Here is a 42,851-nt window from a genome sequence, read left to right as displayed (position 1 = left end):
TGATGACCTGCGCCATCTTGATCAGATAATCCTTGAACAGGCCCGATTTCGCCATGGTGGCGCAGAGCCATGTCGGCGAATTTTCATAGCGCACGCCACGGAAGCTGGGCGTGTCGAGATGGCCGGGATCGAAATTGCAGCAGGGGCCGTTGATGTTGAACAACATCATCTGCGGCTTGGCATAGTCCGCGTTCCAGTAGGACTTGGCGAGATCCAGGAACTTCTCATTATAGAAGCAGTCGTGAATGTCGGGATAGAGCGTCGCCGAATAGTTGGCGAGATAGCCCCGGAAGGTCGGTGATACGAAGGAGGAAAAGTCGGTTCCTTCGGGCGCGGAACCCGACATGGTCGCGATCAACTCTTCGAAGGAGGCGAATTCCTGCGCGATGATGGTCTTCCACGGACCATATTCGCGCACGACGTTCAGCAGCCGCTCGCGTTGATCATCGGTATAGACATCGTGCAGTTCGCGCGGCGGCGCGACCGGGCGGAGGATGTCCGAAAGTTCTTGCCGCCTTTGTTCGCTCATCATGATTTTTCACCTCTCCAGCATTGCTGGTCATCACCGCCCGCGCGCAGGATTCGAGCGCGGGCCTCTCACCATACTTTATACCCCGCGCCATCGGCAGGGGACAAGGGCGCAATGACAGCATGCGTAGTAAAAATGGCGCGGCCGACGCGAAGAAGGCAGCGATGCGCAGGGAAAGTGGCGTGGTTCGCAGGGAATGGGGACGCCATGCGCATATTTCGGAACGATATTGTTATGCCTTTCCCGCTCATCGCCTGCCTACTTTCCACATCAACATGATTGGCAGGAGGGGATTTCGCAGCGATGGAGAGTGCAGACCATCGTTTGACGGACGGCGTTGGCCGGCGGGACATGCTGGCTCTGGCGGCTGGGGGAGGCGCTGCCTGGATTAGCGGTCTGTCCGGCTTCGCGGCGCTGACGGCGGCGGCCATGCCGGGCGCATCCGCAGCGGCGGCGCTCGCGCCCCGGACCTATGATCCCAAGGCATGGCACCAGCGGTTGAAGCGGGTCATGCAGGTCAACTTTAACGAGAAGGATCCCGAAAACTTCGATGCGGAAAAATATGCCGATCATCTGGCGGCGTGCAGGGCGCAGGCGACCTGGCTCAGCATCACCAACGTCACGGCCTTCTATCCGTCCAACATTTCCGGCCTTCCGCGATCCGCTTTCCTGGGCGAGCGCGATATCTTCGGCGAATGCGTCCGCGCCCTGCGCAAGCGCAACATCCGCATATTGGGCAGGCTGAGCCCCGATCTCGCCAAGGCTTCGGTTTCGCAGGAGCATCCCGAATGGTTCCGGCGCGACAAGGAAGGGCGGCTCGTCACCGGCGCGCCGCCCGAAGCGGGGCCGCAGGAATTTGCGCTGACCTGCCAGTTCACATCCTATTATTCGGATCTCATTCCGGCGGTGATGACCGAAGTCATGACCCGCTACGGCATCGATGGCATCTACACCAATGGCTGGCCCAATGGCGGGCGCGGGCTGACGGTGCCGCCTTGCTATTGCCAGACCTGCCGGGCCATAGGCGAGCCGGGGACGGAAGCATATCGCGCCGCCTATGAAAAGCGCGCGATCGAGCTGTGGCAGCTCTATGACGGGGTGGTGCGGCGGGCCAATCCCGACGCCATCTATACCGGCAATCTGGGCGGCGGGTTCGAGGCGGGGGAGCTGGATTTCGAAGGGCTGATGAAGCAGGCGCCCTTCTACTTCGCCGATACGCAAGGGCGCTATGCGCTGGGCGACCCCGCATGGACCGCCAGTCAGCAGATCCGCCTCGGCAAGGCTCTGGTCGACAATCGCCCGGTGCCGCTCGCCACCGCAAGCTATTCGCTGGGCATTGGCGGCATGTGGCGCAACGCGTCGGGTAGCCCGGAGGAGATACGCAGCCGCCTGTTTCAAACGGCCGCGACTGGCGGGACGGTCTATGCGCACTGGCTCGGCTATCAGCAGGGCTTCGTCGAGGACCGGCGCTGGCAGGCGGTCACGCGGGAGGTGCTTTCCTGGCAGGCGGACAATGACCGGCATTTCCATAATGTGGGGTCGCTGGCCGATGTGGCGATGGTCATCTCCCTTCGGTCCAACCGCGTGTATCAGGCTCCCGCTGGCACCAATAAGCTGGATTCGATCCAGGGCATGTACCGTGCCCTGATCGATGCGCGCATGCCGTTCGACCTGCTGCTGGATGCCGACCTGTCGCTCGCCCGGATCGGCCGGTACAAGGCGCTGATCCTGCCCAACTTCGCGGCGCTGAGCGATGGGCAGGCGCGGCAGATCGCGGCCTATGTCGCCCAGGGCGGATCGCTGCTGTCCACATTCGAGACCGGCCTTTATGATGAGGCGGGGAAGAAGCGGGCGGACTTCGCGCTTGGCCGCCTTTATGGGATGCGCAAGACGGGTGATAGAACCTCTTACACGGATGGGCTTTTCACCTATCCGCCGGGAGCAAGCACGCTCCAGCGGATCGAGCGGAACCATCCGCTGACCGCGTCCTTCCGCGACACCAACTGGATTCATGGGACGGCCCTGCGCGTCCCGATCCGGGCGGAGGGTGATCCGCTGATGACCTTCGTGCCGCCTTATCCGAGCTATCCCACGGAGGCGGTCTATCCGCGCACGTTGCGCACCGATGAGCCGACGCTGGTGGCGCGGGAAGCGGGGGCGTCGCGGCTCGTCTATCTATCGGGTGAAGTAGAGGGCACATATTGGCGGACTGGATCGGCCGATCTGGGCGATCTGCTGGTGAACGCGATCCGTTGGACCGGTGGAGATGACCGGACGCTGACGGTGGATGGCGAGGGGCTGATCGAAATCTATGGCTGGCAGACGGAGCCCGGTTATGCGGTCCATCTGCTCAATTATACCAACCCCGAATTCCGTAGCGGAACGCTGCGGCGCTCCTATCCGGTGGGGACGCAGAAGGTGCGGATGAAGCTGAACAGCGCAAAGCCCCTCCGGCAGGCCAGCCTGCTCCGGTCGGCCAAGCCGTTGCCGTTACGGCAACAAGGGAATCTGGTGGAGTTCAGCATCCCCGATCTGGTTGATTATGAGGTGGCTGCGCTCGAATATTGAGCTACGGCCCGGCCAATCATGTCTGAGTTTTAACGATGATGTTGGTGCGCCGCGCACCTGGAGAAAGAAGGAAGACGATGAAGGCGATAGGATTTTACGAGGCGGGCCCGATCGACCGCGAAGAGGCGCTGTTGGACCTGGAACTGCCCGATCCCGTCCCGCAAGGGCGCGACCTGCTGGTCCGGGTGCGGGCGGTGTCGGTCAATCCCGTCGACACGCAGATGCGATCCTTCGCTCCGTCGCATGAAGGCCATCCCAATGTGCTGGGCTATGACGCGGCGGGCGTGGTGGAGGCCGTTGGCCCCGATGTGGAGATGTTCAAGGTTGGCGACGAGGTCTATTATGCCGGATCAATCATGCGTCCGGGCGCCAATGCGGAGCTTCATACAGTCGATGAGCGCATTGTTGGACACAAGCCGCGCTCGCTGAACTGGGGCGAGGCCGCCGCGCTGCCGCTGACCGCGATTACCTCATGGGAATTGCTGTTCGACAAGCTGCGCCTCGCCAGGGATCAGCAGGGTTCGATCCTTGTCATCAATGGCGCTGGCGGGGCCGGGTCCATCCTGATCCAGCTGGCGCGCAAGCTGACCGGGCTGACGGTGATCGCGACCGCCAGCCGTCCCGAAAGCGCCGCCTGGGTGCGGGAGATGGGCGCGCATTACGTCATCGACCATAGCAAGCCGCTGGACGAGGAACTGGCCGCCATCGGCTTCCATGAAGTCAATTACGTCGCCAGCCTTGGCGGCAGCGATGCGAACCTGTCCTACTTCCCCAAGATCATCGCTCCGCGCGGCGCGCTGGCGAAGATCGATCATTCGCCCAGCTTCGACATTGGCGAGTTCCATACCAAGTCGATCACCGTGGCGTTGCAGAATATGTTCACCCGGCCGATGTTCCAGATGGCCGAGATGATCGAGCAGCACAATATATTGGAAGAAGTCTCACGCCTGGTCGATGAAGGCGTCTTGCGGTCGACAATGACGCAGGACCTTGGGCCGATCAATGCGGCCAATCTGAAAGCCGCGCACAAGGTTGCGGAAAGCCGGACCGCGATCGGCAAGACTGTGTTGACGGGGTTTTGATCTTGCCCGTCGGTTCGCCGCGATCGACGCCTGAGGCGTATCGCGGCGAACTTGCGTCCTGCTACATGCCGCGCCTTTCCGTTCGCCCTGAGCGGTCCGGTAAAATCATGTCGCGTCAGGCGCGCACGGTTAGCTTGCTGCTTTTCAGCACGGCCGAGCTTGGGCCTGCCGAAATGGTGAAGGCGCCCGATTCGACCGTCCATTCCATGTCGATGTTCCAGAAAGCGAGCGCGTCGGGCGTGAGGTCGAACCGCACGGTCCGCTTCTCGCCCGGCTTGAGCGTGATGCGGCGGAACGCCTTGAGTTCCAGCACGGGGCGGGGGGCCGAGCTTACCTCGTCACGGATATAGATCTGCACCACCTCGTCGCCTTCGCGCTTGCCAGTGTTGGTAACGTCCACCTCAACCCAGAAGGCATCGGTCCGGCCGATCTCCGGCGCGGAAAGGCGGGGGGCGGAGATGTCGAAGCTGGTGTAGCTGAGGCCATGGCCGAACGGATAGAGCGGTCCGCGCTTCCCTTCCACATAGCTGCCCGCCGATGAGGGATGGCGATTGTAGAAGGCGGGAAGCTCCCCGACCGAGCGGGGGATCGACACGGGCAGCTTGCCGCCCGGATTGGCCTTGCCAAAGACGATATTGGCGACCGCATTGCCGCCTTCCTCGCCAAGATACCAGCCTTCCAGCAACGCATTGGCTTTTTCGGCCAGACGGTTGACCGATATGGGCCGCCCATTGAGCAACAGGGTGACGACCGGCTTGCCCGTGGCGAGGATGGCATCGACCAGGTCATTTTGCAGGCCGAACAGGTCCAGCGAGTTGCGGTCGCCCGGTCCCGCCACGGCTTCGCGCGTGATCTGCGGATTGTCACCGATCACCAGCAGCACGGCGTCGGACCTTTTGGCGACCTCCACCGCCTGCGCGATGCGTGTGCGATTTTCCTCGTCGGGAACAGGCTTCATGATCGCCATCATGCCATGTTCGCCCTTCGCATCGGGCTGGCTGATCCATACGCCGTCCGACTGCTCGATGGTCAGGTTGGGGCCAGCGGCAGCGCGCAGGCCCGCCAGCACGCCGACCTTGCGGTCATTCTCACCTGAATAGCCGCCGATCATCGCTTCCACCGAATTGGGGCCGATGACGGCAAGCTTCATCTTCGCGTTGGGATCGAGCGGCAGGATGCCGTCATTCTTGAGCAGGATAAGCGCCTTTTCCGCCGACTTGCGGGCGAGCGCGATCGCGGCGGGCGTGTTGGTTTCGCGCTTGACGCGGCGCGGGTCGACATAGGGATTTTCGAACAGGCCCGCTTCGAACTTCATCGCCAGGATGCGGGCCACGGCGGCGTCGATCTTAGCTTCGGACACGCGGCCGCTGCGCACGAGCGCGGGCAGCCGGGCATAGACCGTGCCATCAGGCAGGTCCGCATCGACCCCGGCATTGAGCGCCAGGATCGCCGCTTCATCCATGTCGGCGGCGACATGATGCGCCTTCGCCAGCTCCTCTATGCCGCCATAGTCGCTGAAATAGGCGCCCTTGAAGCCCAGCCGTTCGCGGCCCGTCTTTTCCAGCAACTGCCTGGACGCATGGGCTGGCACGCCCTCCACCTCATTATAGGCGGGCATGATGACGGCGGGATCGCTCGTCTTGATGATATGGGCGAAGGGCACGAGATAGTTTTCGCGCAGCGTTCGCTCGTTGAAATCGGCGGGGGCCTTGTTGAGGCCGCCTTCGGGCGATCCATGCACGAAATGCTTGAGCGTGACGAAAACCTTGTCCTTGCCCAGCGGCCGGGGTCCCTGCTGACCGCGCACGGCGGCAGCGCCCATCTGCGCCACGAGATAGGGGTCTTCGCCGAAAAATTCCTCCATGCGGCCCCAGCGCGGCTCGCGCATCAGGTCTACCACGGGGCTGAGCGCGACATTGACGCCGCGCACGCGGGCTTCCTTCGCAATGGTCGAGAAGACCTGCTCGACCAGTTCGGGGTCCCATGTGCTACCCAGCGCGGGAGGGATGGGGAAGATGGTCGCGCCGCGCGCCTGATAGCCATGCGCCGTTTCTTCATGGACCAGCGCCGGAATCCCCAGCCGCGTCTTCTCTACAAAATAGCGCTGCATCGCGTTGACGAGGGGCGCGGTCTCCTCGACATCGCGGAACCAGTCGCCCTTGAAGAAGCGCTTGTTGCCGAACGTGTCGGCCGGACGCCCGATCTGCCCCAGGCCGTGGGGCAGCGCCGTGGCGGCCTTTTCGGGCGAGAAGCTGCCATCCTCGTTCAGTATCTTGCCCTTGCTGGTCCACATGCTGCACATCTGCGCGACCTTTTCCTCCAGCGTCATGCGGGAGAGCAGGTCCTTGACGCGGTCGGCGACAGGCGCGCGGGCGTCGCGATAGACCGGACCTCCGGTTGCAGCGCGGACGGGCGAAAATGCGAGCAAAGCGCTGGAGGCGAGAAGCGTCCGGCGTGAAATCATCATCATGGTGGACATGCGGTATTCCTCCCCCTTTTCTTAACGATCGCGGATTTCGATAAGCGTGACAGGTCCCATCAGGCCGGACGGCAGGAGGGGCGCCCCTGCAAAATAAGCGGGCGCGCGGCAGGGGATCACGCGGCTGTCAACATAGATGCGGGGCAGCGCCTGCTGCGGGGAATTGGGAAAGCCTTCCTCCAGACGGTCTTGCGACATGGCGGGCATGCTCACGAGCGCCGCGCCAGCCAACAGCAAAAGTCTGAGTGGATGTTTCGCAACCCTTGTCCTCCCCGGCGTCACAGGTCCGGCCGCCATCGGGTCCGGCTAGACCGAGGCTCCGCCTGAGCAAATAGTAAAATGACTACTATTCTATATTTTAATAAGCAAGATCAGGTCGGGGCAACCGGTCGCCGGGCCATCCGGGCAACGCACAGGCACAAGCCGCCGCGCCTGAAAGGAGCAACGGCCGGCACCCAGTCCAGCAGGGCGCCGGTCAGCGTATATTCCTATTCCGGCGCCCTGATATTTACTTCTTGGCAGGCAGCCTGGCGAGGTCGGCGTCGATCGCGGCAAGCGCGGCGTCGGTGACCTGATCACCGGCATAGGGCTGGATCGCCCGCAGGGTCATGCCGCGCGCCATTTCGATCTGCGGATTGCTGCTGAAACCGGGGATATGCTTGTCGACGATCGCCTTGGTCTGCGGGTTGTCGATCAGCGTGCCGACATCGGTATTCTCGGTCGAGAACTGCGCGGCGGCGGCAGCGGCCGGAGCGGCTGCGGGAGCCTGGGCATAAGCGGCGGTGGCGGCGGTCAGGCCCAGCAGAGCCGGGATAAGGAACTTGGTCATGTCAATCATCTCCTAAAGCTGCGCTCCGCTCCGGCGCGGGACGCTTGAAGGCGCCGCAGCATGAAACGAAGCGAGGCATTTAACAAGAGCCAATTTATCATTTTACCGCACCTCGCAAGGGCGGTCCTGCCGCGCCTTACCGCCGGACAGACCCGCGCGACAGCAGCGTCGCGATGCGCTTTGCCGCGCGCCTGTGCGTCTCCTGCCCGCTGCCGCCGTTGAACATGCGCAGATTCATATGGCCCGACGCGCATTCCAGCATGGTTTTCGCCAGGTCGTACATTTCCTCTTCCGTCAATGTGCAGTCGCTGCTCTGGCGGATGGATTCGACCAGCCCATCCTGGCCGACACGCGTCGCATTTTCATGATATATCTGGGCCAGTTCGGGAAAGCGTTCGGTTTCCTGAGCCAGAAGGCGGCCGATCGCGCTGATGTCCTCGCGCTCCATCGCGTCGAAGACGGCGGTGAGGGCGACTTCGATCACCTCCATCATGGGCGACCCTGGCCTCGCATAGCGGGGCGGATTGGTGACCTTCCACAAGGCGGCCTTCCATTCGACGATCGCGCGGAAAAGCGTCGCCTTGTCAGGGAAGCGGGCATAAAGCGTGTTGGGGGCGACGCCCGCTTCCTCGCCAATGCGCTTCATCGACGTAGCGCCATAGCCGTCGTTCAGAAAAAGGCGAAGCGCGGCATCGAGGATGGCAAGGGTAATCTCCCGCTCCTCCTCCCGCGAAGGCCGTCCCCTCCGGCCCGCCGTCCGCACCTGCTTCACCGCCTGTGGCAATTCCCGATCCCTTCAAACACGGTCCTATGGTGACGCATTTGCCCGCCCGCGCGCCAGCCGTAAAGTGAGCCGCAAAATTCAGTGAAACGAAAATGTCATGGCCAGATGGTTCATGCAACCTTGCCATGGATAATATGGGAAGCTAACTCTATTTTATTCGATGAAGGGTCGTTCCATCGCATTCTTCGCATCGGATGCTGTTGAAGAGGCGTGTGGTTCCCGCTTGCAGGCGCGAACCGCCGTTATTTTTTGCGAGCGTAAATCCTGGGAGGGGATTGTTGATGTACGGCGGACGGCCTTTTGGCGCGATTTGCAGCCTTGCCATGGCTGCGGCACTGCTTGGCGGATGCTCGTCATCCGGCGCACCGGAATTGACGGGCGAGTGGGCCGATTATCTGGGCGGGGCCGATTCGGCGCAATTTTCGCCGCTGAGCGATATCAACAGCGGCAATGTCGGCCATCTTCAGGTCGCCTGGAGCGTTCCGCTGCCCAATAACGGCCAGTCCAACGGCAACCCGCTGGTGATCGACGGGCGCATGTTCGTGCCCTATAGCGGCGGCATATTGGCGCTGGACCCGGCGACCGGGCGAGAGCTGTGGCGGCTCGATGCGGAAGGCGTGCGCATGCGGGGCCTCAGCAGTTGGGACGGCGGACGCGGCGAGCCGCGCAGGCTGTTCTACAACCACCAGGATCGCCTCTACGCAATCGAAGCCGCGACCGGAAAGCCGGTGACGAGCTTCGGCGACAATGGCTCGATCGACCTCAAGCAGGGGCTGGGCCGCGACCCCGCCACGATCAGGCGGATCGAATCCCAGTCGCCGGGCCGCATCTTCGACGACCTGATCATCGTCGGCACGACGGGCGGCGACGAATGGAACGGCCCGCCGGGATATATCCGCGCCTTCGATGTGCGTACCGGAAAGCTGCGCTGGACCTTCCACAGCATTCCGCACCCCGGCGAGGCGGGTTATGAGACATGGCCCAAGGATGCGTGGAAGCAGGTCGGCGGCGTCAACAACTGGAGCGAGATGACGCTGGACACCGCCAACGGCATCCTGTTCGTGCCGCTCGCGTCGGCCGACTATAATTTCTACGGCGTCAATCGTAAGGGCAGCAATCTCTACGCCAATTCTCTGGTGGCGCTGGATGCCCGGACGGGCAAGAGGCTGTGGCATTTCCAGACCGTCCATCACGACCTGTGGGACTATGACCTGCCGCAAGCGCCCAAGCTGCTGACGCTCAACCGCAACGGCAAGCGGGTCGAGGCGGTTGCCGTCGCGGGCAAGACGGGCTTCATCTACACGTTCGAACGGCGCACCGGAAAACCCGTTTTCCCGATCGAGGAGCGGCCGGTTCCCAAGAGCGACATTCCGGGCGAGGAGGCATCGCCCACCCAGCCGTTCCCGACTGCGCCCGAACCCTTCGTGCGTCAGCGCATGACGGCGGAGGACCTGAGCCCCTATCTCGATCCGGCGGAGCGGAAACAGATCGCCGCCATGATCGCGGGCCTTCGCAATGAAGGCATTTTCACGCCGCCCAGCAGGCAGGGGACATTGCAGATTCCCGGCAGTTCGGGCGGCACCAATTGGGGCAATGGCGCAGTCGATCCGCGCACGGGCCGCTTCTTCGTGGTGGGGATGGACATCCCGGCGATCCTGCGGATGGAGCCGCCGTCCGACAAGCCGCGCACGATGTTCCTGGGACAAAGCGCAGGCAATCCCGGCGAGGCGGTCTATGCGCAGAATTGTGCGTCCTGCCATGGCGAAAAGCGCGCTGGCCAGCCGCCAGCCATTCCCGCGCTGACCGGCATCGCGTCGCGCCGGACGGCGGGCCAGGTGAGCGAAATCGTGACGCGCGGCCGGGCGGTGATGCCCGCATTCAACCTGAAACCGCAGGAGATGAAGGACCTGCTGCTGTTCCTGGGCTTCAGCCAGGAACAGGCGGGCAAGGTCAGCAGCCCTGCCGTTGCCGCCGGGCCGGACGGTCAGGGCGGGGAGGGAGCAGCCGCAAAGAGCGGGCCGATCAAGCTCAAGACCGGTTACAATTTCCTGTTCAGCAAGACGATGCTGCCCGCCAGCGCGACGCCATGGTCGACCATGACCGCCTATGACATGAACAGCGGCAAGAAGCTGTGGCAGGTTCCCTTCGGCGAGCTTCCGGGCCTTAAGGATTCCGGCACGCTGTTCCCGCGCGGCACCATCGTCGCGACGGCGGGCGACCTGATCTTTGCCGGGACGCAGGACCGCAAGCTGCGGGCGTGGAGCATGGCCGACGGGAAACTGGTCTGGCAAGCGCCGCTGCCGTCCGTCCCCGGCGGCGTTCCAGCCGTTTACAAGTCGGGCGGCCGCCAGTTCATCGCCCTGATGGCCGGGTCCTACGATCCGGCGATCGCCAAGATGAGTTCCGTCATGTCCGAAGGCCGCAACAGCATCGTCGCCTTCGCCCTGCCCAAGAAATAACCGGAGAAAAGAGATGAAGCCCAACACATTGTGGTTGATGCCCCTGCTTGCGGCAACGATGCTGGTTCAGCCGGGATGCGCCGTCTCTCCGCCCGGTCAGGTGAAGGCGCAGCCCGCCGCCGTGGCCGCTGTCACCTTCGAAGGGCCGATCACCGGGGGCACGCGCGGCTTTCCCTATTCCGCCTCCATCGTCGACCTGGCGCCCTACGGCTATACGGAAAGCGAATATTTCGTTTCCGGCAAGGCCCATGCCTATCATGTCGCGCCGGGCACTACGTTGGGCGCGGATGGCCGATGGCAGGTCGTGGCAGGGGAGGACGTGCCGTACAAAACCCGTATCCTCGTCCGCAAGCCGCCCGCGGACAAGTTCAACGGCACCATCGTCATCGAATATATGCAGGAATATTTCGGCACGGAGCGGGACACCAATTACCGATGGAACGCCGAGACGCTGCTGCGCAACGGCTTCGGCTGGGTAGGGGTGTCGATGCATCATGAAGGCATTGACGATACAAAGCCGCCGCAGACGATCACCTATGCCGGAAAGCAGATCCCCATCGGCACCACGCTCGCCCGCTGGGACCCCCAGCGCTATGGCAGCCTGTCCGTGCCGTCGAGCGATATGTCCTATGACATGCTGACCCAGATCGCCGCTGCCCTGAAAAGCAAGAAGGCGGCGGGCGGTCCCGATCCGTTCGAGGGCCTGAACCCCAAGGCGGTGATCGGCGTAGGAAACACCATCGCGGGAGAGCGGCTGGCGATCTACATCAATGCCGTCCAGCCGCAGGCCAGGGTGTTCGACGGCTTTTTCCTGCAAGACCTGCATACCGGCGCGAAGCTGAAGCTGTCGGGCGCGGACACGCCCTTGCCGACCGTGCGAACCGATGTCGGCGTGCCGGTGATCGTGCTCAACACCACCACCGCATCGGCCGAGCGCGGCCCGCGTGAGGAAGGCAGGATGCTGCGCTTCTGGGCGCCTGCTGGCAGCTCGCACACGACCGGCCCCTATATGGCCCGCGTCGGCAAGGCGAACCAGCGCGACCTGGGCATGGACGGCGGCAATTGCCCGGCCGACTATGCCAATACTTTCCCGGTGCAATATGTTTCCGGCGCGGCCATCGTCGCCATCGACCGGTGGATCAAGAGCGGCAAGGCCGCGCCCAGCTTCCCCCAGCTTCCCTCCTTCGAAGGGCCCAGGCAGCCGGTGCTTGAACCCGCCAGCTATTTCGACGCGAACGGCAATGTGAAGGGCGGCCTGCGCACGCCATGGGTGGATGTTCCCGTCGCCCGCTATGACTGGCGCGGCGAATGCATCGGCGGGTCGGGGCGCACCTTTCCCTTCACCACGGAGCAGTTGAAGGCGCTTTATGGAACGCCGGACGTCTATCATAAGCGTTTCGCCGGAGCGGCCAAGGCAGCCGAGAAGCGCGGCGTGCTGTTGCCGCCGGACACGCAGGCGGCGATAGAGGCCGCGAACAAGGTGAGCTGGTAACCGTGCCGGGATTTTAGGGAGGAACGAGATTGTGACCGAAGCAGAAAAGATCGCCGCGACCCTGGAAATCCACGCCCTAAAGGCGCGCTATTTCCGCACCATGGACATGAAGGACTGGGCCGGATTGGAAGCGACCTTCGCGCCCGACCTGATCGCCGATTTCCGGGAATCGACGGGCGAGCCGGACGAAAGCCAGCTGACTCACGGGGCCGCCCCCTATGTGGCCAAGCTCGCGCCCATTTTGGAGCATATCCAGACCGTCCATCACGGCCACATGCCGGAAATCACCATCGAAAGCCCGGACCGCGCGACCGGCATCTGGGCGATGGAGGACAAGCTGTGGGTTCAGGAAGGATCACCGCTGCCCTTCAAATGGATGCATGGTTACGGCCATTATCATGAACGCTATGTGCGCATCGGCGGCGAATGGCGCATTCAGGAAATCCGCCTGTCGCGCATCCGCGTGGACGTGGGCTGATTCAAACCGGCATTAGCCGATTGCGGAACATGGCGGGCGCCGCCGGAAGGAACGACCGCGCCCGCAGCAGTATAATAGCCAAGAGAGACAAGATGACGGCCAGACTTCTGAAATTACTCGCTGGAACGGCCTGTTCCGCTCTCATCCTCACGCCCGCCCTCGCGCAAGAAGCAGCGCCGCCGGTCAAGGCGCCCCAATATGTGCGGCAGGCTCCGGCGGGCGCGCCCAACATCGTACTGGTGCTGCTCGACGATGTCGGCTTTGGCACCACCTCCACCTTTGGCGGGCCGGTCGACACGCCTGCCCTGAACGCGCTTGCCCGGCAGGGCCTGATCTATAACCGCTTTCATACGACCGCGATGTGCTCGCCGACGCGCGCGTCGCTGTTGACCGGGCGGAATGCGCATCGGGCGGGCGTGGGCGCCGTGCTGGCGGACAGCCGCCCCGGCTATAGCGGCTTCCATACGAAGGACAGCGCGATGATCGCGGAAGTGCTGCGGGAAAATGGGTACAGCACAGCGGCCTTCGGCAAGTGGCACACCACGGCGGCATGGGAAACCTCGCCCGCCGGCCCGTTCGACCGCTGGCCGACCGGCGAGGGATTCGAGAAATTCTACGGCTTCGAAGGGGGCGAGACCGACCAGTTCGAACCGTCGCTGTTCGACGGCACGACCCCGGTGCGGCGTCCGGCGGGCAAGGACTATCACCTGACCGATGACCTTGTGACGCAGAGCATCAACTGGTTCCGCGGCCAGCGCGCGATCAATCCGAAAAAGCCCTTCTTCCTCTACATGGCGCCCGGCGCGATCCACGCACCGCTCCAGGTGCGGCAGCAGTGGATCGATCAATATCGCGGCAAGTTCGATCAGGGATGGGACAAGCTGCGGGAAGAGACCTTCGCCCGTCAGAAGCGGCTGGGGATCATACCGCCCAACACGCAGTTGACTCCGCGCCCGGAAGGGATGCCCGCATGGGACAGCCTGTCCCCCGATGAAAAGCGGTTCGCATCGCGCCTGATGGAAACCTATGCGGGCTTCATGGCGCATACGGACGCGGAAATGGGCAGGCTTGTCCAGTCGCTCAAGGATGCGGGCGAGTTCGACAACACGCTGTTCATCTATGTCGTGGGCGACAATGGCGCGAGCGCGGAAGGCGGGCTGGGCGGCAGCCTCAATTACCTCGGCGCGCTGCAAGGCATGCCTGAAACGCTGGAATCCAAGCTGGCCCATATGGACACGATCGGCGGGCCGAAGGCGAGCGCGCATATCAATGCCGCCTGGGCGTGGGCGGCGGGCACGCCATTTCAGTGGACCAAGGCGGTGGCGTCCCATCTGGGCGGCACCCGCAACGGGCTGGTGATCAGCTGGCCCAGGAAGATCAGTCAGCCGGGCGGACTGCGCAGCCAGTTCGGCCATGTGAATGACGTCGTGCCAACCATATTGGAGGCGACCGGCATCCCCGCGCCCGCAGAGGTCGACGGTGTGAAGCAGGTGCCGATGGATGGCAAGAGCCTGCTCTATACGTTCGATAACGCGAACGCACCGGAGCGCCACAGGACCCAATATTTCGAGATATTCGGCCATCGCGCCATTTATCATGACGGCTGGATGGCATCCGCCTTCCACACCCGCCTGCCATGGGGCGCGGCGCTGGGCGCTGGCGCGAAGCCGTTCGAACAGGACCGCTGGGAACTGTACGACCTCAACAGCGACTTTTCGCAAGCCCATGATCTGGCGGCCAGCCAACCGGCGAAGCTCAAGGAATTGCAGGCCCTGTTCACCCGCGAAGCCGCCGCAAACCAGGTGCTGCCGCTAAAGGGTCAGCAGTTCGGCGATGCCGGGCTGCCAAGCTTGCAGACGGGCGCGAAAAGCCGGACCTATTATGAAGGCGCGGTCGGCGTGCCGGAAGCGGCCTTGCCCAGGCTGGTCGGCCGGTCATGGGGCGTGGAAGCGAAGCTTGGCGCCGGCAAGCAGGCGCACGGCGTGGTCGCGACGCTGGGAAGCACGGATGCGGGCTGGGCGCTCTATCTGGACGCAAAACGCTATCCGGTCTTCACGTACCGCCTGTACAATATCGCCACACTGACGCTCAAGGGCAGGAAGCCTCTGCCGGTGGGACAGAATGCCGTCCGCATGAATTTCGACTATGACGGCAAGGGCATGGCGAAGGGCGCGCGGCTGGGCCTGATCGTCAATGGCGCGGAAGTGGCGTCCGGCAGGGTTCCGGCGAGCCCGCCCATCTTCTATTCGATCACCGGCAGTTTCGACGTGGGCGTGGACACGGGGTCGCCCGCAGGCGATTACCCGAAAGATGCTCCGGTCGGCAATCCTGCGAGCGGCATGACGATCGACAGCGTTACCGTCGAACAGCGATAGGATAGCTGTCGTCGCCAATCCGTTCGGGTCGTTCGTGCAGGTCTGAATGCCGCAGTCTGTTCTGTACGCCTGCCAAAGACAGGCGGGTGCCCGGAAGTCTGTGAAGGGTTCGATCAGGACGAGTTCCTGCGCCAGATAGGGCTGAAGGCAACCACCGGATTGACCGAAAGGAAAAGGGGCATGATCCAGGCCGGATCATGCCCCTTTTTCCTGTCGCCTCCTGCCGGGCGGAATAGCCGCCCGGCAAAGCCCTTTCCCTTAACCGCCGCCGAAGGAGAAGCGGGCGGTGACGCCGACTTCGCGGGGCGGGGTGAAGTTCACATTGTTGTAACCCGAACGATAGCCGCCAAGGACATATTCAGCGTCGCGGAAGGTGACCTTCTGAACATTGAAGATGTTCTTCGCGAAGATGTTGACGTCCAGACCCGGCACGATCTCGCGAGCGCCCAGGAACAGGTTCACGATGCCGTAGCTGCCGTAATTATTGCCGGTGGCGATATCGGTCGTCTTGCTCTGCCAGGTGAACAGGCCGCGCAGATAGGCCGTGGCCTGACCGAGAGGCGCGTTATATTCCGACAGCAAGGTCGTGTTCCACTTGGGCACGTCCGACAGCGCGCCGTTGGAGCGGCAGAAGGCCACCGGCGTACCGGCCGGGAAAGCAGACGGCGAGGTCGGCGTAGCGCCGCTGTCGGGAACACCGTCGAAATTGGTGTCGCGGCAGGGGATCGACGCGTTCTTGAACTTGCCGTTTGCGTAGCCGACCGAACCCTGGACATAGAAGCGGTCGCTGGGCGAGAAATAGAGTTCGGCTTCCGCGCCGCGGACACGGGCATCGCCATTGAAGGTGATGTCGTTCGCCGTCACCGCCAGGCCGCCTTCGTTCACGTTCGGAATGGACCGGGCGCGCGCGATATAGCCATCGAAATTCTGCTGGAAGATGGCGGCGTTGAAACGCAGCCGCTTGTCCAGGAACTCGCCCTTGAAGCCGATTTCGAAATTATCGGACTTTTCGTCGGACACGGTGCGGACACTGTTGGGCACCGGCGTCGCCTGGTTGGAGCCCGGCCCACGCCAGCCATGGCCGTAGGCCGCATAGACCAGCAGGTCTTCGTTCAGATGCTGGACGATCTTGGCGTCATACACCCACGCCTTGAACTTGCGGCGCGGCTGCGGCTCGGTGATCACCGGAATGAACGGCGAGTTGAAGTCGAGGTTAAAGCCCTTGGTGATATCGGACCAGATGTGGCGGGCGCCCAGGAATATTTCGGTATTCGTCGGCAGATGGAAGGTGCCGCTGGCAAAGAGCGACTTGTTCACATCCTTGATCGGCAGCGTGATGTCGCCGACCAGCACCCCGCCGGCCGCCGGAGCGCCCGGCACAGGAACGGCGCCGCCGCCAAAAGCGCCCGGCAGATAGGTGAAGATGTTCAGGCGGGTAACGTCGGACGTGCCCTTGGAGTAGAAGCCGCCGACCGTATAGTCGAGGAAACCGCCTGGAGTCTTGCCGTCCAGCCGCAGTTCGTGGGACCAGCTTTCGACGGGATTGTCGAAATTCTGCGGTTCCGAATAGCCGGGGATGGCATTGCCCGGATCATTGTCGCCAATCCCGATCGGAGTGACGCTGCGGAACTTGTTGTAGCCGCCGATATAGTTGATCGACGCATCGCCAAGGTCATATTTCGCCGAAAGCGATGCATAATGCGCGGTCAGGCGGCGGTAGGACAGATCCTCCTGAACCGCCACCCGCTGCTTGGGATCGCGGATGACCGGGCCATTATAGCCCAGGCCCGAACCTTCCACAGTCGCCAGCGACCGGCCGGCGTTACGAAGATATTGGTAGGTGGCCAGAATGGACAGCTGGGGCATCGGCTCCCACAGCAGCGAGGCACGGATGCTCTTGGTCTTCGCGCCTGATTCCACGCCGGTCGTCAGGCTGTGGACGTCACCATTTTCATTGCGGTCGTAAAGACCCGCCACACGCAAGGCGAGCTGGTCCTGAACGATCGGGAAGTTGACCGCGAACTGCCCGTTGAGGCCAAGCTGGTCGGTCGCGATACCCTGAACATATCCGCCCACCTCATGAAGGTCGGGACGTCTAGTCGCAAGGGTGATCGAACCAGCAGGGGCGGGGGCGCCGCGCAGCGTGCCCTGCGGCCCGCGCACGACTTCGATCTGGCCGATATCATAGAGGCTCTGGAAGGCAATGGCGTCGTTGATCGGCACTTCATTGAAGTAGATGACGACGGCCGGGGGCGCGCCCGTCGTGTTGCTGGTGCTGACGCCGCGAAGCGCCGTCACCGTGCCCGCCGAGCCGCGCGGCGTGAAGGACAGACCGGGCGAGAGCGCCTGAATGTCCGTGAAGGTGGTGAAGTTCAGTTCCTTGATCTGCTCGCCCGAAACGGCGGTGACGACCACGGGAACATCCTGAAGGCTCTGGTTGCGGCGAGTCGCCGTGACGATGATGTCGCCCGATGCCGGGTCGGCCGCGCTGACGTCGCTCTGCGCTTCGGTGGCTTGCTGGGCATAGGCGGCAGGCGCAAGTCCCGCGAGGGCCGAACCGGCCATCAACGCGGCGCGCGTAAAGTGCCAAAATCGCATAACATTCCTCCCCATGTACATGGCTGATGCTGCTGCATCTAAAAGTGATTTGAAAATCGGGCGGACCGTTATGACAGGCGGATTTAATTGACAACCCCTATTCTTTTTAATCACTATCGCTTACAGCGCCGGGCCATCCAGAGACCGCGGCGTGGTCCAAAAAGGATGAAGAGGATATTTCATGGATTTCGATGACGCGCTCGACCGGCGGTCGATTCTAATGAGCATGGCAGCGGGCTCGGCGCTGCTCGCAACTCCGGCTGCCGCCGCTGCTCCGGCGCGCGGGGCGGCGAAGGGAAGCTTCCCCAAGGGTTTCCTGTGGGGCGCTTCCAGCGCGGGTCATCAGACCGAGGGCAATAATGTCAGTTCCGACCTGTGGGTCGTGGAAAATATGAAGCCTTCTCCCTTTAGGGAGCGATCAGGCGATGCCTGCGACAGCTATCACCGCTGGGACGAAGACGTCGCCCTGGTGAAGGCGCTGGGCCTCAACGCCTATCGTTTTTCGATAGAATGGTCCCGTATCGAGCCGGAAGAAGGGCATTTTTCGCTCGCCGAACTGGACCATTACCGTCGCTGTATCGCCGCGTGCCGCGATGCGGGCATCTTCCCCAACGTGACGCTCAACCATTTCTCGTCACCGCGCTGGTTCGCTGCCCGTGGCGCATGGAACAAGCCGGACGCGCCGGAACTGTTCGCGCGCTATGCCGATCGCGTGTCCAAGCATATGGGCGACCTTATCGGCATGGCGGTGCCCTTCAATGAGCCCAATGCACCGCTGGTCGTTAAATGGTCGCCGGACATGCAGAGCGCGACCGGCCAGCCGATGGACATCGCGTCCATGTCGGCGCCACTGATGAAGCTGGCCGCGAAGAAGGTGGGCAGCGACGAATTCTCCTCCTTCCTGTTCAGCGATCCTAAGGTGGCGGTGCCTGCGATGATCCGCGCGCACGAACTCGCCATGGCCGCGCTGAAGGCTGGTCCGGGCAAGTTCCCGGTCGGTGCGATCGTTTCCATCGGCGATGATCAGGCGGTGGACGGCGGCGAGGCAAAGGTCGCGCAGAAGCGCCAGGAAGTCTATGCGCAGTGGCTTGAAGCCGCTGGCCGCAGCGACTTTCTGGGCGTGCAGGGCTATACCCGTTATCTGATCGGCCCCGAAGGACCGCGCAAGGCGGGCAAGGATGCCCAGTTCACCAAGAGCAAGTGGGAATATTATCCCGCCGCCATCGGCAATATCGTGCGCTACGCCGCGTCGCAGGTGAAGGTGCCGATCTATGTCACCGAGAACGGCATTTCGACCGATGATGACGCGCAGCGTATCGCCTATATCAACGGCGCGCTGGCCGGTTTGAAGAATGCCATGGATGAGGGCGCGGACGTGCGCGGCTATTTCCATTGGACGCTGCTCGACAATTGGGAGTGGAATGAAGGCTTCCACCAGCGCTTCGGCCTGGTCGATGTCGATCGCACCAACTTCAAGCGCACGATCAAGCCCAGCGGCCGTCATCTTGGCACGATCGCAAAGCGCAACGCGATCTAGGAGCAAAAGGGAAAGCCCCTCGTCCAGCTCAGGCAGGCGAGGGGCTTTCCCCTTCCGAACCGGCCTAGATCTTCACCGCCGCGTTGCCGCCATCGGCCCAAAGCGCCGATCCCGTGACGAAGCTCGACATATCGCTGGCGAGGAACAGCGCGGCCTGAGCGATCTCCTCCGGCTCGGCGATGCGTTTCATGGCGTGGAGGCTCGCGGCCCACGCGCGCTGACCCTCATCGCCAGCCATGTCTGTCGCGGTGCCGCCCGGCAGGAGCGCGTTCGCGCGGATGCCCGCCGCGCCATAATCCGCCGCTATGCTGCGGACCAGACCCATCAATCCCGCCTTGGCCGCCGCATAGGGGCCCATGCCCGGCAGGCCCACGCTGTTGCCGACGAAGCTGCCGGTGAAGATAAGCGCGCCCGATCCCTGATCCAGCATCGCGGGAATCTGCGCCCGCGCTCCAAGAAAGGCGGCGGTCAGGTTCACCGCGAGCACCTGCGACCATTGTTCAGGGTCGATGTCGGCCAGCGGCTTTGCATGCCCGGTCAGACCGGCATTGTTGAAGGCGATGTGCAAGCCGTCAAACGCCTTTTGCGCGGCAGCAACGGCTTGCTCGTGGGTCTGCTCCTGCGTCACGTCTCCGGCAATGGCGATCGCCCGGCCTCCATCTTGCCTGATCCCGGCCGCAAGCTGATCAAGCAGGGCCTGACGGCGGGCGACGAGCACCACGGCAGCGCCATTGGCAGCGAACAATGTCGCGGCCGCTTTCCCGATGCCCGAACTTGCGCCTGTGATGATGGCGGTTTTGCCTTCCAGCAGTTTCATTTCCCGGCTCCTTCAATGGAGCCGTCCAGCTATGGACTTTCGCCGCAGCGCGCGTCTCGTTTCTTGCTGGCAAACGCATTTCCGTCCGGCGGATGCGCGTCAGGCCTTTTCCGCCGCTTGCGCGCAGGTGATGCAGAGACGGCACGCCGGGAGCGCTTCGAGGCGTTTGGGCGCGATCTCGTCTCCGCAAGAGACGCACAGCCCGTAGGTTCCGCCGCGTAGCCGTGTCAGCGCGTCCTCGATAAGCTCAATTTCGGCGATGGCGGCCAGTTCGACCGCGTCGAGCGTCTCATCATCTTCCCGGTCGACCGCCTGTTCGCCGAAATCATCGTCCAGCGGCTGCCGGAATTCCGCCTCGATCGCGCTGACCCGAAGGCGCAGTTCGTCAAGGCGGCTTTCCAACTGCTGGCGTATCTTCGCCTCGTCACGCATCAGGCGGCCTGCTTTTCCGCAATCATCGCCGACACCTGGTCGAGCATCTGGAGGCGATGCTTCTTGAGGTCCTCAAGCCGCTGGTCCGACGCCGGTTCGATGCCAGCCTCGATGCGCGAAATTTCCTGCGCGATCTCATGATAGCGCGCCGACAGTTCGCGGAAGCTGGCGTTCTCAACCTTCAGATCGTGCAGCACGGCGCGGTGCTGCGGGAATTCGGCATGAAGATCGTGGCCGTTTTCACTCATTCGTCAAACCCCTTTCCTGTTGTCTTCGGGATCAAGCTGGCAGCACGCTGCACCCCTGTCGCTACGCAATGTTCCGCATTCGGCACGATTTACCGCCGCCGCTACGGCCGAGCCACGGAACCGAAGCCGTCCGGCAAACGTTCACGCATATTCATGCGTGGCGGAGGAGGGGGCTTTGCAGGTACAGACCGGGATCGGTCCGATAGGCGACGTCGAATGGGGAACGCATTTCTGCCATTTCTATCGTGATGCCGAGGACCTTGGCGAAACGCTCATCCCCTTCTTCAAGACAGGGCTGGAGCAGGGCGAGGCAGGCCTGTGGGTCACGGCTGCGCCATTCCCGGCCGAGCAGGCATGGTCCGCGCTCAACAGCCATGTCGACGGACTCGACCAGCGCATCGCGAACAAGCAGATCGCCATATACGGCCATGAGGAATGGTATACCCGCTATGGCGGCCGTTCGGCGCGCGATGTCGCCGGGGCCTGGATCGATTCCGTTCAGGAAGCGCTGCAAAGTGGTTACCGGGGTCTCCGGCTCACCGGCAACACCGCATTCCTTGAAGAGGATATGTGGGATGACTTCATGGATTATGAGCATTGCCTGCGCGACGCCTTCGCCAACCGGCCGATATTGGCGCTTTGCAGCTACAATGCGGTCGATTGCGATTCCAACGCGGTTCTCGACGTGGTGCAGGCGCATGATTTCGCCCTGGCGCGGCGGCGCGGCGGCTGGGAAATGGTGGAAAGCGCTTCGGTCAGGCGCAGCCGGGAGGCGCTTGTCCAGCTCAATGCCGAACTGGAGCAGCGGATCGCCGACCGCACCGGCGAACTGGCTGAGGCGCTGGAGCATCAACGGCTGCTGACCGCCGAACTCAGCCACCGGGTCAAGAATTCGATCGCGACGGTGCAGGCGCTGGTGGAAAAGACGCTGCGGGGCGCGCAGTCGATGGATGGGGCCCGGATCGCCCTGCGTGGAAGGCTGGGCGCGCTGTCGCACATCCACGATCAACTGGCGGCGGTCGAATGGAAAGGAGTGGGCCTGGACGATGTGCTGGGCGCCGTACTGCGGCCCTTCGGCGACCAGACCAGTTTCGCCGCCAGCAGCCGGACGCTCAATCCACGGGCCGCGATGGACCTTGCCCTCATTTTCAATGAGCTGGCGACCAACGCCGTGAAATATGGCGCGCTCGCATCCCCCAAGGGCCACGTCGAGGTGGCGGTCGAGATTGGCGGCGGCGGAGGCGGCGTGCGGATCTGCTGGAGGGAAAGAGGCGGCCCGCCTATGCAGCCTGTGGCCGCCGAAGGCTTCGGCACCAAACTCATCCGGCAGCTCGTCACGCACAATCTGCGCGGGCAATGTGAGATCGCGCTTGATCCGGCGGGCCTTGCCTGCACGCTGGACCTTCCGGCCAAGGAGATACTGGCCAAGCGGCCGCACTGCGCGCACGGCTGCGTCCACTAAGCCCATGAGCAGGGTTCTTCTGGTCGAGGATGAATTCCTTGTCGCCATGCATATCGAAGACATGCTCGTTGACCTTGGCTATAAGGTCGTGGGGCCGGTCTCCCGGCTGGAGGACGCGCTGAAACTCGTCCATTCGGGCGAGCCGATCGACGCCGCGCTGCTGGACGTCAACCTGGCGGGCGAACGCAGCTGGCCGGTTGCACGCGCCTTGCGGGACAGGGGCATCCCCTTCCTGTTCGCAACGGGCTATATCGAACTGCACGCGTCCCGGCCGGACGATCTGGACGGGACGGCCATACTCCCGAAGCCATTGCAGGAAATACATCTCGCCCAGGCGCTCAAGGCCCTTTTGTCATCCGCCTGACAAGGTTCAGGCATTCAAAGGGGCAAGAGAAGGATGACTTTCCAAGCAGATGCAGGGCATTCAGGGCAGATATAAGCAGGAGACCGGTCCCGCAGCGGGTGGCGCGACTCAGGCAGCCGGGATAGACTGGATGCAGCAGCGGCCGGGTTGCCGGACGCGTCCAACGAAGAGGGTCTTTTCATGACTGACGCCGCACAGCTTGAATTCGCAACCACCAATCAGGGCGTGCGGCTGGGCATTCGCGCTGTGCAGAACACGGACGGCGATCTTCTTCGTTCCTTCTTCTCGCAAGTAACGGCGGACGACCTTCGCTTCCGCTTTCTTGCCGGGATAAACGAGGTGTCGGAAGACCAGATCGCGATGATGGTCGATGTCGATCACAAGCAGACGGAAGATTTCCTGGCCTTTCTGGATGACGGCACGCTGGCCGCCACCGCGATGATCGCCAAGGATGCCGGAGGAAAGCGCGCCGAGGTCGCCATCGTCGTACGTAAGGACATGAAGCATAAGGGCATTGGCTGGACCATGCTGAACCATGCGGCCGACTATGCGAAGGCATGCGGCGTGGAGACGCTCGAAGCGCTGGAAAGCCGCCAGAACCAGGCCGCCATCGAGGTCGAGCGGGACTCCGGTTTCGACGTGAAGCCCTATCCCGGCGATTCCACCCTTGTGCTCGTGTCCCGCAAATTGGGCTGAGCATGAAGATGCAGGAGTGACGCACAGCCCCTTGGCGGAGGAGAGCCGATGAAAGCGCTTGTCTATCATGGACCGGGTCAGAAAAGCCTTGAGGAACGGCCCAAGCCCCGGATCAGCCGCGCGACGGATGCAGTGGTCCGGGTCACCCGAACCACCATCTGCGGAACCGACCTCCATATCCTCAAGGGCGATGTGCCAAGCTGCGAGCCGGGACGCATATTGGGGCACGAAGGCGTGGGCATCGTCGAGGAAGTGGGCGATGCCGTCAGCAGCGTCCGCCCCGGCGACCATGTCCTCATATCCTGCATCACTTCCTGCGCGCGGTGCGGCTATTGCCGGCGCGGCCTCTATTCGCACTGCGCCGACGGCGGCTGGATATTGGGCAATGTCATCGATGGCACGCAGGCCGAATATGTGCGCATCCCCCATGCCGACAACAGCCTGCACCCCATTCCGGCGGGTGTCGAGGAAGAGGCGCTGGTGATGCTGAGCGACATATTGCCGACAGGCTATGAATGCGGGGTGCTCAACGGCAAGATCATGCCAGGGAGCAGCGTCGCGATCGTCGGCGCGGGCCCCATCGGGCTCGCCACGCTGTTGACGGCGCAATTTTTCTCGCCAGCCCATATCATCATGATCGATCTGGATGACCATCGGCTGGCGGTTGCGGAGCGGTTCGGCGCGACCGGCGTGATCAACAGCGGCAAGGAAGATGTGGCCGACGCAATCCTGCGGCTTACCGGGGCACGGGGCGTGGATACCGCGATCGAGGCCGTGGGCGTGCCCGCGACCTTCGAACTCTGCACCCGTCTGGTGGCGCCGGGAGGCGTGGTCGCCAATGTCGGCGTGCATGGGACCAAGGTCGACCTTCACCTTGAAGAACTCTGGTCGAAGAACATCACCATCACGACCCGGCTGGTCGACACGGTCAGCACGCCGATGCTGATGAAGACGGTGGCGAGCCGTAAGCTCGACCCCGGCGCGCTGATCACGCATCATTTCGACCTTGATGACATTCTGGACGCCTATGACACTTTCTCAAGGGCGGCGCAGACCGAAGCGCTCAAGGTGATCATTCGCGCGGGTCAGGCTTTGAAACCGTGATGCCCTGCGCCAAGTTGGCGTGTATGACTGTGGAGGTGATGTTGACGGATAACAAGACTGGCGAAGCCCCGTTACGCCATCTGCTGGTGCTCGCCAATCCGTCGCCGGACAGCTTCAATCACGCCATGGCGCAGACCTATGCGCAGGCCGTGCGGGACAAGGGGCAGGAGGTGGTCCTGCGCGATCTTTACGCCCTGGGCTTCGACCCGCTGCTTAAGGCGGAGGAGCGGCCCGGCGGCGAGGACTGGCGGCCCGCGCCGGATGTCGCCAGCGAGCTTGAGCAGCTTGCGGCGGCAAGCGTGATCGTCTTCATCTATCCCATCTGGTTCGGACTGCCGCCCGCCATCCTCAAGGGCTATGTCGATCGCGTGATGGGCGCGGGCTACGCCTTTCAGGACATGCAGCAGGCGAGCGGCCAGTCCGCGGTCGAAGGCAAGCCTCTCATCTGCTTCTCCACATCCGGCGCGCCCCTGCCATGGTTGCAGGATCAGGGGCAGATGGCAGCGCTCAAGGAAGTGTTCGACATCTATCTGTGGCGAGGGCTGGCGATGAGCCGGGTCGACCATGTCAGGATCGACAGGATCATGCCCGGCATGGACCCCGCTTATGCCGCCGCGCAGCTCGACCGGGTACGGCAACAGGCCGAACAGGCGTGCGGCATGCTGGCTTCGGGCCGTTATCGCAGCGAGTGGGAGGCGGAGACGGCGAGGCGGGCGCGCAAGGCGGATAGCTGAGCCATCACCCGGCGCTGGCGGATTCTGGCGCAGCGGCGATGGCGGCGGCCATATGCAGGGCGGTAGCCAGATCGGGGCTATGGCTCACGCGCCCGCCGGACGGGCCGAGGCCAGTATGCTCCAGCATGGCAAGCGGCTGGGGCTGAACGCCCGACAGGATGACGCTGGTGCCGCCAGCCGCCGCCTGCCTGACGATCTGATCGATGGCGGCCGCACCGCTGGCGTCGAGGAAGGGAACCCGCCGCATTCGCAGGATCATGACTTTCGGGCGGCGGCCGATGCGGCGCAGCGTATCGAGCAGTTCGTTAGCGACGCCGAAGAAGACCGGCCCTTCGATACGGAAGACCTCGACACCGTCCGGCAAGGCCGCGCGCTGATCGATTTCCTCGCCGCCATCCTGATCGTCGCTCCGCACATCGTCCAGGCCGGTGGCGATATCCACCGTCCTGCTCATCCGCATCATGAACAACAGCGAGGCGAGCGTCACGCCGACGCCGATCGCCACGGTCAGGTCGACCAGCACCGTCAAAGCGAAGGTAAGGAGCAACAGGACCCGGTCACTGCCGGGCATGCGGAGCAGCAGCAGGAACCTGTCCTGCTCGCTCATGCTCCACGCGACCACGAACAGGATCGCCGCGAGGGCCGCCAGGGGCACATAGGCCATGAGCCCGGAGGCGAGCAGGACGAACAGGAGCAGGAAGGCGGCGTGCAGCATCCCCGCCACCGGGGTCGTCGCCCCGGCTTTGATATTGGTGGCGGTGCGCGCGATCGCCCCTGTGGCTGGCAGGCCGCCGAACAAGGCGGACGCGATGTTTGCGACGCCCTGGCCGACCAGTTCCTGATTGGAGCGATGGCGTGAGCCGATCATCCCATCCGCGACCACCGCCGACAGCAGCGCCTCGATCCCGGCGAGAAAGGCGATGGTGAAGGCGCTCGGCAGGATCGCCTGGATCTTGGCGAAGCTGACGTCCGGCAGGGCTGGGGCGGGCAGGCCGGAGGCAATGTCCGGGTAGCGCGATCCGATCGTTTCCACTGGCAGATGGAGCAGGGCGGCAGCGGCCGACGCGATAATGATCGCGATCAGAAAGCCCGGCAATCGTGGCGCCCACCGGCGCAGCGCCGCGATCAGAGCCAGCGATCCCGCGCCGATGGCGAGCGCCGTCCATTGCACGCTGACCAGCGCAGCGAAATAGGCCCGCCATTTTTCGATGAAGTCCGCCGGAACCTGATCGATCGGCAGGCCCAGAAAATCCTTCACCTGACTGGTCGCGATGATGACGGCGATGCCAGCGGTAAAGCCGGTCACGACCGGATGCGGGATGAAGCGGATCAGACTGCCCAGCTTCGCATAGCCCGCGACGATCAGCATGCCGCCCGCGATCAATGTCGCGAGCAACAGCCCGTCATAGCCATGCTGCGCGATGACGTTGAACACGACGACGACAAAAGCGCCGGTCGGCCCGCCGACCTGAACGCGCGATCCACCCAGCCCGGAAATGAGAAAACCCGCGACGATCGCGGTAATGAGGCCCTTGTCCGGCGATGCTCCACTCGCGATCGCAAGCGCCATGGCAAGCGGAAGCGCTACGATCGCGACCGTCAGACCGGCGACGGCATCGCGCCGCAACCGGTCGAGCGAATAGCCTTCGCCCAGGACGGTGATCAGCTTGGGCGTGAAGGCTGCCAGGCGAAGGTCAGTTCGCATCGCCATCGCCCGCCACCGGTTGCTCCGCCTGGTCGTACAGGAGCGACGCCACGCGTCCCGCCTGCTTCCCGCTTGCGCTTTCTTTCAGGCGCACGCCGCGCCCGGCGCCGTTGCTTGGCGCATTTTCGCCGATGATTTCGATCCCCGCTGCTTCGAGCGCGTTGATCACTTTGACCAGCGTGTCGACGACGCTGCGCACCTGACCGCCGGACGCTTCCATGCGCTGGATCGTGGGCAGCGAAACCCCCGCAAGCTCCGCCAGCCGCCGCTGGTCGATACCAAGAAGCGCCCGCGCAGCGCGCATTTGCTGAGATGTGATCATAGCACCTTAATGATGTTTAATACATCAGTTTAGGGATATTATCATGCTAAACAGCAATATGCCAGATCGGAATTAAGGGGTCGCGGCAGTTCGCAGTTCTCCCAACACGGCTTCTCCATGAGCTTCTCCGCTTGTGGACGCGCTCGATTGGCCGACGCGGTGGCACAAGCTGGGCGGAGAGATGGATGTCACGGCGATTTCTCAGTCCATGCTGGGCCGACTCTTGAAGGACTGATCTCGCGATGAAGATCGGAGGGCCCTGTCCTTATGTCCGATAAGTGTGATTCTCGGACATAAGATTGACGGTATAATGAGTGAGGTCTAGAGTGTCCGGCAATGGGCATTGGCGATCCTCGCGACGGCGACAATCTTCCGGCCACCGTGCCGCAGCCGGTGCTGCCCGACATCCTGCATGCCGAAGCCGGGCGCGCGGCGGACTATGCTCGTGCATCCCGGTCGGCCGCAACCCGGCGGGCTTATGCGTCCGACTGGAAGATCTTTACCGGCTGGTGCGAAGCGCGCGGATTGGAAAGCCTGCCCGCGACACCGCCCGCGGTCGCGACCTTTCTCGCTTCGGAAGCCGATACCGGCACGAAGGCGAATACCATCGGCCGCAGGCTCGCCGCGATCGGCTATCATCATCGCCAGGCCGGTTTCGATCCGCCACAGGAGCAGCCCGGATCAGGCGTCATCCGGGAAGTGCTGGCGGGCATAAGAAGCTCCATGGGCACGCGCAAGACGCGCAAGAAACCCGCCGATGCCGATGCGCTGCGCGATATGCTGCAAACGATCAAGGGCGATGACCTGCGCGCGCTGCGCGACCGGGCCATGCTGGCGATCGGCATGGCGGCTGCCCTGCGCCGGTCGGAACTGGTGGCTCTGGATGTCAGCGACGTCGAACTGCCGCCCGAAGGGCTGCGCCTGCTGATCGGCCGGTCAAAGACGGATCAGGCGGGCGAAGGCACGGTGATCGCGATCCCGGAAGGCCGCCGCATCCGGCCCAAAGCCCTGCTGCTGGAATGGATGGCGTCCGCCGGGCATAAGGAAGGCCCCCTCTTCCGCCGCCTGACCCGCGCTGGCGAATTGACCAGTGATCCGATGTCCGACCGTGCCGTCGCGCGTCTGGTTCAACGCTGCGCCGCCGATGCCGGCCTTGACCCTTCCGAGTTCGCCGGTCATTCCCTTCGGTCCGGTTTCCTGACCGAAGCGGCCCGGCAAGGCGCGAGCATCTTCAAGATGCGGGATGTCAGCCGCCACAAATCGGTGCAGGTGCTGTCTGACTATGTCCGCGACGCCGAACTTTTCCGCGACCATGCGGGAGAGAGGTTCCTGTAGCACGACGCTAAGGACAGACGCTTAAAACGGTGGGCAAACTGCTCTATCGCCTTCTTCTTCCTCAAGGAGGCCCGGCAGGACGCCGCTACCCCTTTTGTCCCAGCACACGCCTCACCCTTGACGGGGCGCGTACGGATTGGTGAACTGAAGGCCCGGCTACAGCAGAAGGATGGAGGATCGGCCATGTACAGTCATATTCTCATTTCCACCGACGGGTCCGAAGTGTCGCACAAGGGATTGCTGCAAGGTCTGGAGCTTGCAAAAGCCTTGGGCGCGAAGGCGACCGTTATCACGGTGACCGAACCCTTTCCTGTCTACGCCGGCGGCGTCGGCTTCGACTATGCGCTGAGCGATGAACTGCTTGCCGAATATGCCGCAGGCCAGAAAAGTTCGGCCACCGCGATACTCGATGCCGCCAAGCAGGCGGCGGTGCAGACCGGGATAGAGGTGGAAACGGTGCATGTACCCGACGCCCAGGTCGCCGATGCTATCATCGGGCAAGCGCAGGCGCGCGGGTGCGGTCTGATCGTCATGGCCTCGCACGGACGGCGGGGGATCAAGCGTCTCATGCTCGGCAGCAAGACGTCGGAGGTGCTTAACAACAGCCGGATTCCGGTGCTTGTCGTGCCCTGAACGCGACTGGCGTCCCGCACGATGGCGGGACGCCGCGCTCTCCAGCGTCAGTGAACCGGGCGCGAAGGGAGAGCTTCGCAAATCCGGCCCGGCCGTCAGGCTGCTTTCAGCATGCGGGAGAGGTCTTCCTGAACATCGCCGGTGGGGCGGATGTCGAACTTCTCCACCAGCACTGCGAGCACCTCTGGCGTCAGGAATTGAGGCAGCGTCGGCCCCAGGTGAATGCGCTTGATGCCCAGGTGAAGCATGGTCAGCAGCACGGCGGTGGCCTTCTGCTCGAACCAGCTGATCGCATAATGGAGCGGCAAGTCGTTGATCCCGCATCCGAGCGCTCCGGCAACCGCGATCGCGACCTGGATCGCTGAATAGGCATCGTTGCACTGACCCATGTCGAGCACCCTCGGAATGCCGTTGATGTCGCCCAGTTCCTCCTGGTTGAAGCGGAACTTGCCGCAACCCAGCGTCAGCAGCAGGCTGTCCTTGGGCGCCGCCACGGCAAGGTCATGGAAATAGTTGCGGCCCGGCCGTGCGCCGTCGCAACCGCCGATCAGGAACAGATTCTTGACATCCCCCGCCTTGATCATGCCCAGCAGCGTATCGGCGACTCCCATCACCGTATTGCGGGCAAATCCCGCGGCGATGCGGCGCTCCGGCGCGTCTTCCATAAAGCCCGGCAGGCTGAGCGCGCATTCGATGGCGGGGCGGAAATCGTGATTCTCGATATGGCGCACGCCATTCCAGCCTACCGGTCCAGCGGTGAACAGCCGGTCGGCATAGCCTTTGATCTCAGGATTGATCAGGCAGTTCGACGTCATGATGATCGCGCCCGGAAAGGCTGCGAAATCTTTCTGCTGATCCTGCCACGCGCCACCATAATTGCCCGCGAGGTGCGGATATTTCTTCAGGCCGGGATAGCTGTTCGCGGGGAGCAGCTCACCATGGGTATAGACATTGATGCCACTACCCTGGGTCTGCTCCAGAATCGCTTCGAGATCGCCCATGTCGTGACCCGAAACCAGAAGCGCCTTGCCCTTCACCGGGCTCATCCGCACCATCGTGACCTCGGGATGGCCGAAGCGTCCGGTGTTGGCTGCATCGAGCAATTCCATGACCTTGAGGTTGAGCGCACCCACCGCCAGCGCCTCGGCAATCAGCGCATCGGCATCGGCGGGGTCGCTCGCCAGGAACGCGGCGATGCGGTGAAATTCGGCGGATACCGCGTCTTCCTCCGTCCCAAGCACGCGGGCATGTTCCGAATAGGCGGCAGTGCCCTTGAGACCATAGAGGATGAGGTTGCGCAGGCCGACGATCGAAGGACCGTCACGGTCCATGAACCGCTGAATGGCTGCGAAGGGAGCTGCGGCGGCCAGCTCGCTGGGGGTCGTTCCGGGGTTCCATGCCGCTGGTTCGGGAAGGCCGTTCAGGTCTGCCCCGGCCTTGAGCGCGCATTCTTTCGCCCGGTCGCGCATGGCCAGCGCTTCGGCGATCAGCGCGGCGAAGCGGTCCGCGTCGAAATTGACATTGGTGAGCGTGGTGAACCAGGCATGCGGAGTGAAAGCGTCGACCGCCGCGTCCCTGCCGCCCTTGCGCGCCGCACGGTCGGCATAAACCGAAACCCCCTGCATAACGCGCAGCAGCACGTCCTGCATGTCAGCAACCTCGGCGGTCTTGCCGCAAGACCCGGCTTTGACGGCGCAACCGCCCTTGTTGCTTTGTTCGCATTGCACGCAGTACATTCTGCAAGCCTTCCTAAAGTTGAATATGAAATTCCACTTAGGCCTGATTCTCAAAGAAGCATTTGATTGGAATCAAATCGGCAGAGCATGAGGCGTGACATAGCTTGCGTCATGCAGCTCACCCGTCACACCGACTACGCATTCCGCCTGCTCATCGACCTCGCCGCGCGGGGCGGGGAACGCACGCAGATCGCGCAGGTAGCTGCGGCGCAGGACATTTCGCACAGTCATTTGATGAAGGTCGTGAACCGGCTGGTACATGCGGGCATCGTCGATGCGGCAAGAGGACGTGGAGGCGGCATTCGCCTGGCGCGCGATCCGCACGACATCAACCTTGCCGACATTGTCCGCACGACAGAGCCGCGATGCCCGATGGTCGATTGCGGAGGTTGCAAGCTGGCGCGGCGGTGCAGGCTTCCGGCCGTGCTCGACCGGGCGGCCGACGCCTTCATCACGACCCTGGAGCGCTTCACCCTGGCGGATATCCTGCCTCCCGCGCAGGAAAGGGCTTCGCCTTCCCGAACGGCTGGACCGGCGGCGCTTCGAGCCAATCTTTAGGATAATTGCGCTTTACTGCTGCGGGAGGAGCGCGGACCTATTGCGGCGGCGCCCCCATGTCCGGCATCGGCATCATGTTTGTGTTCAGGTGATACATGATCCAGATCGATCCGCCGATCGTCAGGACGACGATCACGGCGGTGAACAGGAAGGCCAGCAGCGTCCACCCCCCTTCCGACCGGGTGTCGAGATGCAGGAAGCAGACGACATGGACGACGATCTGGATCAGCGCCATGGCGAAGATCAGGATCGCGGTCGTCTGCCGGTCCTGCAACACGCCGCTCATGACCAGCCAGAAGGGCAGGAATGTGAGCAGGATCGCCAGCACAGTGCCGATGCGGTAGCCGCGGCGGCTGCCATGCCCATGGGTGTCGCCATGGCTGTGAAGGGCCGGATCCATATGGGTGTCGGTGCTGCTCAACGGAGAACTCCGTACAAATAGACGAAGGTGAAGACGCCGATCCAGATGATGTCGAGGAAGTGCCAGAACATGGACAGGCAGATGAGGCGGCGCTTCATCGGCAGGGACAGACCATGCCGCCCAAGCTGGATCAGCATGACCACGATCCAGATCAGGCCCACCGTCACATGCGCGCCATGCGTGCCCACCAGCGTGAAGAAGGCGGAGAGGAACGCGCTGCGCTGCGGCCCCGCGCCTTCCGCGATCAGATGGGCGAACTCGTAAAGCTCGATAGCAATGAAGCCAGCGCCCAGAAGCCCGGTGATCGCCAGCCAGAAGCGCGTCGGCCCTACCCGTCCCGCCTCCATATGCGGCATCGCTTCCCCGAAAGTGATGGACGAGGCGAGCAGCAGCGCGGTGTTCAGCGCGACAAGTTCAAGGTCGAATATCTCGCGCGGGACGGGCCCGCCCGCATAGCTGGTGCTCACCACGCCGAACATCGCGAACAGCGAGGCGAAGATGAGCGCGTCGCTCATCAGATAGATCCAGAAGCCCAGGATCGTCGCGCCATTGCCGCCGTGGTCGTGATCCTCCGCTTCGGCCAGATGCCAGGTCACAGCCTCGCCATTGCTCTGGAGCGCATGGTCGGTCATCGTCAGGCCTCCGCCGCCGCAAGCGGCAGGCGCTTGCTTTCCGTCCGCGCGACCTCCTCGGCCGGGATGTAATAGTCGCGCTTCATGTTGAAGGTATGCCCGATGGCGACGGCCAGCAGGCCGACGAAGCTCAGCGCCGCAAGCCACCACATATACCAGACCATTGCGAAGCCGAGGACGAGCGCGAGGCCAGACAGGATCACCCCTGCCCCCGTATTGCGCGGCATGTGGATCGGCCGGAAACCCTGGGCAGGCCGTTCATAGCCGCGCACCTTCATGTCATACCAGGCGTCGAGGTCATGAACCATCGGCGTGAAGGCGAAATTATAGGGCGGCGGGGGAGAACTGGTCGACCATTCCAGCGTCCGGCCGTCCCAGGGATCGCCGGTCGTGTCGGCAAGCTGCCGCCGCTTCACGAAGCCCATGACGATGCTCATGACGAAGCCCAATATGCCCACGAGGATGATGAGCGCGCCGATGAATGCGACGACGAACCAAGGCTGGAGAGCGGGATCATGGAAGTAGCGCACCCGCCGGGTCACGCCCATGAGCCCCGGAAAATAGAGCGGCATCCAGGCGACCCAATAGCCGATCACCCAGCCCCAGAACGCCACCTTGCCCCAGAAGGGGTCTAGCTTGAAACCGAAAGCCTTGGGGAACCAGTAGACCATCGCCGCGAACAGGCCGAAGACCACGCCGCCGATGATCACATTGTGGAAATGAGTGACCAGAAACAGCGAGTTGTGCAGCACGAAGTCCGCCGGCGGGATCGCCAGCAGCACGCCGGTCATGCCGCCGATGACGAAGGTGATCATGAAGGCGACGACCCACATCATCGGCAATTCGAACCGGATGTCGCCGCGATACATGGTGAAAAGCCAGTTGAAGATCTTCGCCCCGGTCGGAATCGAAATCACCATCGTCGCGATGCCGAAGAAGCTGTTGACGCTGGGCCCCGCCCCCATGGTGAAGAAATGGTGCAGCCAGACGAGATAGGACAGGATGGTGATGACCACGGTCGCGTAGACCATGGAGGAATAGCCGAACAGCCGCTTGCCCGTGAAGGTCGAAACGATTTCGGAATAGATGCCGAAGGCGGGCAGGACCAGCACATAGACTTCTGGATGGCCCCAGATCCACACCATGTTCCAATACATCATCGGCGCGCCGCCGAGGTCGTTGGTGAAGAAGTTGGTGCCCACATAACGGTCGAGCATCAGCAGGAAGAACGCGGCCGTCAGTGCCGGGAATATGGCGATCGCCAGCACGTTGGAGCAGAGCGCGGTCCAGCAGAAGACCGGCATCTTCATCATCGTCATGCCCGGCGCGCGCATCTTGATGATGGTGGCGACCATGTTGATCGCCGACAGGGTGGTGCCGACGCCTGCTATCTGCAACGCCCATAGATAATAGTCGACGCCCGTGTCGGGGCTATAATCAAGCTCCGCCAGCGGCGCATAGGACAGCCAGCCCGTCCGCGCGAATTCGCCCACGAACAGCGATGTCATCACCAGTATCGCGCCCGCGGCCGTGAGCCAGAAGCTCAAGGAATTGAGGAAGGGAAAGGCGACGTCGCGCGCGCCGATCTGCAACGGCATCACGAAATTGACGATCCCCACGATCAGCGGGATCGCCACGAAGAAGATCATGATCGTGCCGTGCGCGGTGAAGATCTGGTCGTAATGATGCGCGGGCAGATAGCCTTCGTTCGGCGCGAAGGCGATCGCCTGCTGGAGGCGCATCATCAGGGCGTCGGCAAAGCCGCGCAGCAGCATGATGATGCCCAGGATCATGTACATGATGCCGATCTTCTTGTGATCGACGGTCGTGAACCATTCCTTCCACAAATAGCCCCACAGCCGGTATCGCGTGACCGCGCCGATAATCCCCAGCCCCAGCAGCAGGACCACAACGAATGTGGTGAGCAGGATCGGCTCATGGACGGGGAAGGATTCCCAGGTCAGGCGGCCGAAGATCGTCTTGGCGAGGCTGTGTTCGGTCATGGCTATCCCGGCAGCAAAGTTCAGCCCAGACCGGCGCGCGGTGCGCCAGGCATGGGCGGCAGATCATTGGCGGACATATCGCGATTGCGCTGGTCGCCCGGCTTCCTTTCTCCAGGCGTTCCGGGTTGAGCAGGCTTGGTGACGTTGGGCCCCGAGCCTTTTTCCTCCGGCTCCTTCTCCAGCGCGGGCACCGGCTTTTCTCCATGATGAGGCATGGACCCGCGTCCAGGCGCGGTGCCCGACCCGATCTCGCGATTATGGGGATGCCCCCCTGCCCGCTCCATATCTCGGCGCATTGTTTCGGCCATGCAGGTCTTGCGCGGATCGACGCACATATTGACCGCGCGGTCGAACAGCCCCGGCATCACATTCGCGAAATACATGACGGGGGACTTCTCACTCGGCTTTTCCAGCGCGAGATAGCTGGCCGTCTCCAGGGACGCCCCGCCCCTTCCCTTGATGCCTGCCACCCAGGCGTCGAAATCGGCCTGGGACATCCCGCGCAACTTGAAGCGCATGTCGGCATAGCCCCGGCCGGTATAGTTGCCCGAATAGCCCCAGCTTTCGCCGGGCTTGTTGAGCACCGCATGGAGCTTCGAATCCATGCCCGGCATCGCATAGATCATGCCTGCGAGCGTCGGCGCGTAGAATGTGTTGAACTGGCTTGTCGAGGTGATGGAGAAGCGCACCGGCACATCCACCGGCAGCGCCAGTTCATTGACTGTCGCGATCCCCTGTTCGGGATAGATGAACAGCCATTTCCAGTCGAGTGCGACGACCTGCACGTCGAGCGTCTTCATGTCCGGCGTCACCGGCCTGCCCGGCGCGATCCGCTCGATCGGGCGGAAGGGGTCGAGAAGATGGGTGCTGGTCCAGGTAACCGCCGAAAGGGCGATGATGATGAGCAACGGACAGGACCAGATCACCAGTTCCAGAGTGGTGGAATGATCGAAACTGGGATCATAGACCTTGTCGGGATTGCCGCGCCGGTATTTCCAGGCGAACCAGACCGTCAGCGCGATCACCGGCACGATGATGAGCAGCATCACGCCCGTCGCGAAGAGGATGAGGTTGCGCTGCTGCATGGCGATATCGCCGGTCGGGTTCATCACGACCATGTCGGCGCAGCCGCCCAGCAACCCAAGCGCCGCGATGAGCGGCAGGCCCGTTGCGAGGCGCGCGGCATTCAAGGGTTTCGTGCTCATGCTGGCCCCCGCTAGCCCTCCCTGAACAGCTAAACTTTGACCACCGTCAAACCGACTGTACATAGTCGTGCGTTACTGGGAAACTATCCTTAGCCGAATTCGTTGCATGATCGTGTCAATTATGTTCGGTTGACATCGTCAGGCCGGGAGGGAGCAAAAGCAATGGTGAGCATGACCACGGGTCCAGCCAGCAGTTCCGCCCCGCTCGAACGGGACGCGCGCCTGATCAATGCGCGCGATCACAAGGTCCGGCCCGGCGACATCGCGGTGGGCGTCATCATTGGGCGGTCCACCGAGTTTTTCGACTTTTTCGTCTATGCGATCGCGTCTGTCCTCGTCTTTCCCTCGCTGATCTTCCCCTATGTCGATCCGCTGACAGGCACGCTTTATTCCTTCGCCATCTTCGCCCTCGCCTTCGTGGCGCGCCCGTTCGGCGCGATGCTGTTCCTGTGGATCGATCGCAAGCATGGACGGGGGGTCAAGCTGACCATCGCCATGTTCCTGCTGGGCGGATCGACCGCCGCCATCGCCTTTCTGCCCGGCTATGATCAGGCGGGTCATGCCGCCGTCCTGCTGCTCGCCCTGTTCCGGCTGGGCCAGGGCTTCGCGCAAGGCGGCACCTGGGACGGCCTTCCCGCGCTCCTCTCGCTCAATGCCCCGCCCGAACGCCGGGGCTGGTTCGCGATGATCCCGCAGCTTGGCGCGCCGGTGGGCCTGCTGGTCGCGGCGGCCGTATTCGCCTATCTGCTGACGACGCTGAACCCTCAAGATTTCCTTGAATGGGGCTGGCGCTACCCCTTCTTCGTGGCGTTCGTCATCAATGTCGTCGCGCTGTTCGCGCGTCTGCGGCTGATCACGACGCCGGAGTTCGAGAAGCTCTATGAAAGCCGGGAGCTTCAACCCTCTCCCGTCACCGCCCTTTTTCGCGAGGAATGGCGCGTCGTCCTGCTGGGCGCCTTCGCGCCGCTGGCGAGCTTTGCCCTGTTCCACCTCGTCACCGTCTTTCCCCTGTCCTGGGTGATGCTGACGACCGACGAGAGCCCTGTCCGCTTCCTGGTCATCGAAATCGTCTGCGCGGGGATCGGCATCGTCGCGGTCATGCTGTCCGGGCTGATCGCCGACCGGGTGGGACGGCGGACGCTGCTGGGTCTGTCGGCGGCGGCGATCGGCGCCTATAGCGGCTTTGCGCCTCAGCTATTGGGGCAGGGACCGGCGGGCGAGTGGATCTACATGATCCTGGGCTTCATCCTGCTGGGGCTTGCTTTCGGCCAATCCTCCGGCGTGGTGAACGGCAGCTTTTCCTCGAAGCACCGCTATACCGGGGCGGGCACGACGGCGACGGCTTCCTGGTTCATCGGCGCTGCCTTCGCTCCGCTCGCGGCGCTGTTCCTCGCTAGCCATTTCGGGCTGCTGTCGGTCGGCGCTTATCTTTTGTCGGGCGTCGTCGGCACGCTGGCCGCGCTTGGCCTCAACCGCGAGTGGGGCCGCAAGGCGAGCTGAGAGAAGCGCCGCCACACACCGGCGCGTGTGCGCCGCGGGCTTGGCCATGGCCGAGCCTGCCCAACTCTGCTATCGACTGATCTATACGCCTGCTGGCAACGCACCGGACAGGTTCATCTTTGAAGGATCAGGCGAAGTCTATGGCCGCAGGCGAGGAACAATCCGGTTTGTCCAACCCCGCCGGACAGCTTTGGGCGAGCCTCAATTCCGCGACCCGGCTTGACCAGAGCCTTCCCGACCTTCCGCCCGGCGGCATCGATGATGCGAGCTTCCGCCTGCTGGCCGACAATCTGCCCACCCTTGCCTGGATCGCCAATGGCGACGGCTATATCGTCTGGTTCAACCGCCGCTGGCACGACTATTGCGGCACCACGCCGGACCAGATGGAAGGCTGGGGCTGGCAGACGGTGCATCACCCCGACGTGCTGCCCGGCGTCCTTGAACGATGGCGGCGCTCGATCGGCGAGGGATCGCCGTTCGAGATGATCTATCCGCTTCGGGGCGCGGACGGCGTGTACCGCCCGTTCCTGGCCCGTGCCGCGCCGGTGCTGGACGCGTCGGGCAAGGTCGTGCGCTGGCTGGGCAAGAATTCGGACGTGTCGGCGCAAATCCGTGTCGAGGCAGCGCTGCGCGAGAGCGAGGCCCGTTTCCGCAACATGGCGGACAATGCGCCCGTGATGATGTGGGTGACCGATGCGAGCGGCGCCTGCACCTACCTCAACCGCGAATGGTTCGAATTCACCGGGCAGACGGCGCAGGAGGCGCTGGGGCTTGGCTGGCTGGACGCGACTCATCCCGACGACCGGCCGGAGGCGGAGCGCACCTTCCTGGCGGCCAATGCCCGGCGGGAGCCGTTCCGCATGGAATACCGCCTGCGGCGGAGAGACGGCAGCTATCGCTGGGCGATCGATGCCGCAGCGCCCCGATTTTCCGACGATGGGAGCTTTTGCGGCTATATCGGATCGGTGCTGGACATCGAGGAGCGGCACGAGACCGAGGACCGGCTGAAAGAAGCGGAGGAACGGCTGCGCCTGGCGACGGAGGCGGCCGAGGTGGGCTTCTGGGATCTGGACCTGTTGAATGACGTCCTCGTCTGGCCCCCGATCGTCAAGGCCATGTTCGGCATTTCAGCGGACGTGCCGGTGTCCATGGAGGATTTCAGCAAGGGCCTGCATCCCGAAGATCTGGAGCCGACGACCACGGCGCTCCAGGCCGCCTGCGATCCCCGGCAGCGCGCCTTGTACGATGTCGAATATCGCACCATCGGGAAGGAAGACGGCGTGGAGCGGTGGGTCGCGGCCAAAGGGCGCGGCCTGTTCGATGCGCAAGGCCGGTGCACCCGTGTCATCGGCACCGCGATCGACATCACTGCGCGCAAGAAGACCGAGGCTGAACTTCAGGACCTGAACCAGCGGCTGGAGACGCGGGTCGCGCGCGCCATCGACGAGAAACGGCAAGCCGAAGAAGCGTTGAGGCAGTCGCAGAAGCTGGAAGCGATCGGCAAGCTGACCGGCGGTGTCGCTCATGATTTCAATAACTTGCTACAGGTCATTGCCGGAAACCTTGAACTTCTGGCCGACAGCATCGATGACCCCCGCGCCCGGCGGCGGCTGGATCATGCGCAGGATGCCGTCAGGCGCGGCGCGAAGCTGGCGGGGCAGTTGCTGGCGTTCGGACGGCGGACTCCGCTGGAGCCCAAGGTCATCAATGCGGGCAAGCTGGTGCGCGGCCTGGACGACATGCTGCGGCGAACGCTGGGTGACGAGATCGAGGTGGAGACCACCATTTCGGGCGGCCTCTGGAACACGCATGCGGACCCGATGCAGCTCGAAAATGCGATCCTCAACCTGGCGATCAACGCGCGCGACGCGATGAACGGCAGCGGCAAGCTGACGATCGAGGTGGGCAACGCCTTTCTGGACGATGATTATGCCCGCCTGCATTCAGATGTCAGCGCAGGCCAATATGTCATGATCGCGGTGACCGACACAGGCAGCGGCATTTCCCCCGAACTTATCGATCAGGTGTTCGAACCCTTCTTCTCCACCAAGCCCGAAGGGCAAGGAACGGGCCTGGGCCTGTCCATGGTCTACGGCTTTGCCAAGCAGAGCCACGGCCATGTGAAGATCTATAGCGAGGTGGCGCAGGGAACCTCGGTCAAGATGTATCTTCCCCGCTCCACCCAGCGCGAGGATGCGCCCGTGGTCCGCGACGACGCTCCGCTGGTCGGCGGGCGGGAAACCATATTGGTCGTCGAGGATAATGAAAGCGTACGATCGACCGTGGTCGATATGCTGTCCGGCCTGGGATATCATGTGCTGAAGGCGGGCGACGCGGCGAGCGCGCTTGCCGTCATCGAAAGCGGCGCTTCCATCGACCTGCTTTTCACCGATGTGGTAATGCCCGGACCGCTGCGCAGCCCCGAACTCGCGCGCAAGGCCAAGGACCGGCTGCCCCGGATCGCCGTCCTGTTCACGTCGGGCTACACGGAAAATGCGATCGTCCACGGCGGGCGGCTGGACGAGGGCGTGAGCCTCATCAGCAAGCCCTATACGCGCGATGCACTGGCGCGGAAGCTGCGGCAACTGCTCGACGGCAGACCGGCCCCGCGCCCGCAGGATGAAGATGGCGCGAAACGTGCCGCCAGTCCGGCGGGGGATGGCCCGCCGCCTAGGCTGCGCATCCTGGTGGTCGAGGATGAAGGACTGGTCCGCTTGCTGGCCACCGACATGCTGGAGGAAATGGGGCATGAGGTGTTCGAAGCGGCCAATGCGGAAGATGCGCTGCGCCTGCTTGAAGCCGAGCGGTATGATGTGCTTTTCACCGATCTGGGACTTCCTGGAATGGGCGGTGGCGAGCTTGCGGGCCATGCCTTGCGGCTCCGGCCGGAAATAGCGATCATCTTCGCGTCCGGGCGGCCGCTCACGGACGGGGATGCGCCGGACGAGGTGCTGGCAAGATCGATCCAGATCAGCAAGCCCTATACGGCTTCGGACCTTGCCGCCAAGCTGACGTTGCGGACTGACATGGAATAGGGAGCGAGCCACGACCTTGTCCGTGCTTGTACGCTTCCGCTTTCAACCGATTGAACATCAATGATGAAATTTTGCCGTTGACCCTCTTGAACAGATTTATCCCGATCCTAACTCAAATGCGCCGGATGCCGCTTTTTGGATCCGGCGGGACATAGAGGGCGCCGCTCTCTTTTCCGGCGCAGCTCATGCCCAAATTGCTTCTGTTGGAGGATTTGGAGATGAGAACGAACTTCGACTTCACACCCTACCGGCGTTCCACCGTCGGTTTCGATCGTCTTTTCGACCTGCTTGAGACGAGCGCGCGCGGTGACGGCGACGGCTATCCGCCGTTCGACATCGTCAGGGAAGGCGACGACAATTACCGGATCATGCTGGCCGTGGCGGGTTTTCGCCCCGATGAGATCGAAATCGTCGCGCAGCAGAACCTGCTGACCGTGTCAGGCCGCAAGGCCGATGAGGATGACGGCCGCCACTATCTGCATCGCGGCATTGCGACCCGTTCCTTTGAACGGCGCTTCCAACTGGCCGATTTCGTCGAGGTGCGGTCCGCGAGCTTCGAGCATGGCCTGCTGACCATCCAGCTCCAGCGCGTGGTGCCAGAGGCGATGAAGCCGCGCCGCATCGAGATCGCTCCCTCGGCCGCCCAGTCACCGGGCGAGCCGCCGGAGGACGATCGCAAGGCGGCCTGAGCCACGCGACAAGAAGTCCTGCCGGACCGCCGCTTTACATGGGTATCCGGCAGGCCATGGCAGACAGCTGATGGAAAGGAGGTAAAAGCTACCATGGCACTTCGTGATCTGATCCCCTGGGGCAAGCAGGAAAGCCAGGTGCCGGTGCGGGTGAACACGCCCGGCGATCATCCTCTCTTCTCTCTTCATCGGGAAGTGAACCGGCTTTTCGACGATCTTTTTCGCGGCATTGGCGTGCCGTCTCTGGGCAGCCAGGGCGCGGGTCTGGAATGGCCCAGCATCGAACTGTCCGAAACCGAAAAAGAGGTTCGCGTGACCGCCGAACTTCCCGGCCTGGACGAGAATGACGTTGATCTGTCCATCGAAAATGGCGTTCTTTCGATCCATGGCGAGAAGAAATCGGAAATCGAGGACAAGGAGCGCGGCTATTCCGAGCGCAGCTATGGCCGGTTCGAACGGCATGTCAGCCTGCCCCCCGGTATCGAGGAGGACAAGGTGAGCGCCAGTTTCAAGAAGGGCGTCCTGACTGTCGTGCTGCCGCGATCCGCGACGGCGATCGAGAGCCGCCGGCGCATTCCGATCAACGCGCATTGATAGAGACCGTGCGGCCGCCATGCGCGGCCGCACGCCTCCTTCGCGCATCCGATGGAGATGATATTCATGAACGCACCCGTGAAAGACCATGCCGCCAGCGAACCGTGCCTGCCCCAGCGCAATTGGAGCTGGCTGCTGCTGCGCGGCGTCCTTGCCCTAGCGCTGGGCATCGCCGCCTTGCTGATGCCGGTAAGCGCGCTGTTCGCCTTCACCATGATCTTCGCGGCCTATGCGGGCGCGGACGGCCTTCTTTCGCTCGCCGCCGGACTGCGCGGCGCGGTGCGCAAGATCGACCGGTGGCCGGTCCTGATCCTGCGCGGCGTGCTGGGTGTCGCGGCCGCGGTGCTGTTCGTGCTCATGCCACTGACCGCCACGGTAAGCTACGCGCTGGCGACGCTGGTCATCCTCAGCGCCTGGGCGATCATCACCGGCCTGTTCGAGATCGCAGCGGCCTACCGCCTGCGCAAATCGATCGAGGGAGAATGGCTCATGGCCCTGTCGGGACTGCTTTCCGTCGTCCTTGGCATGATGATCATCGCCCTGCTCTATCTTGAGCCGGTTCCGACCATCCTGTCGGTCGCGTGGCTGATCGCGGGGTGGGCGCTGATCGCCGGGTTCGTGCTGATCGGGCTGGCGCTGCGGCTGCGGCGCAAGGACCGGGAGCGCGCGGACGACGCGGGCCCGGCCGATGTCCCGGCGCAGGCGGCGGTGTGATGATGGCGGGGAGGAAGGACGCGCCAGAAAAATGGAAAGGGCGTGAACTTCCTTCCCGTCTCAACGATGCGCCCGGAGCGGCGCGAACATCCTCAACTTGGCATGGAGATGACGATGTCCGATTATCATGTGAGCTATTTGCGGCGAGAGCATGCCCGCCTCGACAGCGAAATCCAGAAGGAGGCGGCCCGCCCCTATCCCGATGAGCTGCACATCGCCCGGCTCAAGAAACTGAAGCTCGCGCTCAAGGACCAAATGGAAGGGCTTTGCAACATCACCGGCGGCAGCCGGGTCGCCTGAAGGTGCTGGGCGGGGAGAAACGCCCCGCCCTCACTTGCCCCATAGGCGAGCAGATCGCCCCGCTTCTGCTGGAGGCGATCGGGAGATAACGGCCAGTCCGCACCCTCCACCATGCGCATTTTCATCATCGGTTCCATCACGGGCTTGCCCTCAACAATCACTGGCGATATCTGTGCCGCCGTTCGACAGGCCTCGCCTGCCGGACATTGATCGCGCCGGTGCTCCGAGAGGAGCTTAAAATGGGAACGCGGTGCGGGCTGTCCAGACCTGTTCTGGCTGGCCCAAATCCGGGGCTGTCCCTGCAACTGTAAGCGGTGAGCGCGATGCATATCGCGGCTGGGCATATGTCCCATCCGCAGCCACTGGGCCGGACGCTAAATCCTGCGAGGCCTGGGAAGGCCA

Annotated in this window: 36 protein-coding genes, 1 pseudogene and 1 riboswitch; of the genes and pseudogenes, 21 read left to right on the top strand and 16 right to left on the bottom strand. The window is 63.3% G+C overall.

Annotated elements, in window-relative coordinates:
* Positions 1-532, bottom strand: a pseudogene (locus L288_RS33010) (hypothetical protein); the annotation flags it as partial.
* A 300-nt stretch (positions 533-832) separates the two neighbouring features.
* Here L288_RS33010 and L288_RS33005 point away from each other — a divergent pair.
* Positions 833-3,097 (top strand): alpha-amylase family protein, encoded by a 2,265-nt coding sequence (locus L288_RS33005; RefSeq protein WP_021238515.1) that lies wholly within the window; start codon positions 833-835, stop codon positions 3,095-3,097.
* A 77-nt stretch (positions 3,098-3,174) separates the two neighbouring features.
* Entirely contained in the window at positions 3,175-4,179 is a 1,005-nt protein-coding gene (locus L288_RS33000; protein WP_021238514.1) for a zinc-binding alcohol dehydrogenase family protein, read from the top strand.
* A 115-nt stretch (positions 4,180-4,294) separates the two neighbouring features.
* Here the strand turns inward: L288_RS33000 and L288_RS32995 are convergent, their stop codons facing one another.
* The 4 genes from L288_RS32995 to L288_RS41985 form a co-directional block, all read right to left on the bottom strand.
* Positions 4,295-6,658, bottom strand: a complete 2,364-nt coding sequence (locus L288_RS32995) for a glycoside hydrolase family 3 N-terminal domain-containing protein (RefSeq protein ID WP_021238513.1) — start codon at positions 6,656-6,658, stop codon at positions 4,295-4,297.
* Positions 6,659-6,679: 21 nt separating this feature from the next.
* On the bottom strand, positions 6,680-6,856 hold the full coding sequence (locus L288_RS43475; protein ID WP_161625656.1) for a hypothetical protein: 177 nt from the start codon (positions 6,854-6,856) through the stop codon (positions 6,680-6,682).
* Positions 6,857-7,166: 310 nt separating this feature from the next.
* Positions 7,167-7,487, bottom strand: a complete 321-nt coding sequence (locus L288_RS32985; protein ID WP_031304441.1) for a hypothetical protein — start codon at positions 7,485-7,487, stop codon at positions 7,167-7,169.
* A 136-nt stretch (positions 7,488-7,623) separates the two neighbouring features.
* Entirely contained in the window at positions 7,624-8,271 is a 648-nt protein-coding gene (locus L288_RS41985; protein ID WP_021238510.1) for a TetR/AcrR family transcriptional regulator, read from the bottom strand.
* A gap of 323 nt (positions 8,272-8,594) precedes the next feature.
* On the opposite strand from L288_RS41985, the gene L288_RS32975 reads away from it, so the two are divergent.
* The 4 genes from L288_RS32975 to L288_RS32960 all read left to right on the top strand — a co-directional run bounded on the left by L288_RS32975 (position 8,595) and on the right by L288_RS32960 (position 15,075).
* Positions 8,595-10,730 carry an outer membrane protein assembly factor BamB family protein gene (locus L288_RS32975; RefSeq protein WP_161625655.1) on the top strand — a complete coding sequence of 712 codons (2,136 nt, stop codon included), beginning with the start codon at positions 8,595-8,597 and terminating at the stop codon, positions 10,728-10,730.
* 13 nt (positions 10,731-10,743) lie between these two features.
* The gene (locus tag L288_RS32970; RefSeq protein ID WP_021238508.1) at positions 10,744-12,222 is read left to right on the top strand and encodes an alpha/beta hydrolase domain-containing protein; all 1,479 of its coding nucleotides are present in this window, start codon (positions 10,744-10,746) and stop codon (positions 12,220-12,222) included.
* Between the two features lie 31 nt (positions 12,223-12,253).
* A complete protein-coding gene (locus L288_RS32965) occupies positions 12,254-12,700 on the top strand; it encodes a nuclear transport factor 2 family protein (protein WP_021238507.1) in 447 nt (148 codons plus the stop codon).
* Between the two features lie 92 nt (positions 12,701-12,792).
* Positions 12,793-15,075 carry an arylsulfatase gene (locus tag L288_RS32960; protein ID WP_021238506.1) on the top strand — a complete coding sequence of 761 codons (2,283 nt, stop codon included), beginning with the start codon at positions 12,793-12,795 and terminating at the stop codon, positions 15,073-15,075.
* A 258-nt stretch (positions 15,076-15,333) separates the two neighbouring features.
* On the opposite strand, the gene L288_RS32955 is transcribed toward L288_RS32960, so the two are convergent.
* A complete protein-coding gene (locus tag L288_RS32955; RefSeq protein WP_021238505.1) occupies positions 15,334-17,673 on the bottom strand; it encodes a TonB-dependent receptor in 2,340 nt (779 codons plus the stop codon).
* A 181-nt stretch (positions 17,674-17,854) separates the two neighbouring features.
* Between L288_RS32955 and L288_RS32950 the strand changes: the two genes are divergently transcribed.
* Complete coding sequence (locus tag L288_RS32950) at positions 17,855-19,210, top strand: glycoside hydrolase family 1 protein (protein ID WP_021238504.1); 1,356 nt, start codon at positions 17,855-17,857, stop codon at positions 19,208-19,210.
* A gap of 64 nt (positions 19,211-19,274) precedes the next feature.
* On the opposite strand, the gene L288_RS32945 is transcribed toward L288_RS32950, so the two are convergent.
* The 3 genes from L288_RS32945 to L288_RS32935 form a co-directional block, all read right to left on the bottom strand.
* Positions 19,275-20,027: an SDR family oxidoreductase gene (locus L288_RS32945; RefSeq protein ID WP_021238503.1), complete on the bottom strand. Its 753-nt coding sequence runs from the start codon at positions 20,025-20,027 to the stop codon at positions 19,275-19,277.
* 99 nt (positions 20,028-20,126) lie between these two features.
* A complete protein-coding gene (locus tag L288_RS32940) occupies positions 20,127-20,459 on the bottom strand; it encodes a TraR/DksA family transcriptional regulator (RefSeq protein WP_021238502.1) in 333 nt (110 codons plus the stop codon).
* The gene (locus L288_RS32935) at positions 20,459-20,707 is read right to left on the bottom strand and encodes a YdcH family protein (protein WP_021238501.1); all 249 of its coding nucleotides are present in this window, start codon (positions 20,705-20,707) and stop codon (positions 20,459-20,461) included. Before L288_RS32935 ends, L288_RS32940 begins: the two co-directional genes overlap by 1 nt.
* A 175-nt stretch (positions 20,708-20,882) precedes the next feature.
* Between L288_RS32935 and L288_RS41980 the strand changes: the two genes are divergently transcribed.
* The 5 genes from L288_RS41980 (at position 20,883) to L288_RS32915 (ending at position 25,067) form a co-directional block, all read left to right on the top strand.
* Positions 20,883-22,169, top strand: coding sequence for a sensor histidine kinase (locus L288_RS41980; protein WP_021238500.1), 1,287 nt, complete (start codon positions 20,883-20,885; stop codon positions 22,167-22,169).
* Positions 22,170-22,173: 4 nt separating this feature from the next.
* The gene (locus L288_RS32930; protein WP_021238499.1) at positions 22,174-22,533 is read left to right on the top strand and encodes a response regulator; all 360 of its coding nucleotides are present in this window, start codon (positions 22,174-22,176) and stop codon (positions 22,531-22,533) included.
* Positions 22,534-22,713: 180 nt separating this feature from the next.
* Complete coding sequence (locus tag L288_RS32925; protein WP_030539454.1) at positions 22,714-23,229, top strand: GNAT family N-acetyltransferase; 516 nt, start codon at positions 22,714-22,716, stop codon at positions 23,227-23,229.
* Positions 23,230-23,277: 48 nt separating this feature from the next.
* Positions 23,278-24,333 (top strand): zinc-dependent alcohol dehydrogenase family protein, encoded by a 1,056-nt coding sequence (locus L288_RS32920; protein WP_021238497.1) that lies wholly within the window; start codon positions 23,278-23,280, stop codon positions 24,331-24,333.
* Between the two features lie 38 nt (positions 24,334-24,371).
* The gene (locus L288_RS32915) at positions 24,372-25,067 is read left to right on the top strand and encodes an NAD(P)H-dependent oxidoreductase (protein ID WP_031304437.1); all 696 of its coding nucleotides are present in this window, start codon (positions 24,372-24,374) and stop codon (positions 25,065-25,067) included.
* A 4-nt stretch (positions 25,068-25,071) separates the two neighbouring features.
* Here the strand turns inward: L288_RS32915 and L288_RS32910 are convergent, their stop codons facing one another.
* Positions 25,072-26,772, bottom strand: a complete 1,701-nt coding sequence (locus tag L288_RS32910) for a SulP family inorganic anion transporter (protein ID WP_030539451.1) — start codon at positions 26,770-26,772, stop codon at positions 25,072-25,074.
* Positions 26,762-27,094 carry a helix-turn-helix domain-containing protein gene (locus L288_RS32905; RefSeq protein ID WP_021238494.1) on the bottom strand — a complete coding sequence of 111 codons (333 nt, stop codon included), beginning with the start codon at positions 27,092-27,094 and terminating at the stop codon, positions 26,762-26,764. The genes L288_RS32910 and L288_RS32905 overlap by 11 nt, the downstream gene beginning before the upstream one ends.
* Before the next feature lie 336 nt (positions 27,095-27,430).
* On the opposite strand from L288_RS32905, the gene L288_RS32900 reads away from it, so the two are divergent.
* Together L288_RS32900 and L288_RS32895 are read left to right on the top strand one after the other, a co-directional pair.
* Positions 27,431-28,429 carry a site-specific integrase gene (locus tag L288_RS32900; protein ID WP_021238493.1) on the top strand — a complete coding sequence of 333 codons (999 nt, stop codon included), beginning with the start codon at positions 27,431-27,433 and terminating at the stop codon, positions 28,427-28,429.
* A gap of 183 nt (positions 28,430-28,612) precedes the next feature.
* On the top strand, positions 28,613-29,062 hold the full coding sequence (locus L288_RS32895) for a universal stress protein (protein WP_021238492.1): 450 nt from the start codon (positions 28,613-28,615) through the stop codon (positions 29,060-29,062).
* 95 nt (positions 29,063-29,157) lie between these two features.
* On the opposite strand, the gene hcp is transcribed toward L288_RS32895, so the two are convergent.
* Positions 29,158-30,798, bottom strand: a complete 1,641-nt coding sequence (gene hcp / locus L288_RS32890) for a hydroxylamine reductase (protein ID WP_021238491.1) — start codon at positions 30,796-30,798, stop codon at positions 29,158-29,160.
* Between the two features lie 111 nt (positions 30,799-30,909).
* Here hcp and L288_RS32885 point away from each other — a divergent pair, with 111 nt between their 5' ends.
* Entirely contained in the window at positions 30,910-31,356 is a 447-nt protein-coding gene (locus tag L288_RS32885; protein ID WP_021238490.1) for an RrF2 family transcriptional regulator, read from the top strand.
* Between the two features lie 37 nt (positions 31,357-31,393).
* On the opposite strand, the gene cyoD is transcribed toward L288_RS32885, so the two are convergent.
* Genes cyoD through cyoA form a run of 4 tightly spaced genes read right to left on the bottom strand, consistent with a single transcriptional unit; the run spans position 31,394 to position 35,617 of the window.
* Positions 31,394-31,777 carry a cytochrome o ubiquinol oxidase subunit IV gene (gene cyoD, locus L288_RS32880; protein ID WP_021238489.1) on the bottom strand — a complete coding sequence of 128 codons (384 nt, stop codon included), beginning with the start codon at positions 31,775-31,777 and terminating at the stop codon, positions 31,394-31,396.
* On the bottom strand, positions 31,774-32,409 hold the full coding sequence (gene cyoC / locus L288_RS32875) for a cytochrome o ubiquinol oxidase subunit III (protein ID WP_021238488.1): 636 nt from the start codon (positions 32,407-32,409) through the stop codon (positions 31,774-31,776). The genes cyoD and cyoC overlap by 4 nt, the downstream gene beginning before the upstream one ends.
* 2 nt (positions 32,410-32,411) lie before the next feature.
* On the bottom strand, positions 32,412-34,412 hold the full coding sequence (gene cyoB / locus L288_RS32870) for a cytochrome o ubiquinol oxidase subunit I (protein WP_021238487.1): 2,001 nt from the start codon (positions 34,410-34,412) through the stop codon (positions 32,412-32,414).
* Between the two features lie 20 nt (positions 34,413-34,432).
* A complete protein-coding gene (gene cyoA / locus L288_RS32865; RefSeq protein WP_051209651.1) occupies positions 34,433-35,617 on the bottom strand; it encodes a ubiquinol oxidase subunit II in 1,185 nt (394 codons plus the stop codon).
* A 171-nt stretch (positions 35,618-35,788) separates the two neighbouring features.
* On the opposite strand from cyoA, the gene L288_RS32860 reads away from it, so the two are divergent.
* The 6 genes from L288_RS32860 to L288_RS0121645 all read left to right on the top strand — a co-directional run bounded on the left by L288_RS32860 (position 35,789) and on the right by L288_RS0121645 (position 42,449).
* Complete coding sequence (locus tag L288_RS32860) at positions 35,789-37,117, top strand: MFS transporter (RefSeq protein WP_031304433.1); 1,329 nt, start codon at positions 35,789-35,791, stop codon at positions 37,115-37,117.
* 140 nt (positions 37,118-37,257) lie between these two features.
* Entirely contained in the window at positions 37,258-40,152 is a 2,895-nt protein-coding gene (locus L288_RS32855; RefSeq protein WP_021238484.1) for a PAS domain S-box protein, read from the top strand.
* 218 nt (positions 40,153-40,370) lie between these two features.
* Complete coding sequence (locus L288_RS32850; RefSeq protein WP_031304431.1) at positions 40,371-40,841, top strand: Hsp20 family protein; 471 nt, start codon at positions 40,371-40,373, stop codon at positions 40,839-40,841.
* Between the two features lie 93 nt (positions 40,842-40,934).
* The gene (locus L288_RS32845) at positions 40,935-41,435 is read left to right on the top strand and encodes an Hsp20/alpha crystallin family protein (RefSeq protein WP_021238482.1); all 501 of its coding nucleotides are present in this window, start codon (positions 40,935-40,937) and stop codon (positions 41,433-41,435) included.
* A 66-nt stretch (positions 41,436-41,501) separates the two neighbouring features.
* Positions 41,502-42,149: an HdeD family acid-resistance protein gene (locus tag L288_RS32840; protein WP_051209652.1), complete on the top strand. Its 648-nt coding sequence runs from the start codon at positions 41,502-41,504 to the stop codon at positions 42,147-42,149.
* Between the two features lie 114 nt (positions 42,150-42,263).
* Positions 42,264-42,449: a YdcH family protein gene (locus tag L288_RS0121645; RefSeq protein ID WP_030539438.1), complete on the top strand. Its 186-nt coding sequence runs from the start codon at positions 42,264-42,266 to the stop codon at positions 42,447-42,449.
* A gap of 199 nt (positions 42,450-42,648) precedes the next feature.
* A riboswitch (cobalamin riboswitch) is annotated at positions 42,649-42,851 on the top strand. This riboswitch is flagged as partial in the annotation.

This window comes from Sphingobium quisquiliarum P25, from assembly GCF_000445065.1.
GTDB classification, from domain to species: domain Bacteria; phylum Pseudomonadota; class Alphaproteobacteria; order Sphingomonadales; family Sphingomonadaceae; genus Sphingobium; species Sphingobium quisquiliarum.
Note: the sequence above shows the minus strand (reverse complement) of the source record. Positions and strands in the feature narration are given on the sequence as shown.

Bases quoted from the DNA above. Each gene is read 5' to 3' on its own strand.
- L288_RS32995 (WP_021238513.1), bottom strand. From the start codon at position 6,658: ATGTCCACCATGATGATGATTTCACGCCGGACGCTTCTCGCCTCCAGC.
- L288_RS32860 (WP_031304433.1), top strand. From the start codon at position 35,789: ATGACCACGGGTCCAGCCAGCAGTTCCGCCCCGCTCGAACGGGACGCG.
- L288_RS32935 (WP_021238501.1), bottom strand. From the start codon at position 20,707: ATGAGTGAAAACGGCCACGATCTTCATGCCGAATTCCCGCAGCACCGC.
- L288_RS32920 (WP_021238497.1), top strand. From the start codon at position 23,278: ATGAAAGCGCTTGTCTATCATGGACCGGGTCAGAAAAGCCTTGAGGAA.
- hcp (WP_021238491.1), bottom strand. From the start codon at position 30,798: ATGTACTGCGTGCAATGCGAACAAAGCAACAAGGGCGGTTGCGCCGTC.
- L288_RS32985 (WP_031304441.1), bottom strand. From the start codon at position 7,487: ATGACCAAGTTCCTTATCCCGGCTCTGCTGGGCCTGACCGCCGCCACC.
- L288_RS32970 (WP_021238508.1), top strand. From the start codon at position 10,744: ATGAAGCCCAACACATTGTGGTTGATGCCCCTGCTTGCGGCAACGATG.
- L288_RS32850 (WP_031304431.1), top strand. From the start codon at position 40,371: ATGAGAACGAACTTCGACTTCACACCCTACCGGCGTTCCACCGTCGGT.
- L288_RS32960 (WP_021238506.1), top strand. From the start codon at position 12,793: ATGACGGCCAGACTTCTGAAATTACTCGCTGGAACGGCCTGTTCCGCT.
- L288_RS32950 (WP_021238504.1), top strand. From the start codon at position 17,855: ATGGATTTCGATGACGCGCTCGACCGGCGGTCGATTCTAATGAGCATG.
- L288_RS32845 (WP_021238482.1), top strand. From the start codon at position 40,935: ATGGCACTTCGTGATCTGATCCCCTGGGGCAAGCAGGAAAGCCAGGTG.
- cyoC (WP_021238488.1), bottom strand. From the start codon at position 32,409: ATGACCGACCATGCGCTCCAGAGCAATGGCGAGGCTGTGACCTGGCAT.
- L288_RS33005 (WP_021238515.1), top strand. From the start codon at position 833: ATGGAGAGTGCAGACCATCGTTTGACGGACGGCGTTGGCCGGCGGGAC.
- L288_RS32840 (WP_051209652.1), top strand. From the start codon at position 41,502: ATGAACGCACCCGTGAAAGACCATGCCGCCAGCGAACCGTGCCTGCCC.
- L288_RS32940 (WP_021238502.1), bottom strand. From the start codon at position 20,459: ATGCGTGACGAGGCGAAGATACGCCAGCAGTTGGAAAGCCGCCTTGAC.
- L288_RS33000 (WP_021238514.1), top strand. From the start codon at position 3,175: ATGAAGGCGATAGGATTTTACGAGGCGGGCCCGATCGACCGCGAAGAG.
- L288_RS32895 (WP_021238492.1), top strand. From the start codon at position 28,613: ATGTACAGTCATATTCTCATTTCCACCGACGGGTCCGAAGTGTCGCAC.
- L288_RS32900 (WP_021238493.1), top strand. From the start codon at position 27,431: ATGGGCATTGGCGATCCTCGCGACGGCGACAATCTTCCGGCCACCGTG.
- L288_RS43475 (WP_161625656.1), bottom strand. From the start codon at position 6,856: ATGTCGCAAGACCGTCTGGAGGAAGGCTTTCCCAATTCCCCGCAGCAG.
- L288_RS32925 (WP_030539454.1), top strand. From the start codon at position 22,714: ATGACTGACGCCGCACAGCTTGAATTCGCAACCACCAATCAGGGCGTG.
- L288_RS32930 (WP_021238499.1), top strand. From the start codon at position 22,174: ATGAGCAGGGTTCTTCTGGTCGAGGATGAATTCCTTGTCGCCATGCAT.
- L288_RS32905 (WP_021238494.1), bottom strand. From the start codon at position 27,094: ATGATCACATCTCAGCAAATGCGCGCTGCGCGGGCGCTTCTTGGTATC.
- L288_RS32855 (WP_021238484.1), top strand. From the start codon at position 37,258: ATGGCCGCAGGCGAGGAACAATCCGGTTTGTCCAACCCCGCCGGACAG.
- cyoB (WP_021238487.1), bottom strand. From the start codon at position 34,412: ATGACCGAACACAGCCTCGCCAAGACGATCTTCGGCCGCCTGACCTGG.
- L288_RS32910 (WP_030539451.1), bottom strand. From the start codon at position 26,772: ATGCGAACTGACCTTCGCCTGGCAGCCTTCACGCCCAAGCTGATCACC.
- L288_RS32885 (WP_021238490.1), top strand. From the start codon at position 30,910: ATGCAGCTCACCCGTCACACCGACTACGCATTCCGCCTGCTCATCGAC.
- L288_RS0121645 (WP_030539438.1), top strand. From the start codon at position 42,264: ATGTCCGATTATCATGTGAGCTATTTGCGGCGAGAGCATGCCCGCCTC.
- cyoA (WP_051209651.1), bottom strand. From the start codon at position 35,617: ATGAGCACGAAACCCTTGAATGCCGCGCGCCTCGCAACGGGCCTGCCG.
- L288_RS32945 (WP_021238503.1), bottom strand. From the start codon at position 20,027: ATGAAACTGCTGGAAGGCAAAACCGCCATCATCACAGGCGCAAGTTCG.
- L288_RS32915 (WP_031304437.1), top strand. From the start codon at position 24,372: ATGTTGACGGATAACAAGACTGGCGAAGCCCCGTTACGCCATCTGCTG.
- L288_RS32975 (WP_161625655.1), top strand. From the start codon at position 8,595: ATGGCTGCGGCACTGCTTGGCGGATGCTCGTCATCCGGCGCACCGGAA.
- L288_RS32955 (WP_021238505.1), bottom strand. From the start codon at position 17,673: ATGCGATTTTGGCACTTTACGCGCGCCGCGTTGATGGCCGGTTCGGCC.